This is a genomic window from Pseudomonas sp. G.S.17 (assembly GCF_038096165.1).
In the GTDB taxonomy this organism is placed as follows: domain Bacteria; phylum Pseudomonadota; class Gammaproteobacteria; order Pseudomonadales; family Pseudomonadaceae; genus Aquipseudomonas.
The window spans coordinates 6,159,989-6,215,273 of sequence record NZ_CP151076.1 but is presented as its reverse complement, the minus strand read 5'-3'; the positions used below and the strand labels follow the sequence as shown (position 1 = coordinate 6,215,273).

Below are 55,285 nucleotides of genomic sequence, written 5' to 3'. Positions count from 1 at the left end.
TTCGAAACGAAACAAAGCCGTGTCCATATCGAAACGCAATACTCCCCAGCGTCGCCACAACATCATCGCCTTGCTCAATGAGCAGGGCGAAGTCAGCGTGGATGAACTGGCGAAACGCTTCGAAACTTCCGAGGTTACGATTCGCAAGGATCTGACCGCTCTCGAAAGCAACGGCTTGCTGCTGCGGCGTTATGGCGGCGCGGTCACGTTGCCTCAGGAGCTGATCACCGAAGGCGGTCAACCGGTCTCGAAATACAAGCAGGCCATCGCTCGTGCTGCCGTTGCCAGGATTCGCGAACACGCGCGAATCATCATCGACAGTGGCAGCACCACCGCCGCGATGATTCCGGAGCTGGGCCAGCAGCCAGGATTAGTGGTGATGACCAACTCGCTGCATGTCGCCAGCGCCCTGTCCGAGCTGGAACACGAGCCGGTGTTGTTGATGACTGGCGGAACCTGGGACCCGCATTCCGAGTCCTTTCAGGGCCAGGTCGCCGAGCAAGTGCTGCGTTCCTACGATTTCGATCAGTTATTCATCGGTGCTGATGGCATCGATCTGAATCGTGGCACCACCACCTTCAACGAATTGCTGGGCTTGAGCCGAGTGATGGCTGAAGTGGCCCGAGAAGTGGTGGTGATGGTCGAAGCCGACAAAGTCGGACGCAAGATACCCAATCTGGAACTGCCCTGGAGCAGTGTCCACACCCTGATTACCGATGATCGCCTGCCCGTTGAAGCACGCGAACAGATTGAAGCCCGCGGCATAACGTTGATTTGCGCCGCCGTCAGCTAGGAGAAAACTTATGTGTGGAATCGTTGGTGCCGTCGCGGAACGTAATATCACCGCCATCTTGCTCGAAGGCCTCAAGCGCCTGGAATACCGCGGCTATGACAGCGCCGGTGTAGCCGTTTTCAGCAACGCTGGTGTACTTGAGCGCCGTCGTCGCTCGGGCAAGGTCAGCGAGCTGGAACAGGCCTTGGCCGGTGAGCCGCTGATAGGCCGTCTCGGCATTGCGCACACCCGTTGGGCGACTCACGGCGCGCCTTGCGAACGCAACGCCCACCCGCATTTTTCCGGCGAAGAGCTGGCGGTTGTTCACAACGGCATCATCGAAAACCACGAAGCCCTGCGCGAGCGCCTCAAGGGTCTCGGCTATGTGTTCGTTTCCGATACCGATACCGAAGTCATCGTTCACTTGCTGGCCCACAAACTCAAGGACACGCCGGACCTGACCGTCGCCTTGAAGGCCGCAGTCAAGGAATTGCATGGCGCTTATGGTCTGGCCGTGGTCAGCGCGAAACAACCGGATCGTCTGGTCGCCGCCCGCAGTGGCAGCCCGCTGGTGGTCGGCCTGGGTCTTGGAGAAAACTTCCTCGCCTCCGACCAAATGGCCCTGCGCCAGGTCACTGACCGTTTCATGTACCTGGAAGAGGGCGACATCGCCGAGATTCGCCGCGACAGCGTGCAGATCTGGGCGGTTGACGGCCTGCCGGTAGAGCGTGAAATCGTACAGTATCGCGAAGGCGCGGAAGCCGCCGACAAGGGCGCGTTCCGTCACTTCATGCTCAAGGAAATCCACGAGCAGCCAAAAGTCGTGCAGCGCACCCTTGAAGGCCGCCTCGGTCAGCAGCAAGTGTTGGTTCAGGCGTTTGGCCCGCAGGCCGCCGAGTTATTCGCCAAAGTTCGTAATGTGCAGATCGTCGCCTGTGGCACCAGTTACCACGCCGGTATGGTGGCGCGTTACTGGCTGGAAGGGCTGGCCGGCATTCCGTGTCAGGTCGAAGTCGCCAGCGAGTTCCGCTACCGCAAGGTCGTGGTCCAGCCGGACACGCTGTTCGTCTCCATCTCCCAATCCGGCGAAACCGCCGACACCCTGGCTGCGCTGCGCAATGCCAAGGAGCTGGGTTTCCTCGCCAGCCTGGCGATCTGCAACGTCAGCATCAGCTCGCTGGTGCGTGAGTCGGATCTGACCCTGCTGACCCAGGCCGGACCGGAAATCGGCGTCGCTTCCACCAAAGCCTTCACCACGCAATTGGTCGGCCTGCTGCTGCTGACCCTGTCGCTGGGTCAGGTTCAGGGCACGTTAGGCGAAGGCGTCGAAGCCGAGCTGGTCGAAGAGCTGCGCCGTCTGCCGACCCGTCTGGGTGAAGCGCTGGCCATGGATCACACCATCGAGAAAGTCGCCGAGCTGTTTGCCGAGAAGAATCACACGCTGTTCCTCGGCCGTGGCGCGCAATTCCCGGTAGCGATGGAAGGTGCGCTCAAGCTCAAGGAGATTTCCTACATCCACGCCGAAGCCTACCCGGCTGGCGAGCTCAAGCATGGTCCGTTGGCGCTGGTGGACAGCGATATGCCAGTGGTCACCGTTGCGCCGAACAACGAGCTGCTGGAAAAACTCAAATCCAACCTGCAGGAAGTCCGCGCCCGTGGCGGTGAATTGATCGTCTTTGCTGACGAACAAGCCGGCATGACCAATGGCGAAGGCACTCACGTGATCGCCATGCCGCACATCATCGATGCACTGTCACCGATCCTCTACACCATCCCGCTGCAACTGCTCTCGTACTACGTGGCAGTGCTCAAAGGGACGGACGTCGATCAGCCGCGCAACCTGGCCAAGTCGGTGACTGTGGAATAAGTTATCCACAGGCATCCTGATTTTGTGAAATATAAACCGTCCATGGAAATATAAACTGTCCACGAGGGGCCGCACGGCCCCGATCCCTTAGCTTTTGCATCCTTCCGTTTTCGAACATTTACCTCGACTCCCAATTATGCTGCTGCGAATTCAACCTGAAGAATCCTTACGATCCTACGTAGAGAGAAATCTGTACTTGGGAGGGAATCAACATCAATTAGCCGTTCTCAATAAGATGAGTAAATGTTATCTCGGCGTATCGGAAGCCAAAGCAATAGCAACTCTTATGAATTGGCACGGATGCTCTGGATTCAATCGACTAATCCACAACCACACTGACCATTTCATAACAACCATTTTTAAAGATATCCAAGACGTATCGTATTCTCATAGAGATTACATTGCAGGGAATTATTTGTTCGGCTCCCACAACAATCCCGACAAATTCTGCCCCGTGTGTGTTAAATCTGATGTGGAAAGCTATGGTTTTTCATATTGGCGTAGAGGTCACTCTGATGATTTAACGGTCTGTGCCGAACACAATGTCTGCCTTCTAGATCACTGTCCATTTTGCGGGCTGCCGTTTTCCCGGGACGGCCATGGGTTAGATGTGATGTGGAAAACATGCCATGGACGGCATTTGGCAGAAACGGTTCCATCTCTTAATACTAACGGAGAAGAGTTGCGCAGGTCCCGCTTTTTTTTGGAGACCTCGAAGTTTCGATACCATATCGGCATGGACGCCGCTCTCTCCGCACTTCGGGGTAAAATCGGGGATAAGCTGCAGAGGAAAGACGGTTTTAATAAACTCAACCTTGATCTCTACCGTGAGCTTACGAGAAAGTTTAATATTACGGTTAACCATCGCACGACTAACAATGGACATTTCTTAATGTATAGTTCAGAGGTTTATGATGTAGCTCAGTTAGCCTACGAAACGTTTAGTGGTTTCCTCAAGGACCTCCCCTTGGACGAAAGCACCCTGCGGCCTATAGATTCCTTGTGGGATACCTATCGTTCGGGCGGGTACGAATCTGCCAATTATATTCAAGAAAAATATGAGTATGGGGCGGGGATCTGGATGGTGCCATTCCCGCACGAAACGAATTTCTCAGAAGATTACGAGCAGACCATCCCCAAAATCTTCCCATGCTGTAATTTAGGCTCTGTTAAAAAAAGCAGACTTAGTCCTAGAAAGGCCGGCCGCTCGCCTCCTAGAATTCCTTTGTTACGCTAGCTACTTTGTATTTACCTAAATTTGCTTTGTTGGAAGCTTATCTATTTACGCTTTGAATTTACAGGGAGTCGAGGTCGATTAGGCAGCTTTCGTCCAGCGCCGGACTGTCGAAAGGGTGAATGAATAAGACCATAAAACATCACCTCACTAGCCTGTCTCGTTAGGGGTACGCCGCTTTAATCCCCGCCTTATGGTCGTCGCTCATACCGCGTTCGAGTTCGTCAAGCCACTCGAAGAACTGCGGTAGATTGTTCAAACTGAAAACACGCACTCCATATCGTCCTTGGAGGTCCACGCTGGGCAGTCTAACAAGCTCTGCCATTGGTTGGTCCATAAAAAAGGCGTCGCAATAGGGTGCGTACAACGAGATGTGGCAGACGTCTTCAAAAAAGCCATGTAGCCGCTTACGAGCCAATGGTCGATTAGCGTAGGCGCCTCGCTTCACCATTCCTTTAAGCGTTGCGTAAATTCGGGCAGAAATATAAACATTGGGGACCTGTTGAAAATGCTCGGATCTAAAAAACTCATCACACCGCTTGAGCTGCTGATGCAGAGGCTGATCTCTCGGTAACCGTTGCAGCATCTGCTCGACGACCTGGCTCACAATCGGGGAGTCCAGCTTCGCACTGTAATCACCTTGCGCAAGCCGAGTGATCATGGTGATAAATGAGTTCAGGTAATTCTGAGCAAATGCATGTACTTCGAGAGCGATGTCTTGCTCGAATGACTGTGTGGAAATTTGCCATTGATCAAATACCTTAATCAGCCCGTCAACGGCTTGCCCCTTCAATGACCGCTTCAATTCGACGTCTTTGTAGTACCCATCTATGTCTACGCGATAGTAGTTATCCCACTCATCCAGCGCGCCTTCTACAGCGTCGTCAACCTCCAGCACGTACTCCGGCGGAGCGTCTTTGAGGAATGCGTCCCAAGCCTTTGTAATCTGAATCGTTTCGACATCATAGTCCGCATGGAATTCTGACCCCCGTGAAGCGTCCTTGATGAACGCCAATAGAGCGACGTTGCTCAAGCCATCGTAGCCTCGCCATTGCAGAGTTTCGTCTTCGTGAATTGAGGAGAATGGGGCGACCAATAGTTGTAGGTGCGCGGCTCTCTTCACTCGCTCAGCCGCCTCTACAAACCTAGCGTCATTGCCACGGAACGCCCCGGAGAAGAAAAATTGGTCTAGATACAAGACCTTCTTATGAATCGGCGGCAGCCAAATCCTATTCTCATGTTTACAGCGCTGACATCCTCGAAGGACATAGTCGCTGTAAACAGACACGTTTCCAAAGCAGCCTTTGTCTTTGCAGCCAGGGCAGTCTCCGATTATGTGATTAACCAGCATGGGTATTCCATCACAGGGGATTTCCAAAATACTGACACTAATGCTGATTGAATGTAACCGTCCGGCGAAGTCACCTACCCGATCCCTGTAATAAGGGCGATGTTCTCCACTTAAAAATACGTGGACACCATCGCCCTTATCATCAGGATTGCCATGCGCCAGAGAACTTCTTACCCCAAGCCCTTTAAAGCTCAGATCGTCCAGGAATGCCTGCAACCTGGCATGTCGATGGCCAGCGTAGCGCTGCGCCACGGCATCAACGCCAATCTGGTTCGCAAATGGATACCTCTTTATCGTGATTGTGAGGCGGCAACGTTGCCCGCTTTTGTTCCGATAAAACTACCATCCCCACCACAGGCCGATCTGCAAATGTCCGTCAGTATCGACGTTCCGTTCGGCCATCAAAACCTCATCGTGAAGTGGCCACTGGCCGATCCCGACGGGTGCGCCCGTTTTATCCGTGGTCTCACTCAATGATCCGCATCGACGCCATCTGGCTCGCCACCGAGCCCATGGATATGCGCGCCGGCACCGAGACCGCCTTGGCCAGAGTTATCACGGTGTTCGGTGCGGCGAAGCCGCACTGCGCTTATATCTTTGCCAATCGACGGGCCAACCGAATGAAAGTACTGGTGCACGACGGGATTGGTGTCTGGCTGGCGGCACGCCGGTTGAACCAAGGTAAATTCCACTGGCCAGGCATTCGACAAGGTAGCGAGCTGGAACTGGATGCCGAGCAACTTCAGGCCCTAGTACTTGGTCTGCCTTGGCAGCGCGTTGGCGCTGGCGCTGCAATAACGATCCTTTAAAAAGGCTGTATTAACGTCTGAGCCTGCTGCCGCAGGCGGTCTGCTTTAGTAAAATCCACGGCATGACTTCCTTGCCCAACCTCGACCAAATGACCCCCGACCAGCTGCGCGCTCTCGCTGCGCAGTTGCTGTCGAAGGTCGACACCATGGGCAGAAAGAGCCACCGCGATGACACCATCATCGAGCAGTTGACCCACGAGATCGCACTCCTCAAGCGGCACCGGTTTGCCAAGCGCAGCGAGCAGATCAGTCCTGAGCAAGGCAGCTTGCTCGACGATCTGCTTAACATCGATCTTGAGGCTATCGACGCCGAGCTGACGGCACTGCTTCCGGCTCCAGTTCCAGCAGAGGCGCGCCAAAAGCCGAAGCGCGCGCCGTTGCCGCCACAGTTTCCACGCACCGTCATTCATCATGAGCCAGAAAACACTCAGTGCTCCTGCGGTTGCCAGCTCCAGCGCATCGGCGAGGACGTCAGCGAGAAGCTCGATTACACGCCAGGCGTGTTCACCGTCGAACAACACGTGCGTGGAAAGTGGGCCTGCCGTCAGTGCGAAACACTGATCCAGGCGCCGGTACCGGCCCAGGTGATCGACAAGGGCATCCCAACCGCAGGCCTGCTGGCTCACGTGATGGTGGCAAAGTTTGCTGACCACTTGCCGCTGTATCGGCAGGAGAAAATTTTCGGGCGCGCCGGTCTAGCGATCCCGCGCTCGACACTGGCGCAATGGGTTGGGCAGACCGGTGTGCAGCTTCAACCGTTGGTTGATGCCTTGCGAGAAGCTGTCTTGGCACAGCGAGTCGTGCATGCCGACGAGACGCCGGTGCAAATGCTTGCGCCCGGACAGAAGAAAACTCACCGTGCTTATGTCTGGGCTTACTGCACCACACCGTTCTCGGCAATTAAAGCTGTGGTTTATGACTTCAGCCCGAGCCGGGCCGGTGAGCATGCGCGTAACTTCCTCGGCACGTGGAACGGCAAGCTGGTGTGCGATGACTTTGCTGGCTACAAAGCAGGCTTCGAGAAGGGCATGACCGAAATCGGCTGCATGGCCCACGCCCGCCGTAAGTTTTTCGATCTGCACGTGGCCAATAAAAGCCAGTTGGCAGAGCAGGCGCTGCACTCGATTGGCGGCTTGTACGAGGTAGAACGCCAAGCGCGAGACATGAGTGACGAGGATCGTTGGCGAATCCGGCAAGAAAAAGCAGCACCATTGGCGAAAGCACTGCACGACTGGATGTTGACCCAGCGCGATCTTGTGCCTAACGGCTCAGCAACAGCCAAAGCCCTGGATTACAGCCTTAAACGCTGGGTAGCGCTGACGCGCTACCTGGAAGATGGGTCTGTACCCATAGACAACAACGCAGTCGAAAACCAGATTCGGCCGTGGGCACTTGGGCGTTCCAACTGGTTGTTTGCCGGGTCGCTTCGCAGCGGCAAGCGGGCGGCGGCGATCATGAGCTTGATCCAATCGGCGCGCATGAATGGGCACGATCCATATGCCTATCTTAAAGATGTGCTGGCGCGGTTGCCGACGCAGCGAGCGAGTGAGATTGAGCAACTGCTGCCGCATCGGTGGGTATCTGCCTAAGTCGTGCAAGGTGACTTCGGCGGACGCTTACGATTGAATTCCACTAACCCGCCCATTCTCCTAGGAGCACATGTATTTACTGCCAAAAGCCTCCAAGATGCGCCGTGGCCAAGACGGCTTCGCCTAATCGGCCGAGGTACATGGTATCCGGGTCTACATTTGAATGGCCGGCCTATGCTTGAGAAGCGTACATCAGTGGCACTCTGAGGCCGTATACGTCCATCATCGCGGCGTCAAGGTGGCCGCTGGCTTCCTGTTTGTCGGCCCCGTTGCCGGCAGTGTCAGTGATGCCGCGACGCTTGAGGGCGTGCAGCCCAAACCGTTGTTCTGCAGTGATGGTGCCGTCCCATCCCTATAGCCATGCTCACCAGCTCACAGATGGATTCTGATCTGGCTCGGTCGTATGAGCTCGACGTGAATGCGTTCGTGATCAAGCCAATTGTATTGAAGGAATTCATGCAGGCGGTGGCAGACCTAGGCATGTTCTGGGGTGTCCTTAACGAGCCGCCGCCGGGCTCTCTTCGTGCAGCGATCCACAAGGTCTAGGGATTGATCTGCAGCATTCGGCGGTTCCCAACACCGTTGATGTTCAGTTGCCTAAGACAGAGAAGCCCATCACCGGTGGTCGAAAATTCTAAGGTTTCATCGGCTGTTGCGAGACAGACGACGCGCTTGAGATGGCCGAGCAGACTGAAGTGTGAGCGGGCACTGGCGACGGGGAATCACCTAGTCGCCTTCTGCCAGGAGTGGATAATCCTAAATTTCGAATCACCATCTACGGCTGGCTGAAATGGTCAGCACCCCAGGCCTACCCATCGTTTCCTGAATCACCAAAAAAGTCATCTCTGACGACTAAGCCAAAATCATTATTGGAAGCCGCTTGGTCGGTTTCATCGAATAGATCCTGTATTCGCCTTTCTTGCCTGAAGTAAGCAATCGTGGCGAAAAAGCATCCTTCGCATAAGTGATATTCGTAGCGCTCGCCGTCATGCTTGGTGCCAAAACCCCATTTTGCTTTTAGAGTGGCGAACTGAAGCCCGCCGGCGTTTACACGGGTCGAGTGTCTGCAAATGTCACACTTTACGTCGGTCACTACCTCTGTCTCGACTCGCCCAGTGATTTTCATCGGTTTGCCCCACTCTTAACATTACTCGATGGGCCAGCATACCCGCGCCAGGCACATCTGCGTCGTGCGGCGTCATCTTCGCGTTGCTCGTGTCTCACATTGGTCCACAACGGCCGTTCATAAGGCAGCTTGGGCAATTGCTCTGCTAAACGACAGCCCTTCAGAAAAGTCTCGCTTCGGGCTCCAACACACGATCTATGCACGTAGCTAACTGATACACCGCGCCGGCGGCATAGGGTTTAGGTTTACTTGGGGCTTGCTCATCCAGCAACTCTTCGGCGGCCAAATGCCCCAGAAGTTCGAGGTCAATACCCATGGATGCCGCTGTGCTCAGCACTGCAAGTAGCGCTTCCCTCATCTCGTCTATCCGGATGTCACTCATGACGCGCTTCCTCCTTTTTTATAAACCATAGCGGTGTCTTGTCGAGGCCGAATGACCGATTTGAAATTGTGTGAGCGGAGGTAATTTCGAAATGGAATTTGACTGACCGCAGCCCTTCAAATGGCTGCATTCGGCCAAAAACGGACGGTCGCTACCTGCAAAAATCTCGAGTCATTTATAATTATCTTTACGTGTCAGCGTGCAGCACTTCCCGCGATCAAATGCGAAAGCTACTCACCAGGTGCTTGAGCCGGCCAACCTGCTGTTTCAAGTCGGTGCACGCTTGAAGGGTGGTCTGCAGGTTTCCTACCCCTCTTTGATTTAGCATATTGAGCTCGGTAATGTCCTGATTGATCGACTCGACGACGGCTGTTTGTTCCTCCGTTGCCGTAGCCACCGACTGGTTCATTCCGTCGATTTCCCCGATGCTCTGGGTCACGCTGCAAAGACGGTCCCCAGCCTGATTAGCGATCCCCGCGCTGGTCTCGCTCTGGCACTGGCTCTCGTTCATTGTTGACACCGCCTGCCGCGCGCCCTGTTGTAATTCTTCGATAAGTCTCTGCACCTGCTGCGCCGAATTCTGGGTGCGATGGGCTAAATTGCGTACCTCGTCGGCGACAACCGCAAATCCCCGGCCTGCTTCGCCAGCACGCGCGGCCTCGATGGCGGCGTTTAGCGCCAGAAGATTAGTCTGCTGGGAAATAGCCGTGATCACTTCTAAGATCTGCCCGATGTTCACTGTGTTCACGTTTAGCACTTCGATATTGGTGCACGAGTCGCCGATCTTCGCCGATAGGCGCTTTAAGCTGCCAATGGTATCTTCGACCACCTGCTGGCCGTCGACAGCAAGACCGCGCGCGGCACTCGAGTGCTGGGAGGCTAGCGCTGCGTTCTGAGCGATCTCTTGGGTTGCCGCACCTAGCTCGTTGATAGCGGCGGCCACACTGCTGGTACGACTCGCCTGCTGATCTGAGTTGCGCATGGAAGCATTTGAGGCATCTACGACACTCAGCGTCACTTCGCTCACCTGGGCAGTCGCCGACGACACTTCGCGAATCGAATCGTGGATGCGTTCGACGAACTTGTTAAACGAGGCCGCCAGCGTACCGAATTCGTCAACGCCATGTACGCTAAGGCGGCGCGTGAGATCACTTTCACCGGCGGCGATGTCATGCATGGCGCGGCCCATAACGTGCAGAGGGATCATCAGGACACGGATCAATAGACCCAGCAGGGCAATGATCACCACCACCGCGATGATCATGGCAACCAGGGCCGAGGCGCGGACTTCCTTTAGCATGGCAAATGCGGCGTCCTGATCCAGCACTACGGCTACGTACCAGTTGGCCGAAGGCACGCCATTAAGATGGGTGAGCATGAGGAACTGCGGTTTACCATCGCCGCGAACTTCCTGAAGGCCTTCACGAAGCGCCGGCGCACCTTCGGGATAGGCGTCGCTGAGCGTCTTGAGTACCAACTGTGGATCGGGGTGGATTAGTACCTTGCCCTCGCCATTCATCAGGAATGCCCGGCCATGGCCATTGAAGTCCAGTGAGTTAATGATGTCGCTGACCTGGGTTAAATCGAAGTCTGCTCCTATCACACCAATCATTGGACCGGCGCGGTGCACCGGCGAAGCGATAGTCATTACCAGCTTGCCAGACGAGACAGCTACATAGGGCTCGGTTACGACCGTGCGATTCGCGCTAGCGCTGGCCTTGTACCAGTCGCGGGTCCGTGGATCATAGTCTTTTGGTCGGTTGCGGGCTGGAACGGAGTACATCTGTCCGTCCTGACTGCCGAAGTAACTAGATTGAAAGTTGGCAGAATACACCGGCAGACCAACAATACCTGGCAGCACGTCTGCGCCTGGGCCGGAGCGAGCGACTTGCTGGGCCATCGATTCAAGTAACTGGATGCGGCTTATGAGCCAGGTTTGCATATTGCTGGCGACGAGCGCGCCCACGTTTTTCAGAGTCGCGGCAGTTTGGGTGCGAATCCCTTCGCGCTGCTGATAGTCGTTGAAGACCGTAAAGCCAGAAAAGGTAAGGGCCACAACCAGGCCAGCAGCCAGGAGGATCTTGTGGCTGAACTTCATAGAGATTGTCATAGCGTTGGCTCGTCTTAGTAGGTCGATACGTTCGGCATATTGGAGACAGGGAACGTGTTTGAAATAGGTAGCGGTTGGGCCGCTTTCGGCCGGTTTCCGCCGGTCGATGCAGCTATGGGTCAAGGCTGCGTTAAAACGATTGCGGCTAGTTGCAGAATTCGAAATGCGGAGCAAAATCTCGGTACGTAAACTCCCAGTCTGTTGACTAACCGAGCGTTGGCAGGCTTTCCGTAGAAGCACACACTTCAAATGGTGCATGCGTTCTGACACAGCCTGGGTCGAAACAGGCCAGCCCTAAAGGGTTGTTCTCGACCAGTCCCAACTGCCCGAAAATAACGCTTGGTCCACGTTACTTAACGTTGGAGTATCGATCATGTCGGAACAAGAAAGCCTCGCCAGCAGGCGAGGCTCCCTCTGACGGCTTATTACAAGAAGCTGTAGGTGTAGTTGAAGATCAGACGGGTCTGGTCAACATCGGGGTTGTTGCTGACTTCACTGCCACGGTAGACGCCATTACGCAACGTCACGCCGAAGCCTTTGAGGGCGCCCTGGTGGATGGTGTAGTCGATCCGCATGTCGCGCTCCCACTCGGACGAATCAGGACCACTGCCGTTTGTTGCTTTGATGTTATCGCCGTGCAGGTAGGCAATCGAGGTTTTCAGGCCCGGCACCCCCAGCGCAGCGAAGTCATAGGAGTACTGGCCGAAGGTGGTGTTTTCACCGGCACGGACAAAACCCTTAATCATGGCGTCGGTGAAAAGGTAGAAGCTCGCGCCTCCGTTCGCTTCCGGGCGACCATTGCCATCAACAACGTTGCCCTGGTTCAGGTAGACGAAGCCGCCATCATCGCTGACGCGCTGGTGACCAAGCAGGAAGGCATTGCCACCCAGGGTGTAGGTGAACATGACGCTCCAGGTTTTGTTATCGACCTCGCCCGGGGTCTTGGCAAAACCGTTGTTGTTGTTGTTGAAGCGGTAGCCGGCGTCGCCGTTCTTGCCATCGGAGCCGCTGTAAAAATAGCGCAGGTCTGTCTTGAAGGACTGGTTGGCGTCGATCGGGAAAACGTGAATCAGGCCAAGGAAGTCCTGCGTGTAGTAATCCTTCAGATTCGAGTGGTAGTACTGCAGGGTGAGGTCCTTGGTGACCTTCCAGTCAGCACCGGCGTAACGGAACTGATTGCTGTCCTGAGTACCGCCAGCCACGGCCAGGCCGGTGGAGTTTGAAGAGGCGCGGCCCGCCGAGTGTTCCAACTGACCCGCGTTGAGGGTCACGTTGTCGATTTCCTTCGAGGTGATGGTGCCACCGTCAAAGGTCTGAGGCAGGAGGCGGCTGTCGTTCGCTACCAGAATCGGCATGTTCGGTTGCAGGGCACCGCCCAGGTGGGCCTCGGTCTTCGAGAAGCGGGCTTTGACGTTGGCTGCCGCACGGCTCCACTCGTCCACTGCCGAACCATCGGTGTCGCTTGGGAAGAAGGTGTTGTTGTTGGCTGGGTGGTGACCCTTGCCGCCGTCCAGATGGATACCCACGAGGGCCTGGGCGTCGATACCGAAGCCGACAGTACCTTGGGTGAAACCGGACAGATAATCGAACTTGAGGCTTTCAGCGGTCTCTCTCTGATCCGTGCCGCCGCGCTCGCGGTTATCGTTGTTGTAGTACATGGTGCGAGAACTGACGCTGGCCTTGCTACCCTCGATGAAGCCTTGAGGTGCTGCATCGGCAGCATGGACACCAAATGCGGAGATACTGGCAAGCGCAACGGCCGCCGTCAGGGTGTGCTTGTACATTCTGAGCTCCAGTTTTTTTATTGTAAAAACGTCGGTTCTCGAGCAACAGCGACACCTTGGCGGTTGTGTCGTTAATTACCATTAAGTGATGAGTCCGGACTTCTGACGCTGCCTTCAACCGATCAATGCAATATCTGGCTGAGGAACAGACGGGTGCGACTGCATTGCGGGTTGTCAAAGAAGTCTTTCGGGTTGGCTTCTTCGACAATCTCACCTTTGTCCATGAAGATCACACGGTTGGCCACGGTCCGGGCGAAGCCCATTTCGTGGGTCACGCAGAGCATGGTCATGCCGTCTTCCGCCAAGCTGATCATGGTGTCCAGCACCTCTTTCACCATCTCGGGGTCGAGTGCCGAAGTCGGCTCGTCGAACAGCATGATTTTCGGTTTCATGCACAGGGCGCGGGCGATGGCCACGCGCTGTTGCTGACCGCCGGACAGTTGCCCCGGGAATTTGTGTGCCTGCTCCGGAATGCGCACGCGTTCCAGGTAGTGCATGGCGATTTCCTCGGCCTTGCGCTTGGGTATCTTGCGCACCCACATCGGCGCCAGGGTGCAGTTCTGCAGGATGGTCAGGTGTGGGAACAGATTGAAGTGCTGGAACACCATGCCAACATCACGGCGAATAATTTCAATCTGCTTAAGGTCCGTCGTCAGCTTGGTACCGTCGACAAGGATACGACCCTGCTGATGCGCTTCCAGGCGGTTAAGACAGCGAATGGTGGTCGACTTGCCTGAGCCCGACGGGCCGCACAGGACGATACGCTCGCCCTGACGCACGTTCAGATTGATATCTTTAAGCACGTGGAATTGGCCGTACCATTTATGGACACCTTCCATCCGGATCATGCCTTCAGCACCCAGTGGCTCACTCATAACTGCACTCATAGCAAAACTCCTAACGCTTGTTGCCTGTGTCCGACTTACACTTAAATACGTGGAGTATCGGAGCACGTTGAAATTGAAGATCCAGATCGCGCGGTCATACCTTCGGCGGCCACAACAACTTGTCGAAGTTCATTCCTTCAGACAGAATCAGTGGCAGTACACGAACTGGTACAAGCTTTTTTGAATCGCACGCAGCAGTCGAGGTTCACCCGAACCCACGTGGAACAGGGATAAGGTTTCTCATCGTTCTAGTGAAGAACTGACTGCAAAAATTGCCGCGTCCGGGCTTCTTTCGGTGCGGAAAAGATTTGCGACGGAGGCCCCCCCTCGACAATCCGGCCGTCATCGAAAAACACCACCCGATCCGCCACTTCCCGAGCAAATCCCATTTCATGGGTCACGACGATCATGGTCATGCCTTCACCGGCGAGCCCCTTCATCACGTTCAGCACGTCGCCGACGGTTTCCGGGTCAAGCGCTGAAGTGGGCTCATCGAATAGCAGCAGCTTGGGCTTCATAGCCAGCGCACGGACGATCGCCACACGTTGCTGCTGACCACCCGAGAGTTCAGACGGATAGCTATCGGCCTTGTCCCGGAGTCCAACGCGATCCAACAGCGCCAGCGCATTGCTTTGCGCTTCAGCTTTTGATGCGCGCTTGAGCTTGACGGGTGCCAAAGTCATGTTCGCCATCACCGACATGTGCGGGAACAAGGTGTAATCCTGAAACACCATGCCTACCTCCTCTCGTAGCTTGGATAGCGCCCTGCGATCCCCAGCCTTAATCGACTCAACGTCGCCGACCACCACGCTGCCCGCTGAAGGCGCTTCGAGGCTGTTCAGGCAACGAATGAATGTGGACTTCCCAGAGCCACTGGGGCCGATGATCACGACCACCTCGCCTTCAATGACGTCCAGATCCACGCCCTTGACCACTTCATGATCACCGAAACGTTTGTGCAGCCCGCGTACTGTCAGCATCGTGTTCATAGACCCGCCTGCGCTCGAGTCGCGGCTTGCAAGCGATCATGGGCCGCCGTCAAACGATCACGGCGGGTCTGATTGGCCTGGCGCTCCGTGGCGATGCGGGTGTTGGCCCGCAGCAGGCTTGGTTTGAGCGAAGATAGCGACGGACCACCCGCCGAGGTCCGCGCCTGCACGTTCGTAGTCGGATCGAGGCAGTCACGAACTTGTTGCGCTTCAAGATCGAGCGCGTAGCCCAACTGCTCAATGGCGCAGACGTCGACCATGGCGGTATCAATCTGGTGCGCTGGCAAGCCCGCGTCCATCGCCATGCGTACCACCCCGCCGACCACATGATGGGCCTCGCGGAACGACAGATCCGCCTCGCGTACAATCAAGTCCGCCAGACCGGTCGCGGTGGAAAAGTCCTCTCCTGCGCGTTTGACTGCCAACTGTACATTCGGAGTAGCGGTGCGCAGCACCAGATCCAGCAGTTTCAGGCAGCGTAAGCTTTCTTCAGCTGCCTCCCAGAACCCTCGGGTACCCTCGCGATTGGCATCGCCAGTGTGGGAAAAGTTGCTACCTTTGATGGTGATACTTGCCCCCATCAGCAAACCTACAATATGTCCGCTGCGCCCTTTCAGATATTCCAATACTGTTGGGTTTTTCTTTTGCGGCATAATGCTCGACGTAGCGGCAACGCTATCCGGAAAGTTAATCAGGTTGAATTCGTGAGTGCTCCAAACGAAATAATCCTGTGCCACACGACTCCAAAACACAGACAGAAGGCTTAGGTGCGATAGACTTTCGAGAATGAAATCCCGCGAGCCTACTGCGTCCAGTGCGTTGTCCAGATATCCGTCGAATCCCAGTAGTTCCGCAGTACGCGCACGGTCAATATTGAACGGCGTACCAGCAAAGGCAGCAGCACCCAGTGGGCTTTGATTCATCGACTCCAGGGTGTGCGTCAGACGTTTGCAATCACGCTCCAGCGCCTGTTCAACCGCTGACAGGTAGTATCCGTAAGTGATCGGCTGCGCCGGTTGCAGATGGGTGTAACCCGGCATCACCACTTCAGCGAACACCTCAGCATTGTTGATGGCGGTCTGTCGCACTTGTATCAGCGCGTCGATCAGATCCATCAGCACTTCCCTACAACGTAGGCGGTCGAGGGTCGCAAGGATGTCGTTGCGGCTGCGTCCGGTGTGCAGACGGCCGCCGATGTCGGTACCGATTTGTTCGATCAAATGCGCTTCATAGTTGAAGTAAGCATCCTCACGAGATGGGTCAAGTGTCACCGCTTCCGGCCCGGCAGCTTCCATATCTAGCACACCTTTGGCCAGCGCCGCTGCGTGTTCGCCACGAATCAAACCCTGTTCGGCGAGCATGACAATATGCGCCTTGTTGACGTTACCCAGATTGTCGAAGCCATCGGCAAACCCTTCCAGACGCGGGCGGTAGATGTACTCGTTGACTTCCGGCGCGGTGGTTTCCTTCAGGCGCCGACTGACTTTGGATTCTTGCATCATGAAACTCCTCAATGACTGTCACGCGTCACCGGGCGACCCAGGCGACGTTCTAGATAACGGCTGAGCCAACTCAGCAATGAACACATGACGAAGTAAACGAGCAGCACAGCGCCGTAGACGGTGAACGCGGGGCTAACGCCAGTCATAACTGTGGCGCGCTCGATGATAATCTGGCCTACCTTGAGAAACTCCCCAACACCCACCAGTGCCCCGAGAGAAGTCGCCTGGACCAGCATGGTCAACAGCCCAGTGTAAGCAGGAAGAATTGCCTTCATCGATTGCGGCACGATCACGTACAAGTAGATCTGCCAAGGTCGAAGTCCCAGCGCCCAAGCGCTTTTCCATTGATGGCGCGCTACCGACTCGAGACCACCACGTACGATCTCGATGCCATTGGCGCTGCCCCACAAGGTCAGGCCGGTGGTCACAGCTGCGAATGGACTCAGGTCCAGGCCGAGCATCGGCACACCGAAGTAAATGAAGTACACGTTGACGATCAGAGGGATCGAGCGAAACAGCTCCACGTAGCCATGAATGGTCCAAAACAGCAGCCGATTCTTCAGCGTCGCCAGCACGCCGAACACAATCGAGATCAACGTAGTGAAAAGCAGAACCACCAGCGCCAGGCGCAGGGTCATCCACAAACCTTTGGAGATGAAACCCCAGTTTTCAAATAAGAAATTCATTGAGGCCTCACTGCCGGAAGGGTCGTTGCAGGTGCGCCGACAAGCGCCCTGTCAACAACGCCAGAATCGCAACCAACACCAGGTAAATCACGCAGATCGCACTGAACATCTCGATGGCGCGAAAGTCCGTGGCAATCCGATCCACCGCAACAAACGTTAGCTCGGCAAGGCCGATGGCCTGTAGGTAGGAAGAGTTTTTGAGCAGGGAAATCGCCGTATTCAGCACTGCTGGCAAGCTGGTCCTAAAGGCAATCGGCAACGCGACCAGACAGAAGTAGTGCGAAGGCTTGAGGCTCAGGGCCATGCTCGCCTCCCGCATCCCGTGCTCGACAGTCGCCAGACCGCCGCGAACGTTTTCCACCTGATATGCTCCCGCCCACAAAGACAAACACAGCACACCGGACCAGAACAGCGACAGCTCCATACCTATTGCAGGCAAGCCATAGAAGATGAAAAATAACTGAACCAGAATCGGCGTGTTCCGGACCAACTCGACATACAGCACGACAAGCTGCGCCAGCACAGGCACCTTCATCACCCGCGCCGCACCGCCCAGTACTCCAATCAGCAACGAGAATGTGATCGCCAGCAGCGACACCCGTAGCGTCATCAACACGCCGCCCAGCAGAGCCGGCCATTGCGCCAATAAATAGCTGAAATCGAAATCCATGACCGGAGACCAGTCAGAGGGCTTCGGCAGGTTTGGCCTGCTCGAAGACACTAAGGTAGTAGCTCTGGATATTCTGCGGTACGTACTGTTGTACCCAGCCGCGAAACAGTTTTTCCTCATGCATCCGCACTACGGCGGCGCTCAGATAATCGCGCCACTGTTCATCGTTCTTGCGTACGCCGATGGCGGCGTCGGAAATCAGGAATGGCTCATTCAGCAGGCGAGCGTCCTTGTCGTTGTCGGCCACCACGACCAATGTTGCTGCGTCATGGGTGTAAGCATCGGCACGACCCTGGCGGAAAGTTTGCAAGGCATCGGCAGCGCTGTTCAGGCGTAGCGTCTTGACTTCCGGCATGTGATCTTCGAACCACTTGGCCTGCACTGAACCCTTGAGGGTGGCCAAAGTCTTGCCGTTAAGGTCGGCAATTTTCTTGATCGGACTATCCTTCTTCACCACCACGTCGCTGGCGCCCCAGCGATACGGCTTCGTGAAGTCGATGACGCGCTGGCGTTCCGGGGTAACTCCTAGAGTGGCGATCAGGAAGTCCACCTTGCGTCCCAGTAGTTGCGGTACGCGGTTTTCAGCGGTAACGCAGGTGAAGGACACCTTGTCTTTCGAGCCCAGTGCCCAGAGCGCGATCTGCTTGGACATCTCCACTTCAACTCCGGCGAACTCACCGCTTCCATCCTGAAAACCATATGGTGGCTGGTCGCAACGCACACCTGCACGCAACTGGCCAGCTTGTTTGATTTCATCGGGTACGGCGGGAAGTTCGGCGGCGTGTACTTGCATCACGCCTGCCAATGACAAACACGAGAATGCCACTGCACGGCTAAGAATTTTCAAGGAAAACGACATAATGCCTCCTGTTACTGCGCCGACCGCCCTAAGGCAGAGCGACGTAATAAGTTTTTGTTATTGGGTGTCGTGTACTCGCTTCGCATCGCCGTCCGATAGCACGGTTACGCCGATGTCGTGAACAGTTATAAGGTGCCTAGCTCATAACAACAAATGACAATACACTAGGCATCCATACTGAATTGATATGGCTACCATGAATTTTAAACAAGTCGAAGCTTTCCGCGCCGTGATCTTGAGCGGCTCGATGACTGCCGCCGCCGAATCCCTGCATACCTCTCAGCCCAACATCAGTCGTTTAATCGCACAGCTGGAGCGAAATAGTGGCTTCAAGCTGTTCGAGCGGGTCGGAGGACGCTTACTACCTACTGATGAAGGAGCAGCGCTATTTGCCGACGTCGAACGAGCGTTTATCGGCCTGCATAGTCTGGAGAAGTCGGCAGAGAACATCCGTCGAGGAGGCACGGGGCGATTGCGAATCGCAGCGGTTCCTTCATTGTCATTGACAGTATTGCCTCGGGTAATCCAGCGCTTTCGCCAAGAGAACCCGGACGTGGCGATCTCGCTTCATACCAGCGACTCACCAATGGTCGCCCATTGGGCAGCCTCACAGTTTTGCGATCTGGGGTTGGCGTCGTATGTCGGTGAAGAAATGCCGGGGGTTAAAACCCAGGCGATTTGCGACGTGCCGGGGGTCTGCGTATTTCCCAAGGGCCATCGACTGAGCGCATTGGCTTCTGTCGGACCAGAAGATCTGAAGGGCGAGGAGTTCATTTCACTGTCGCAAAATGACGGCTCGCGTGCTCGAGTCGATCGGGCATTCCCCGAAGACAGAGGTCATCGAAAACTGAATCTGGAAACGCCTCATGCGGCCACAGTTTGCTCACTAGTGGCACTGGGTCTTGGGGTGAGCATCGTCAGCCCGATTGTGGCGTTGGAATACCTGCACACCGGTATAGAAACCCGGCCATTCCGCCCACAAATACGCTTCTCGACCTATCTGCTGCTACCGGCGGACCGACCGCAAAGCCTACTTACTCAAAGATTCGGGCAACTAATCCATGAAATGCTGAGTAACGTCGCGAAAGATTGGCAGTGAGCAAGGAGTTGGCCGCTTTGGGTCCAGGCTGTGTGAAAACTCCCGCAATTGTCTAATCTTCTGATCGTTGAGATCGTAGCGGGGGCGATCATGAAGCGATTTATTGAAGGTGAGGCTCGGACGCAAGTCACCTTGCTGCCGGAGTGTCTGGACGATTACGTAGCCGAAGAAAATCCAGTGCGCGTGGTCGATGTTTTCGTCGATGAACTCGACCTGGGCGCACTTGGTTTTGAGGGAGTCGACCCTGCCGTTACGGGTCGTCCGGCCTATCACCCAGCGGTGTTGCTGAAGATCTATATCTACGGCTATCTCAATCGGATTCAGTCCAGCCGCCGGCTTGAGCGAGAGGCCGAGCGCAACGTCGAGTTGATGTGGCTAACGGGGCGTTTGGCTCCGGACTTCAAAACCATTGCCGACTTTCGCAAAGACAACGGCAAAGCCATTCGCAGCGTATGCCGCCAGTTCATAGTGCTTTGTCGCAACCTCAATCTCTTCTCGCAGTCGATCATCGCCATCGACGGCAGCAAATTCAAAGCCGTCAATAATCGCGACCGCAACTTCACTCAGGGCAAAGTGAAGGCTCGCATGCAGCAGATCGAGCAGAGCATTGATCGATATCTGGCGGCGATGGATTCGGCGGATCGGGCAACGCCCGAAGTGGCCGAGGCCAAAGCCGAGCGGCTTAAAGAAAAGATAAAAACACTGAAAAAGCAGATGCAGAAACTCAAGGAAATCGAGGCGCAGCTCCACGAAAGTCCAGACCAGCAGATTTCCCTCACCGATCCAGATGCACGCTCAATGGCCACGAGCGGCCGAGGCACCGGGACGGTTGGCTACAACGTACAAACCGCTGTCGACGACAAACACCATTTGATCATTGCCCATGAGGTGACCAACGTTGGCAATGACCGCGGGCAGCTGAGCAATATGGCGAACCAGGCGCGTGAAGAAATCGGAGCTGAATCGCTAACGGTGGTGGCCGACCGAGGCTATTACAAAGGTCTGGAAATCTTTACTTGCGAGCAAGCTGGCATCACTACCTTCGTACCGAAACCCCTTACATCTGGCAGCAAAGCGGAAGGCAGATTTGGCAAGCAGGACTTCATCTATCTTGCGGCTTCGGACGAGTATCGATGCCCTGCGGGGCAGCTACTAACCAGGCGACATTCGTCGACGGAAGACGGCATGTTATTGCATTGTTATTACTTCTCAGGCTGCCAGTCCTGCTCAATGCAAAAGCAATGTACGACGGGTAAGGAGCGCCGTGTGAAGCGTTGGGAACATGAGTCGGTAGTCGACGCGATGCAGGCTCGGCTAGAACATGATCCCGCGATGATGAGGGTTCGTCGACAGACCGTTGAGCATCCTTTTGGAACGCTCAAGTACTGGATGGGAAGTACCCACTTCCTGACCAAAACCCTGCCGAGGGTGAGTACTGAGATGAGCCTTCATGTTCTCGCCTACAACCTCAAACGAATGATGAGCATCTTCGGCATCGCAGGGCTGCTTGAGGCGATCAGGGCGTGAGCCCAGCTGCTTGGCCCACCCGTTAGAAACCGTTTGGGCCGCTGCCCCGGCCCAAACGGTATTACGAACGTCTATGTCACTGACTAAGCTAATTCGCGCTTCCGCCCGCTGATTCCATAGGAAACCTTCGCGACTCTCAGTTTTCGAGGTGTTTAGCGCGTTTTCACACACCCTGGGTCGATAGCTGCCGGTCGATATTTGGCAAAAAGCCGTGATCCACAAATGACTGTTGACCAGACAATGATTAACTCGCTTCGACTTCAATGGAAGGACGCGATAAGTCTGTAGCACGCAGATGTCGATCGGTGAAGGCTCCAGCTACATTGACAACCTACGCAAAACTCAATTTCGCGACTGTTTGACCCGCACCCGCCGAAGCAATCAGCAAGGTCCAGCCAAACCGTTCACAGATCCGGCGAGTGATAAACAAACCCAGACCTTGCCCACCGCCTTGTTTAGTCGAATCGCCCAGGGCTCGGGTGTAACGTCGAGCGGCCTCGGCGGCATCGAAGTTGCCGGTGCTGTTGACGATGCTGAGCCGGTTAGCGTCAAGGCTTATCCGGATGGGCCCTTCGTGGCTGTGTTCAGCCGCATTGCGCAACAGGTTGCTGACGACAATGCGCACCATGGCTTCGGGGCACTCAAGCACCACAGGATTGAACTCATCGATCACGAACGCCGCGCCGGAGCCCTGTAGCAAATACCCATGATCCTCAATTAGCGCGGCAGTGAGGGTATCCAGCCGAGTGCTCTGCACGGGGCTGGTCAGGTCTGGCTCTCTGGACAGAAAGAGCAGCGCCGACATGATTTCCGTCAGGTTGCCGACCGTGGACTCAATGCGCGTCAGTGGCCGTTCTGCCTCGGCCGGCAGGTCATACAACTTGATCACGTCAACCGCGCCGGCAATTACTGCGATGGGCGTACGAAACTCATGGCTGGCCTGGTCCAGAAGGCTGCGCTCACGTTCGATAAAGCGCTCTACCCGCTCCAGATGGCGGTTCACGATAAGCGCTATGTCGTGCAGTTCCTTCAAAGTAAAGTCGGTGCAAAGGCGTTGGGCCGGTTGTTCCGGGTCCAGCTGCTCCATTCGTTGCGCCAGTGCCTGCATCGGCCGTTTCATGCTGCGGTAAATCCAAAGAATCGCCCCCAGAATCATCACGCCACTTAGCACCGCGATGAGCACGCTCACCCGCGCGGTCATGTTCTGATAATTTTCAAGGTCCGTGATGTCGACGGACATGACGATGCGTCCGTCTGCCACCGGCGTCACCAGCACGGCATAACTGCGCTCGCTGTCGTAGGCGTCCAGTTGATGCTCATCGTGGAATCCCGCATTGAGGCGCAGGAAATATTCAGGCATGTCCGCTGGCACCTCGTTGCCGGTGAGGTGCCAGCCCCGGATCACACCAGTGGCGGGAAGCTGTTTGGCGGGGATTAGCCGTCCTCCAGACACATAGGGGTCGGTGCTCGATTGCAGAATCTCGTGCCAGACAGGATGCACGATCATTTGTTGGCTCAGGTTGCCCTGAATTGTCAGCCCCGCCGCCAGGATCAGGCCGAAGACGAAAAAGATCGCACTGATGCTGCGGCTCAGACTGCTGGCTGCCATGGATTGACCTCGTTGGGTTGACTCATTCATCGCCTGCATGAAGACGATACCCACTGCCCGCCACGGTTTTTATCAGCTTGAGTGATGCCTCGCCGTCAACGGCTTTGCGCAGCATGTACATGTGCGAGCGCAAGGCAACATGGTCCGGAACGCGGTCATCCCAGATCAGCGTTTCGAGTTCATCCCGACGCACCAGGCCGGGTGACCGGCGCATCAGCACCGCAAGCAGTGTTCGTCGCACGGGGGTCATGGGGATAGTCTTGCCGGCTCGGGTCACCCGCAACGTGCCCAGGTCGAAGCGCAAGTCAGCCACTTCCAGCACCTGGGATTCCATTTGCGCGCCGTTCACCCGCTGGGTGACCACCCGCAGCCTGATCTCGAGCTCGGCGAGAGCCACCGGTTTGACGATGTAATCGTCTGCCCCGGTCAGGAACCCTTGAATCTTGTTCTCAACCTGATCCTTGGCCGTGATGACGATCACCGGGATGCGGGATTTTAATGTCGTGCGCAGCTTGGCCAGCATCGTCATCCCGTCCATCCGCGGCATCATCCAGTCTAGGACAATGACGTCATACCGCTCGCTCGCCAACAGGCTAAGCCCCGTCTCGCCATCGGGGGCTGCGTCGGGATGATGACCACAGGCCCGCAGGTAATCGTAGATATTGGCCGCCAGAGCAGCGTTGTCTTCGATGATCAGAACGCTCAGGGCCTGCTTGACCGAGTTATCCATGTTTGACGCTCACTGAATGAAGCAGAAAGAGCAGCGCCTGTCTCCCATCGGCCAGCCACTGCGCCTGATCGGCCGGCCGGGGCGCGGTGCGGATCAGAAGCCTCGCGAAATCCCGAAGAACGCAGACATCGAACCATCGGTGTCTTTGTCCACCAGCGGGCTGTCGGTGATTTTGCCGGGCAGATGCTCGTACGACACGTTGGCGATGAACGCCCAGCGTTCCGCGAATGGCCGGACGTAATCCAGCCCCACGCGCTGAACGGTCGCACTGCCGGGTCGGTAGTCGACGACACCGCGTGCGGTTTCGCCAGGCAGCATACCGTAATAATAGTTCGCCAGCTTTTTCGACAGATGGGCGACGCCAATGTGGGGCGTGAGGCTGTTCTGGCCCCACTGGATCGGGTAGCCGTAGGTCAGCCCTGCTTCGTAGCCGTCGCTCGCGCTGCTGATGTCCCCTTTGACGTCAAGCTCGAGCTCACCGAACGCGCCGCTCCAGCGGCCGGCCAGGCCCAGGTCAACGCCGTCGTCGCGGTCTTCGAGCAAGGACCGATCGATGCCACGTTCGGCCAGTTCGCGCCTGCCGAAGTCCGATCGATCAATACCGTCCATGCGTGCAGATAACGTCGCATCGAGGGCGAACCCGTCTCGCTTGAACAGATGAACGCCCCCGGCGATGCCGCGCCAGAAGAAGCGCTCTCCTTCGTAGCTGATCAGCGGAAACGGCGTCAGTTGTGCGTCCTGACCGGCATACACGCCGCTGGACAAGGCGGCGCCAAGCCCAAGTCCCCAACGCGCCCGAGGTGCTTGTTCAGAGAAAACCGGGGTGGCTTCTGTGATGGAGGTTTGCGCGCTGACGGCGCTGGAAGCGACACAGAGGGTCAAGGATAAGATCAGCGAATGTTTCATTGCAGTTCCTGACAGGGAGTCGATTGAGGAAAGGCCAAGGGCCGCATGCAGGAAGAACTCTGAGCCACGGATGTCGTTGGAATGTCGCCGGGACGTGCCGGATGGGTTGCCGCAGAAGGTGTGGCCGAGATCACGTTGGTGTGGATCCAGCCCAGGTAGTTGCTGGAATACCGCACGGCGTTTCCAGGGCGCAGGTAAACGCCCTTGCTTACCTCGCTCGCCAGGTATTTTTCGATCACGTCTCGTTGTTGATCCCGATCGGCGGCGCTCATCAGCGCGTTGATGACCTCGGGCCCCGGTTCCTTGAACACCACGCCCTCGCCCGTGCCGGTAAGCACAGCGCTGCCGGTCGCGATGGCCGGCCGATCGACCATGGGGATCCGCCCGCCCTGGTACGACCAGGTGCGCGTCTTCGCCTGAGCGAGCGTTTCCTGAACGATCGTGCGCAGGTCCTTGATCATGTCACCCGCGTTCGCGTGCTGACGCCGCTCGCCGTCGACATGGGTTTCTATGACCACCCCGGCCAGAAAGGCTTTCCAGTCTTTGGGAACCACCAGGAAAGGACCGACAGGAAAGCGGTCGCTGCCGCTTTTAGCGTCAGGGAAGCCGTCGCCGGAGGTGACGTCTTTCAAGTTGATGTTCCTGACCAGCGTTGCCCGGTCGCTGAAGTCCCCGCAAAGAAAGAATCCCTTGCGGGCTTCATCGAAATCGGCGACCGACCTCAGCTCGCGGTCGAACCGTGCACACACTTCAACCTCGTAATCCATCAAAGCGCCCGGTGCCGCGATCAGTGTCGAGCGAGGGCCGCGGGCCGACGAAATCTTGGGGAACAGGAACGCTTCGTCGACGCCCACTTCCTTGCCGTGTTCTGGGTAATTGGTGCCCGCTGCAATATGCGCCACGCCCCTTGGCCCGACGCCGAGCAGTCGTGCCAGCGGGTGCGTCTGCGTGCGGGACTTCTCCCCTGCCAGCGCATCGAGTTGCGCAGCACTGAAACGGTCGATGACGTCGAAGACATCGGCGCTGTGCAACCCGGCGAGTTCGCTCAAATCAATGGCCGTTACGCTGGCATCAGAGCGCTCGGTAACCAACAGCGTGCTGATTACGTTGCCTTTTCGCACCTGAGCGAAGGTGTGGGCAGTTGCCACTGGCGCGAGCCCGGATGTGGTTGTGGGGGAAACAATCGAAGGCGCCGCGCTGCAGGCGGGAATGGACAACGCCAGCGCAAATGCCACGACCAATGCTAGTGGGAATACCAGCGTCGAGGCGGGTACGGCTGTTCGGTTTGAGGACATGGGAGGTCTCGGAATGGGCTGATCGGGAGCGCCCATTCTGTTGACCTGCTGTCGTTGGTTTGTCGTCCGGGATCTAACCGTCACCCTTTCACGGGCAACGCAGGGCTAAAAGTTTCTTGCTACTGCGTCGACCATTCGTAGGGGTTAAATCAGCTCAGCAGAGTGTTGGAGGCTGCTATCGGCCAGAAGCGGCCGCCCATTGTCATCGGGAGTACTGGCCAGTTTCCGTCTAGCAAGCCTCCAGCAGGAGACTAGCTAGGCGCTCACCCGATTAATTACACTTACCGGAAGATCTTATCCATCTTGCGAAGCACTGCGTTTTCAAGCCTCGGTAAAACCTCAACCGCTCCCAGATTTTCCTGCAACTGCGCCTTGCTAGAGGCGCCAATCAAAACCGACGTTACAGCTTCATTTTTGAGCACCCAGGCCAACGCTAACTGAGCGCGTGTTGCTCCCAGTTCATCGGCTATCGTCTTAAGCTGTTTAGCGGCCTCGATTCGCTCGTCGCGCTTGTTCTCGAAAACAAAATCCTCAAGCCAGGAAAACCCCTCGGTCGCCAGCCGGCTGTCCACCCCATTTCCCTCGTCGTAACGCCCCGCCAAAACGCCGGATGCTAGCGGAGACCAGGTAGTCAAACCGAGCCCATGCTCATGAATGAGTGGCTGGTATTCGCGCTCGACACGCTCTCGATGGAACAGGTTGTATTGCGGCTGCTCCAGTTGTGGGGGAATGAGGCGGTTTTGCTGACAAAACTCTATAAGCCTCAAAATGTCCTCCGCGGGCCACTCCGATGTGCCCCAGTACAACACCTTGCCTTGCTGGGTTAGTGTGTTCATGGTCCAGGCAATTTCCGCGATGGACATACCTGGCTCTGGCCGGTGGCACAGGTAGAAATCGAGATAGTCGACGCCAAAGCGTTGCAGTGCTTGGTGACAAGCTTCGGTAATGTGCTTGCGGCTCAAGCCCTGCTGCGTTAGCCGAGAGGGATTCGTGGCAGAGTGATTGTCACCGGTACCGAACAGTACCTTGCTGGAAACGCAGTAACTGTCTCGCGACCAGCCAAGCTCCTTGATCCCGCGTCCGAGCATGCGCTCTGCTTCACCGCCAAGGTAAACCTCGGCGCTATCGAAGAAGTTGATGCCATGATCGAAGGCGCAAGCGAGGCATTCATTGGCGCCACGTTGGTCGAGGCGTGTACCGAAGGTAATCCAGCTGCCAAATGACAGAACCGAAAGCTGCAGGGATGAACTGCCTAATGAGCGATATTGCATGACCGATCTCCGGTTGGAAAAGACAGGTGCATGCTCTGGTTTACAAGGCGCGCCGTGAAATATTGTTTATGTTGGCGTGTGAGACGATTGGAGTATCAGACGTGGCGCCTTAGCGTCTCGATAAACACGTCTCGCAGCGGCGAGACGACCGAATTGTTGCTGGCAACATTCAGCGCGACCGAGGTCAGCTCTTCTAAGGCACTGTGCTGCAATGGCCGGAATACGACGTCCTGTAACCCTAAGCGCTCGAATGAGGCCGGTACCAGCGCCACCCCATAGCCAGCCGCTACCAGCCCCAACACCGTCTGGATTTGCCTGGCCTGCTGGACGATCCTTGGCGAAAAACCTGCACCTTTGCATAGAGCGAGTAACTGGTCATGAAAGCCCTGCCCCAGGGCACGAGCCGACATGACGAACGATTCGTTAGACATGTCCTCAAGCCTTACAGCAGTGTTCGCCGCCAGAGGGTGAGCTGCAGGCAAGACAACCTGAATAGGGTCCAGCAGCAGCCGTTCGATGGTCAGCGAGGGGGTTGTCGTTCCGGGGCAACGCATCATGCCAACATCGGCCTCGCCGCTCTCGAGAAGCTCGACCTGCTCTTTGGTAGTGGCCTCGATGAAACTCAGCTCGACAGCAGGTATCTGCGTTCTGAATGCGCTCAGGGCGCGCCAAAAGCCTGGATAGTGGCTGAGGCTGATCATGGCAACCACCAAATGCCCTTCTATGCCTTGGGCGACTCGCCGCGTGTACGCGACGCTTTCGTCTAGCGCGCCGAGCAGTTCATGAGCTTTTCCCAGAAGGGCCAACCCTGCGCTGGTGAGCTCCACGGTTCGCTTGTCGCGAACGAACAAGGGATAGCCGATTTGCTCCTCCAACCGTCTGATCGCCTGGCTGAGCGGTGGCTGCGCCATATGCAGCCGTTCTGCGGCACGGCTGAAATGCAGCTCTTCAGCAACGACAACGAACTGACGTAACAGTCGAGTTTCGATCATTTCTCTACCCTAGATTGCAGATAGCTTTAGCGCGGTCGGGTGATGAAGAAAACATGCACCACCATTTTTAAGAAGCGAACATGAATCGAGCGGCCGTTATTGGCCCAGAGTGTGTAAAAACACTTTCCGTATGTTGGATGCCTAAGCCCAGCGCTCCTGGGCGAGGCGATTTCCCGAACATTTGCCAAGATCAGCGCCGATAGCGCGTCAGAGCGTTTATGAAGCGCTTTGGCACCTCTTGGACAGTAAAAGCTGCGGCTTTTACGCCGCCATCGCCTTCAGCAGGCCTTCTGTACCGATGATTTTTATAACCCGCTTCAAGTTATAGGCGAGCACATTCAAACTCATCTCCGCACTCACCCCGTTCAGTTTTCGAGTCAGGAAGTGCGTTGCCCCCATCCATTGCTTGAGCGTCCCGAAGGGATGCTCAACAGTCCGTTTTCGAACCTTCATCATCTCTGGTGCTTGGTTCAACCGACGCTGCATTTCCTCCAGCACAGCTTCATGTTCCCAACGCCTTACTCGACGATTTGTGCTTGGCGTGCACTGGGTTTTCAGCGTGCAACTCTGGCACTTTGAACTCCAGTAGCAGTGCATATACATGCCTTTCTCAACGCTGGAGAATCGCCAGATCAATGCCTCTCCCGCCGGGCAGGTGTATTCGTTTTTCGTCGCGTCATACACGAAGGCATCTTTGTTGAATCGGCCATCAGCTTTGGCGCTTGAAGTCATCGGCTTCGGCACGTAGGTGGTGATGTTTGCGTCGTGACAGGCCAAGATTTCTTCGCCTTTGAAGTAGCCTCGGTCAGCCACTACCGAAAGCGTTTCTGACGCCATTGCCTCGCGGGCCTGCTTGGCCATCGAGCTGAGTTGAGCGCGGTCTGAACCGACGTTGGTAACCTCATGAGCCACGATCAAGTGGTGCTGGGTATCGACCGCTGTCTGCACGTTATAGCCAACGATTCCCGTGCCACGCGTCTTCATAGAGCGGGCGTCTGGATCGGTCAGTGAAACCTGTTTATCCGGCGATTCGTTGAGCTGGATTTCAATCGCCCGAAGCTCCTTCATTTGTGTCTTCAGCTTGGCGATTTTCTCTTCCAGCCGCACGGCTTTGGGCTCAGAGCATGTGGGCTCTTGCCGATCGGCGGCATCGAGTGCCACCAGGTAACGGTTGATGCTCGATTCAATTTCCTCCATCCGCCGCTTCAGTTTGGCACTGGTGAAATTGCGGTCGCGGTTGTTGACGGCCTTGAACTTGCTGCCGTCGATAGCGACCAGATTGTCTCCGAACAGTCCCAACTGCTGACACAGCACAACGAACTGGCGGCAGACGCCTCGGATGGCCTTGCTGTTGTCTTTTCGGAAGTTGGCGATGGTCTTGAAATCAGGCATCAAACGCCCGGTCAGCCACATCAGCTCAACGTTGCGCTGCGCCTCTCGTTCAAGACGCCGGCTCGATTGAATGCGATTGAGATAGCCGTAGATATAGATCTTCAGCAGGATCGCGGGATGGTAAGCAGGCCGGCCTGTGTCAGCTGGAATAGCGCCATCAAAACCCAAGGAGACCAGGTCGAGTTCGTCGACGAAGACGTCGACTACGCGTACCGGATTGGTATCGCTGACGTAATCGTCGAGGCTTTCGGGCAGTAAGGTGCTTTGGCCCCGATGTTCACCTTGGATGAAGCGCTTCATGGGCGATCCCTGCGATAAATTCCTCAGAAATCATAGCAAGGGTTTGCAAAGGCGTTTTTACACACTCTCGGCCGTTACCGGCCCTTGGTCCGCGCTCACTCAGTGCTCGTCAATCAACCGCTGCAATGCCTCGTCGCGGACCGCGCAGACATCAAACAAACCAAGAGAGCGCAGCGCAGGCAAGGAATCAACGATATCGTTCTCGACGTCCACCCGCGCGACCGTCGCAGTACCTGCATCACTCCAAATGCGGGCATTCGCTAGAAAGGCGCCTATCGTTCCTTTGCGGACCACTTGGCCATCCGAGGTCTGCATCCGATTTTCGTGATCGGGTAAAAAATCTTCTGCCCGCATGACAGCTCCTGTTGTTGGTTGATGAGGAGTTCATGTTATTGCAGCGGACGAACCGCAGGTACGTTATAAACGCCATTGCTTAACCCGTTCAGGCCACAATATGCTTATACCGATTCCCTACAAATACATCGACGACGAGCAGGGCCCTGTGTTGCTGGCAACTGCACGGCGAGACGGCGAGATCCGCTTGACCGTTCCGCATCGCCACCGGCGCGGCCAACTATTCGGCGCGATGCGCGGGCTATTGGCGGTTGACGCCGGCCGCGGCCGCTGGGTCGTGCCAGCCACTCATGCAGTGTGGGTACCACCTGACATTGTGCATGGCATGCGTTCGTACGGCACGTATGCGGGCTGGAGCGTGCATGTCGCAACCAGTGCGTGCGCTGCATTACCGTCGGCGCCGGCGATCTTGTCCGTTTCCGGGCTGCTACGCGAGTCGGTAGCGCGTGCTGCTACTTGGGGTGACGCAGAACTCGACACCGCTCAATCGCAGCTTGTTAGTGTAATCCTGAACGAGATCGCTACGCTGCCGCAGACGGACTTGGGGTTGCCAATGCCGCGTGACCGCCGCCTGCTACAGATCGCGCATGCATTGTCAGACCGACCCGACGACGATAGGAAGCTGGAAGAATGGGCGCAGTGGGCAGGCATCGCGCCGCGCACGCTCACGCGCCGCTTCGTTGCCGAGACAGGTTTCAGCCTAACAGAATGGCGCCAGCGCGTCCGGCTGTTGCGGGCAATCGAGTTACTGGCGGCCGGCAGGGCCGTTTCCGCAGTCGCACTCGACTTGGGTTATCAAAACGTTAGCGCGTTCATTTCCCTGTTTAAGAGGACGTTCGCCATGACCCCGGGTCAGTACATGGACCTGATGGCCGAAGGATCGCTACGAGCTGAGTAGCACCGAATTTGGCCATGGCAGGCGCGTGTAGCTCCACTGGTACAGCACCTCCCAAAATATTGGAATAGCTGGAGCTGCGCATAACCGATGTTGGAAGTGTTCGAATTAGAGACGCATCAGATCGGCCTCTGGCGTATGACGAACGTCCGCAATGGGTCGATTCTGTTGAAAAAGTAGCTCTCCTGCTTGGCCTGAGGCAAAATTTGCATATCGGCCAGCGGGAGAGTACGCAGCATGATGGGACAGTTATCGAGTGGGCAGGATCGGCTGTTTTACTCGTTCAACCTTGTAGACCACATCCCAACAAATCACCTGCTGCGCAGCATTGATCACTTTTCTGTCGATCTGTAACAGGACATCGACGGGGTTGGGAGTTTGTACTGATGCACCTATACAGCGGCTTCGTCCCGCGAATAGCGTCCAGGCGTAAGTCCCGTGTAGCGTGTAAACGCGACACTGAATGCACTGACGGAGCTATAACCAATCTGCTGCGCAATCTCGGCAATACTGCCGTCTCGACCATGCAGCAGATTTTTCGCCAGCGCCATTCGCCACGTAAGCAGATACGCCATCGGTGCCATACCTAATGCTTGCTTGAAACGTTCGAAGAAGGTGGAGCGTGAAAGAGCAGCTTCCCTGGCCAGCTGCGCCACCGTCCATGGCTGGTTCGGATGTTCGTGCATCTGGCGTATCGCTACAGCCAGACGTTCATCGCCAAGTCCGCGCAGAAGCCCGGCCGGTGCATTTTCGGTTGCCGTGGAGCGCAGGGCTTCGATGAATAGCACTTCCAGCAGGTGTGCAAGGATGACATCACGCGCTGGGCGCTGTCCGCGCGCCTCCTCGGTGACGAGTTCTACGAGCGTTGCCAACCGGCGCTCACCGCGAACATGTATCACCTTGGGTAACAGTGATACTAGCAGCGCAGCATCCGGAGAGCCGAACGTGCAGTGGCCTACCAACAATTGAACATCGGCCGGGATGTCTTGCGTGCCAACACGAAAGTCACGTGGCCGTACCTCGACGGGAGGGGTGTCTGCGTCCCCGTCTGCCATCGGCTGAAGGCTCATCATTGTGAAGTCGTAGGCGGCGGGAATAAGCAGGAAATCACCAGCGTGCAAGGTTATCGCAGGCTGCCCTGCTACTGAAAGTCGGCAACCTCCGTCGAGAATTGCGCAGTAAAACGGCTGACCGGTCACCGAACGGCGCACACGCCATGCCCCTACGCCACTGACAATTTTGGAAAACGAGGCGCCTGGTTGCAGAAGGGTGACAACCTCCGCGAGCGGATCAAACATATCGGACTCCTGCGAAAGATCTTCGGACTTTTGGTGATATTAAGTCCGGATAAGACAGCCTATCGTTGCACTCCTGTCAACCGCGCAATGGAACTACCCATGAAAACTGTACTAATTACGGGATGCTCGTCCGGCTTTGGTCTGGCCACCGCTCAGTATTTTCTTGAACGAAACTGGAAGGTCATCGCGACGATGCGCACGCCAGACGAAGCGCTTTTTGCTGCATCTGAGCATCTGCGTGTGCTTGCGCTGGACGTCACCAACCCAAGCAGTATCCAGCAGGTCATAGAGGCCGCAGGACCAGTCGATGTGCTGGTCAACAACGCGGGAATCGGTCTGCTTGGCGCCCTGGAAGGTATCTCGATGCAGGCGATCCGTGGCATTTTTGAAACCAATACCTTTGGCACAATGGCGATGATTCAGGCGGTATTGCCTCAGTTTCGCCAGCGTAAAGCGGGGGTTGTCATCAACGTCACGTCGAGCGTGACGATAAAATCACTGCCGCTTCTCAGCGTCTACACCGCAAGTAAGGCTGCGGTGAATGCGTTCACTGAGTCCCTTTCGATTGAGCTTGCACCCTTTAATGTTCAGATGAATCTGGTACTACCGGGGCGTGCTCCTGGGACAGATTTTGGGAAAAATGCACAACCCCGAATGCAAGGCAGCATTCCAGAGGCTTACGCTGATCTGGCACAAAAGGTATTTGCTGAGTTTGGGCAATCTTCCGTAGTCACTGAAGCCCAGGACGTCGCGCAAGCGGTATGGCATGCAGCGAACGACCCAGCTTCGCCGATGCGCATGGTCGCCGGCGCTGACGCCGTTGCTCTGGAAAGGGAACAGAGCACACCTGCTTAATTGCGATTGATAAAGCGTGTCATATTAGCGGGTCGGTAGAGCACTTACCCAGCGCTGCACGGCTTTGCATTGGGCCCGCTTGCGCTTTTAATGACCGACTGCTGCTAGCCGCGCAGCGTCAGTGGTGGTGGTGGTGGTGGTGGTGGTGGTGGTGGTGGTGGTGGTGGCGAACAGGTTGTAACCGCGAATAATCGGCTGCTTGCATTTTGTCGATGGTAGAGATAACGGTGTAGATTTTTGAGCAAGCGCACCGTTCGCGCCGCCCCGGTGGACGTGACTTTGAAGATCACCCCGGCTTGACGTTGCCGAACTTGCGGCAGCACGGCCCGCATCAAGGCGATGGTGCCCAGAGTGTTGGTCTCGCGCTCCGCGCATCGGGCTGTCGTCAACGGCTCCCAGCAGGCCGACCCCCGCATTATCGACCAGCACATTAATCGGTTCTGCAGCTACCATCGCCTCTTGTATGCCGCTGGGGTCGGTCACGTCCAGGGCCATCACCCGCAAGTGCTTGGGCACAGTAAAGTCGCGGTCATCGAGCTTGCGCATTTTGTAATCACTTACCAGCCTCGTCCGAGGATGTAGCTAGCAGGGGCTATTCCAAAGCATGACGGGCAATCGGTGATCAGTATAGTTTTCATAGTGCGGTTTCCATGAGTAAGCCTTTGGTGCAGGGGAGTGAAAGGCTCTGTGACAGCACTCGCCCTGCTATTTCCAGTCAGATCGAACCTGCTAGACGGGCCGCAAACTCTCGATAGCTGTGCAGTTCACGGCCAAGGATCGTGGTCAGCCGCTGTACATCGCCAGCCTCGGGAATCATCCCGTCACTGACATAACGCTCGGCCATAAGGCGCATTTCATAGGCCATCCACTTAGGCATGAAATTGGCCACGGTCTGTTCAAAGCCGCTCGGATCGTCACCCCCGTAAATGACCGGGCGTGCCAGTACATCGGTCCATATCGCGGCAATGTCCGAACCGGTCAGCGTATCGGGTCCTACCAGATTGATGGTTTCAACCGGCAGCATGCCCGGTGCCTGGTCGCGGCGCATCAGCTCGATGGCAGCCACTTCTGCGATGTCACGGGCATCGACCATGGCAATGCCCTTGCTACCGATTGGCATCGGGTAGACACCGTGTTTAAACATGGCGTCCTTGACCATTACTTCGTTGTCGATGAAGTAGGCCGGGCGCAGGATCAGTGGCACTGAAGCCCATCTGTTCAATCATCCGCTCGGCACCTGATTTAACCGCGAAGTGCGGCACGTTCACGAACCGGTCGGCATGAAGGACCGAGAGATAAACGACCCTTTCCACACCCGTGTCTCGAGCGATGTTCAACGTCAGTAGAGCTTGGGTGAACTCATCCGCAGCCACCGCATTGAGCAGAAAGAAACTGGAGACACCGGTGAACGCACGGCGTAGCGAGTCAATATCCAGCATCTCACCTTGCACTACATCAACCTGCGCCGGAAAGTCAGCTTTGGAGGGATCGCGGACGAGAACGCGCACGTCTGCGTGACGTTTGAGAAGTTGTTCAACAACTTGGCGGCCGACTCTGCCAGTTGCGCCAGTAACGAGGATGGTCATGGTTATTCTCCGTAGGGATTTGAACGACAACGCCAATATCTCTGTTTACAGAGTGCTACGATAGCCCTCAAATTTGCACGGAGTGTTCCGTTTGTGGAACAGTTATTGACTGGCCTTGATCATGCTGCGCAATCCTTTATCCGACTCGAAAGTTTGTGCATGCCCGCCGCCTCCGCTACCTATAGGTAAATTCATGGATCTACTCGCGCTCGCCGATTTCAATCTTGTAGCGCGTCATGGAGGGATCGGCCGCGCGGCCCGTGCCAGCGGGCGACCGAAGGCGACGTTGTCGCGTCGCGTAGCAGATTTGGAGCGCCGCCTCGGGCTGCGTCTGTTCGAGCGCGGGGCCCACACACTCAAGCTCACCGAGGAAGGGCGAGCGTTATTCGAAAGAACCGCTGCGTTGCTAAATGAACTGGACGAGAGCGTTGCCGCCATCGCTTCAGGCGGGAAGCGGCCACGGGGCACACTGCGCATCAGTGCGCCTCTCTTTTTCGCCCAGGCGGCGATGGGAAAGCTCGCCGCAGGCTTTGCAATGAGATATCCCGACGTCCGGCTGGAGGTCACCACGGAGGACCGCATCGTCGACATGATCGAGGAAGGTTATGACTTAATCATTCGGGTTAATCCGGCGCCCGATGAGAACCTTATTGGCCGTGTCTTCCTGCGTGACCGACTGGTAGTTGTAGCCAATCCTGCCTTAGTACGTCCTGAGGGTGATGTGGCTGTACCGTCAGTGGTTCGAGGGGCTGGCGACCAGGGTCATGTGTGGCCTATCACTACGCCCGGCGGCAGGTCCCAGATAAATGTCGCAGCCGTCCTGAGTCTATCTTCGATGTTCATGGTGCGTGATGCAGTCCGAGCAGGCGTCGGGGTCGCACGCCTTCCCATTTCGCTGGTAGCCCATGATCTGCTCAATGGACAGATGGTGCACTGGGGGGATGTAGATGGCCCGGAAGTCGCGCTTTGGACGCTCTATCCATCACGGCGGTTATTGAGCGCCCGCGTGTCGGTATTTCTCGAGTATTTAAAAGAAGCTTTTCCCACGGGCAGACCAGAGGAACTGACAAGCTTTATTACGAGCTGACACATGGAGCTGCAGCCTACCTCAGCGAAGCTCGATCAGCATATCCAGAAAAGCGCGCACAGCAGGATTTGTGCGACGACTCTCCGGCCAGATAGCCGTGATGTTCTCCCTCTGCACTGCGAACTCAGCCAGAATCGGGACTAACTCTTGCCGCTTCACCCTCGGAGCGGCCATGAAACTAGCGGCTATGCCTATGCCCGCGCCCGCTATCATTGCCGCCAGAATAGCTTCGCTTGCGTCAACAACGACAGGCGATGACGGCAGGATTTCGACCTCCTTGTCGCCAATGCGAAATGGCCAGCGTAAGGTTTGACCGGTGTTTTGATAGCGTAGGTTCACTGTTTCGTGCTCGGCCAGTTCATCAGGATGCCGAGGTGTGCCGCACCTCGCCAGATAGTCTGGAGAGGCATAACAACCGAGAGTGTACGGCAAGAGCCTTCGGGACAAGAGCGATGAGTCTGGAAGCTCACCGATCCTGACGGCCAGATCAATGCCTTCCTCGGCAAGGTCCACGATCTGGTCGCTCAGCCGCAGGTCGATCGATACCTTGGGGTGGCGTTTACGAAACTCGGTGATGGCGGGCGCGATGATATGCAACCCGATGGGAAGTGATGCCGCAATCCGCAACGTGCCAGCAGGCTCGGAGCGTGCCGATTTTGCCACTTGCTCGATCTCTTCTACCTGGCGCAACAGCTGCAACACACGCTCATGAAGATCGCGTCCTTCAACGGTAAGGGTCAGCGAACGCGTGGTGCGTGTGAACAGCGACACGCCAAGATGACGTTCCAGCCGCTGAATGCTTTTACTGATCGCCGAGGGTGAAATGGACAGCGAGCGGGCCGCCGCCCTGTAGCTGCCCAGAGAGCCAGCGCGGGCGAACGCAATCATGCCGCTCAGTCGTTCAAATCCGATAGGTTCCTTCATGGAACCATTGAAACGAATTCCAACCTTATTATCAACCTAGTTGCTACCGGTTACCTTAGGTCATCTCCCCATCGATACTAAAGAGGTTGTGATGAGCGACATGATGAAAGCGGTGCAATTGCACGAATTTGGCGGCCCCAACGTGTTGCGTTATGAGGATGCACCCCGACCCATCGCCCAACCCGGCGAAGTGCTGGTACGTGTACACGCAGCCAGTCTCAACCCGCCTGACTTCTATCTGCGAGACGGGTATCGGGCCCTGCCTCCCGAGTGGTGGCCTAACCCAACGTTCCCGCTGGTGTTGGGTACGGATGTGTCCGGGGAAGTGGTAGCAGTTGGCGACGGAGCCGGCCGCTTCAGCGTGGGTGACAACGTCTACGCTATGGTACGTTTCCCGAAAGATCTAATGACGGGTAGCGGCGGCTACGCCCAATACGTCTGCGTCCATGAGGCCGAGCTGGCGTTAAAACCCATCGGCATAGACCACGTCCAGGCGGCCGGTGCGCCCATGTCACTGCTCACTGCCTGGCAGTTTTTGATTGACCCAGGCCATGACGAGCCGAATCCGTTTCAGTCGTTTCCACACGCCCCGGTCCCGCTGCGCGGCAAGACCGTGTTGGTCAACGGTGCCGGAGGGGGCGTGGGCCATCTGGCGGTGCAGGTTGCCAAATGGCAAGGGGCGCGCGTGATCGCGGTCGCTTCCGGCAAGCATGAGGGTCTGCTCCGCGACCTGGGCGCTGACGAATTTATCGATTACACAAACACCGTCGTTGAAGACGTCGCAAAGCATGTGGATCTCGTGATCGATGCCGTCGGTGGCGCGAATATTAAACGCTTTCTGAGCGTCATCCGGCCAGGCGGCGCGCTGTTCCTGGTCAACCCCATGGGTTTCTCCGGACATAAAGAAGCAGCGGATCTGGGCATCACGGTGTCTTCGACGCAGGTGCGCTCCAACGGTAGCCAACTGGCAGAAGCCGGCCGCTTGCTGGATGACGGCACGGTCCGCATGGTGATCGACAGTACGTTTGCGCTCGCCCAGGCATCGGATGCACACCACCGCGCTTCACAAGGCAGCATTCAAGGGAAAATCGTGCTTATCGTCTGAGTGATCAATGCCTCCGATGTCCGAGCCGATCGGTAGTCGGGGGCCTACACCGAAAGGATGGCAAAAATGCTTATAGTGACTGGCTACCTCTACGTCTCGCCTGCTCATGTCGAGCGGTTTCGAACCGAGTTTCAAACCCTTGCTGTCGACACACGACAACGAGAAGGGAACATTTCCTACGATGCCGCCATAGAAGACACACAATCCGGAAAACTCATTCTCTCGGAGCGCTGGGCTGATCAAGCCGCGCTCACCGCTCATCTCAATGCCGTAGACACCGTACAGTTCGTAAACCGTTGGGGAGGATTGATGCTAGGCGATATTCGAAAGTATGACGCTTTGAACGAACGAGAACTAATGACGCTGTAGCAACGAAGCTAACCTTGAACGGACTTCGCCTCCTGGTTGGACTGAAGCACCGCTTTTGGCCGAAAGCTTTCTATTAAAGCCCATCCGCAACCGATTCAATCATCCCTCTGAACCACTCCTGAGCGGGATTCCCATTGCCACGACGATGCCAGATGAGATGAAAAGTGATCTCCGGCAGCGCGACCGGCGGCGGAAACAGGACCAGTTTCCCTCCCGTCGGCGAGCTGAGGGCGATGCGTTTCAGGACCGTGGCGGTCATGCGGGAAGAGGCGATGATCGCCGGCACCGCGAACATCTGCGGCAGCGTCAGTGCCAGGGTGCGTTGCTTGCCCAACTGAGCCAATGCCTGATCCACTAACCCGTGTCGTTCGCCTTCGGGCGAGGCCAGTACATGGGGCAGCGAGAGGTAAGTGTCCATGTCCATCCCGCGTCGGGCTGCCGGATGGCCATGGGCGATGAGCGTGACGAAAACGTCACGCAGTATCGGTCGCGTGAAAATGCGACCGTCTTGATGGCTCGGCAACACGCCAATTGCCGCATCAATCACTCCCGCATCCAGCATGTCCACGGCATGGTCGCGGTCATTGAATGCGTGAACGTTGATCGACAGGTTTGGCGCGTGTTCGCTCAACGTCTGCAGCAGCGTGGGGAGCACTACGAAGGCGGGATAGTCCGACAAGCCAAGGTTCATCGAGAACACCGCGTCCGCCGGGGCAAAACCAGGCGTTGTGACCAACGCGGCTTTGATCTGGCTTAGCGCTTGAGCAATGGGTTGGGCCAACTCACGCGCACGCGGCGTCGGCAGGATGCCGTTAGGGCTGCGCAAAAACAGCGGATCGCCCAGCAGCTTACGCAAGCGCGAAAGGGCTGCACTCATGGCCGGTTGGCTTACGCCGACCTGGGTTGCGGCGCGCGTGACGTTGCGCTCGTCCATCAGGGCGTTGAATGCGGCCAGCAGGTTCAAATCGATACCGTGGAAATCCATAAATCAAATAAACCTATATACGAGTCATTTGTTATACAGATGTTAGCCCTGCGCTCACAATCTCGCCATACCCCACGACGAGAGCAATACCATGACGACCAAAGAACTTGCAGACCGCCTTAAAACCGAACGTCTAGCCGTTGAAACGCTTTACCGCGCGTTCAGTGAGAACAATCCAGACCTCGTCGACAGCGTGCTGGCTGCCGACTGGGACGACATCCCCCTCGCACCCGGGCAAGGCCCGGGCCCCGAGGGGATCAAACCGATCATCCGCAGCCTTGCACAAGCGTTTCCGGATGTGCGCATCGTCATCCACAACATGGTTCAGGCCCCTGGTCAGGTCGCCGTACGGGCTGAAATAACCGGCACCCACCTCGGCGAATTATTTGGCATCGCCGCCACCGGCAAACAGGTGAGCTTCCGTTTGCATGAGTTCCATGCACTGGAGAATGGACGGGTGGTGACCACGTGGCACATGGAGGACTGGTTTGGTCTATTCCTGCAGCTCGGTCAATTCCCTCAATCCTGAACAATGAAGAGAAAGCCATCATGAAAATAGCATCCGTTTCTGTATTCGGCGGCCCTGAGGTCGTCACGCTGCACAACTCCGGTCTGAGCCAGCCAGGCGCTGATGAAGTCCTAGTGCGCGTCGAGGCCGCCAGCGTCAACCCGCTGGATCTGAAGATCATCGCCGGGTACATGCAGCCGGTGTTTCCGGTCGATCTGCCTTACATCCCGGGCACCGACTTCAGCGGTATCGTCAGCAGCGTCGGCGAGCAAGTGAGGCACCTGAAACCCGGTGACCGCGTGTTCGGCCGCAGTACTCCCACTGCGGGTGGCGCCTTTGCCCAGCGGCTGATAATTGCCGCCACCGAGCTTTGTCTGATTCCGGCTTCCATGAGTTTCGAGCAGGCGGCGGCCTTGCCGACGTCGTTCGGCACTGCGCGGCAGGCGTTGTTTGAGGTGGGGCAATTGAAACCCGGCCAACGCGTCTTGATACATGCGGCAGCGGGCGGTGTGGGCAGCATGGCGGTGCAGTTGGCGCATCTGGCGGGCGCGTATGTGATTGCCACGGCTTCCGCGCGCAACATCGAGCTGGTGAAAAGCCTGGGTGCGGACGAGGTGATCGATTACCGCACTCAGGATTTCACCACGCTGCGTGACATCGACCTGGTGCTCGACACAGTCGGCGGCCCGACACTGGAAAGCTCCTGGTCGGTACTCGGGAAGGGCGGACGAATTGCGACCCTCGTGGAGTTCGACATCGAATCACGCGAAGACCATGCCGGAGCGGTCGTGTTCTTCACCAGCGCCACTCCACATCTCCAGGAAGCCGTCCGGCAGTTCAGTGCAGGGCAGTTGCAGATCGTGACGGACTCGATCTTCGCCCTGGACGAGACCCGCGCCGCGCTGGAGAAAGTCGCCACCGGGCATGTCTGCGGGAAGGTCATTATCCGTACCGCCCATTGATTCTGGAGCCGCATCATGACTGACCATGAACAACAGATCGTTCTGATAACGGGTGCAGGTTCGGGTATCGGCAAGGCAATCGCCTTGGCGCTGGCCCGCGCAGGGCACCATGTCTATGCCAGTTTGCGTGATGTCCGGAAGACCAACCGCGACCGCAGTGAAGCGTTGGAGCACATGGCCCGACAGGAAAGCATCACTTTGGAGGTGCTGGAACTCGATGTACTGAGCGAGACCGCTTGTCGTGCAGCCGTCGATCTGATCTTGGCACGACATGGCCGCCTGGACGTGGTGATCAACAACGCTGGCATGTTGATGACGGGAATGACCGAAGCTTTCTCGGTCGAGCAGGTCGCAAGCATCATCGATACCAATGCGCTTTCGTGGTTACGTGTCAATCGCGCCGTCTTGCCGACGATGCGTCGGCAAGGTCACGGACTGTTGATGTATGTGGGCAGCACTACGGCGCGTTTGCACGAGCCATTCTTAGGGCCATACGTTGCCAGTAAAGTTGCTGGCGATGCACTGGCTGAAATTATGGGCATGGAAGTGCGACCATTCGGTATCGAAAGTGTGACACTGGTTCCCGGCGCCTTTACAACCGGGACCGAACACTTTGCACACGCGCAGGAGCCTGCCTATGCCGCTATTGTTGAGCAGTATGGCGATCTTTCTTCACGCATGGCCACGGTGGCGGAAAGACTCAAAGCCATCGACAAGGCTCATGGTGGCTCTTTGACTGTTGAAGACGTTGGCCGTGCTGCGTGCCAAGTATTGTCATTGCCTCGTGGTGCGCGTCCATCGAGGGTCATCATCGATGGTCAGCAAAAAGGCACAGAGGCAATCGACGCCATTTACCATGAGAAGCAGACCGCATTTCTGATTCATCTGGGGTTGGCTGATCTTGCGCCGGCTGCGCCATCGGCGCCGCAAGCTAGTCCTTCGGCTACGCCACGTTCAGCAGGAAAAAATTCATGACTACCCAAGCAGACAAAGTCTGCCATTGTAACGGGCGGATCGCGTGGTATCGGCAAGGCTATCGCATTACGACTGGCAAGAGACGGTTTTGCCGTCGCCATTGGCTATGCGGGAAGCCAGGATCGAGCAGACAACACGGTTGACGAAATCAAGGCGACAGGCGGACGGGCCATTGCGGTCAAGGGAAATGTGGCAGAGCCTGGCGATGTTACTGCACTGTTCTCCGCTGCGCAGGAAACGTTTGGCCGTATTGATGCCGTGGTGAGCAATGCTGGGGAAATGGAGCTAGCCCCAATCAGGGAGGACAGCTTGGCGGTATTTGACCGCATGATGGACACCAACGTTCGCGGCACGTTCCTGGTTTTGGCAAAGGCCGCCGAAATGTTGCCACATGGCGGCCGAATTGTTGCCCTGTCGAGTAGCGTCATTGCCAAAGCCACTCCCGGTTACGGTCCTTATATCGCCTCGAAAAGTGCCGTGGAGGGCTTAGTGCATGTTCTTGCCAACGAACTGCGCGGTCGTAAAGTAACCGTCAACGCCGTGGCACCTGGGCCGGTAGGCACGGAGCTGTTCCTGAAAGGAAAGACTGAGGAGCAGATTTCGATGTTGGCAAACATGGCGCCGCTGCAGCGCTTAGGTGAACCTAATGACATTGCCAATGCGGTCGCCTTCCTGCTAGGCACGGACGGGGGCTGGGTTAACAGCCAGGTTGTTCGCGTCAATGGCGGATTTGCATAGCCTGACGAAGCGAATGCTGAACTTCAAAGCGTCATCTGCTTCAAGGCCTGACGAATGTCGTCGCGCTGATCAAGACGCCGGCACTGGGCGATCACCAGGCCAAAGCGCTGCTCTACGCGCCGGATGAAACAACACTCAATGGGATGCGCGACCGGGCGCTATTGGCTGTTCTTCTCTATCACGGGCTGCGCCGCGAAGAAGCGGCGCTGCTGCAGGTGAGCGACATCCACGACCGGCGTGGGATTCAGCATTTGAAGGTGCATGGCAAGGGCGGCAAGGTGCGCTACCTGCCGATCCACCCGGTGGCAGCTGGGCGCATTCACCAGTACCTAGAAAGCTCAGGGCATCATTTGGCGGACAGAAAGGTACCGCTGTTCATACCGCTCCGCGGCAAGCTAAGCGGTGCCGGCATCACGGCCAATGGCATCTATACGGTGGTGGCGGCCTACGCGCAAAAGGCCGGGATTCAGGTCGACAGCCTAGTAGGGGTTCATGGACTACCAGCGACGGCGGCCACCAATGCCCTGGAGCACGAGGCGGAAATTGCCAAGGTCCAGGCCTGGTTGGGCCATGCCAATATCAGCACAACCAAGATCTATGACCGGCGGGAAAACAGGCCAGAGGATTCACCTACTTACTAGGTGAAGTATTAATAGAAGAGATTAAGACCTAGGCGAGCGCTGGAGCTTCGCGCACCGTCCTTTCAGCGCCTGGCTTTCCATGTTGCTGATACACCCTGCCCGCCTGGAATCGATTAGCCATCGGCCGTCCCAGTGTTCAGTCCCTGGATCAGTATCCAACGTCACCTCCCTCCAGCGTTTGTGCTGCAGAGCTGACGACACCAAGGGGCAGAGCCGCAACGATATATTTGAAATCATTCCCCCGTCTGAAGACATTTCAAGTTTATCGATCCTGGCGAAGTCGCCTGCAGGTGGCGCTCTTGACCGTCAGCTTTCGGCCGAGAGTGTGTAAAAACGCCTTTGCAAACCCTTGCTATGATTTCTGAGGAATTTATCGCAGGGATCGCCCATGAAGCGCTTCATCCAAGGTGAACATCGGGGCCAAAGCACCTTACTGCCCGAAAGCCTCGACGATTACGTCAGCGATACCAATCCGGTACGCGTAGTCGACGTCTTCGTCGACGAACTCGACCTGGTCTCCTTGGGTTTTGATGGCGCTATTCCAGCTGACACAGGCCGGCCTGCTTACCATCCCGCGATCCTGCTGAAGATCTATATCTACGGCTATCTCAATCGCATTCAATCGAGCCGGCGTCTTGAACGAGAGGCGCAGCGCAACGTTGAGCTGATGTGGCTGACCGGGCGTTTGATGCCTGATTTCAAGACCATCGCCAACTTCCGAAAAGACAACAGCAAGGCCATCCGAGGCGTCTGCCGCCAGTTCGTTGTGCTGTGTCAGCAGTTGGGACTGTTCGGAGACAATCTGGTCGCTATCGACGGCAGCAAGTTCAAGGCCGTCAACAACCGCGACCGCAATTTCACCAGTGCCAAACTGAAGCGGCGGATGGAGGAAATTGAATCGAGCATCAACCGTTACCTGGTGGCACTCGATGCCGCCGATCGGCAAGAGCCCACATGCTCTGAGCCCAAAGCCGTGCGGCTGGAAGAGAAAATCGCCAAGCTGAAGACACAAATGAAGGAGCTTCGGGCGATTGAAATCCAGCTCAACGAATCGCCGGATAAACAGGTTTCACTGACCGATCCAGACGCCCGCTCTATGAAGACGCGTGGCACGGGAATCGTTGGCTATAACGTGCAGACAGCGGTCGATACCCAGCACCACTTGATCGTGGCTCATGAGGTTACCAACGTCGGTTCAGACCGCGCTCAACTCAGCTCGATGGCCAAGCAGGCCCGCGAGGCAATGGCGTCAGAAACGCTTTCGGTAGTGGCTGACCGAGGCTACTTCAAAGGCGAAGAAATCTTGGCCTGTCACGACGCAAACATCACCACCTACGTGCCGAAGCCGATGACTTCAAGCGCCAAAGCTGATGGCCGATTCAACAAAGATGCCTTCGTGTATGACGCGACGAAAAACGAATACACCTGCCCGGCGGGAGAGGCATTGATCTGGCGATTCTCCAGCGTTGAGAAAGGCATGTATATGCACTGCTACTGGAGTTCAAAGTGCCAGAGTTGCACGCTGAAAACCCAGTGCACGCCAAGCACAAATCGTCGAGTAAGGCGTTGGGAACATGAAGCTGTGCTGGAGGAAATGCAGCGTCGGTTGAACCAAGCACCAGAGATGATGAAGGTTCGAAAACGGACTGTTGAGCATCCCTTCGGGACGCTCAAGCAATGGATGGGGGCAACGCACTTCCTGACTCGAAAACTGAACGGGGTGAGTGCGGAGATGAGTTTGAATGTGCTCGCCTATAACTTGAAGCGGGTTATAAAAATCATCGGTACAGAAGGCCTGCTGAAGGCGATGGCGGCGTAAAAGCCGCAGCTTTTACTGTCCAAGAGGTGCCAAAGCGCTTCATAAACGCTCTGACGCGCTATCGGCGCTGATCTTGGCAAATGTTCGGGAAATCGCCTCGCCCAGGAGCGCTGGGCTTAGGCATCCAACATACGGAAAGTGTTTTTACACACTCTGGGCCAAATAGCAGACAGATCGTTCTACAATCTTGGTGCTTTGTATCAGCCAGCAGAGCACTAGCGCAGAGAGGAAAAATACTGAGTAGGCGGTTTACCCAGGGCTTTTTTGAACATCGTGATGAATGCATTAACAGAGTCATATCCCAGGATGCCCGCCACACGTTGCACGGATACCCCCTCCGCCAAATGACTCAGTGCGATCATCAAATGCAATTGTTGACGCCAGCGTCCGAAGCTCAGCCCGGTCGTGCTTTCTACAAGCCTGGCCAGCGTTCGTTCACTGGTTGCAAGCCGAATGGCCCACTCGCGCAACGTGGTTCGGTCGCCTGGATCTGAGAAGAGCGTATCCGCGATTTTTTTTATCTTGGGGTGGTCTGATGTCGGCAAGTGCAGCTCTTTCAGCGGTGCATCGGAGAGCTGCTCAAGCAGTACTGAAACTAGCCGGCCTGTCTTGCCCTTGGACAGATAAGAAGGTTCCTGTTCAGCGAGATGCAGGATCAATTCCCGCACAAGGGGCGTGATGGCAACCGTACAGCATTCATCAGGCATGGTTGCTGCGTTGGGCTCCACGAACAGAAAGCAGGTCCGGGCGTTTTCCGTTACTCGGCAACTGTGCGGCGTGCCGCCCGGGATCCATACGGCGTGCTGGGGAGGGACAAGCCAGAGTGCATTTTGCACCTCACAGCTCACGGCGCCATGCAAAGACAGGATCAGCTGACCTTTGCGATGATCATGCGGGCGGGCGCCCGAATCATTGAGGTCCGGCGCAACCTTGAGGGCAATCGCTGCTTGGGCGAAAAGGTCTGAATCGAAATCTTCCGGCGAAGAAACGACATTTTTTGAGCTTGGCATAATTTAGGTATCAGATGTCTTGATATCTATATTAGACAGTTCTTAAGTTCTCTACAGTTGTCTTCTTTTAAGAGGACAGATAAAGAATATGTCAGATACAAAAAACAAGTGGCATGCCATCGCGTTAGTCGCAGGCATTCTGCTTATCGCTGTGAACCTGCGCGTTTCCTTTACCAGTATCGCGCCCGTTTTGCCGCTGATCCAGAATAATTTTGGCTTGAGCGCCTCAGCTCTAGGCCTGCTTACTTCACTGCCATTACTTGCCTTTGCAGCCTTCTCCCCGATTAGCGCATCGGTCGCCCGCAGGTTCGGCATCGAGCGCACGCTTTTCGGTGCACTGTTGGTCATTTCAGCGGGCATCCTGCTCCGCTCCGCAGGCAGTGCGTGGGCGTTGTACGCAGGTACGATATTGATAGGCACTGGGATCGCCCTGGGCAACGTGCTACTGCCCGGCCTGATCAAACGGGAATTTTCGGAAAAAATGGCGTCCATGACCGGCGCTTATTCCATCACGATGGGCGCAGCGGGCGCTGTCGGTTCAGCCGTAATAATTCCGCTGACCCAATCATGGGGATGGCCGATTGCCCTAAGTTTGTTAGTTGCAGCCCCGTTGTTGGCGCTGGTGGTGTGGTTGCCGCAGTTGAAAAAACACGGACACGTAAATCTGTCCGGTCCGAAACAAGCGACAACCGTGGCCGTCTGGCGTTCGCCGCTGGCATGGCAGGTCACACTGTTCATGGGGCTGAACGCGATGCCTTTTTATGTCGCAGTCGGCTGGCTGCCGACCATTCTGATGGACCATGGCATATCCCCGGAGCAAGCAGGCACGGTCCACGGCACGCTTCAACTGACCACCGCCATTCCCGGCTTAATTCTGGCGGCCACGCTTCGCCGTCTCAAAGACCAGAAACTGGCAGCCGCTACCGTCAGCCTGTTAACCGCCTCATCCCTGATCGGGCTCATTTACGCGCCAGACTACGCCATGTTGTGGGCCGCGTTCCTGGGCTTCGGTTCTGGTGCCAGCATGATGCTCGGCCTGACCTTCATCGGCTTGCGCACAAAAAATGCCAGTGACACGGCGGCACTTTCAGGAATGGCGCAGTGCGTCGGCTACCTGATGGCAGCCGCAGGCCCCTTGCTGCTGGGCCAACTGCACGACTGGACCGGTGGCTGGACAGCACCGCTGCTAATCACAGCCGCAATCTCCGTAGCCGGCGCATTCACCGGCATGCTGGCCGGGCGCAATGTTCAACTCGAACCTGCTGAACCATCGTCGCGAACAAGCCCGGTAATCCAGTCAGCGAATGCGCTCACAGCTGGCGATAGAAAGCGCTGATGCGGGTATAGCAGGTGCACAGGAACCGATGCGGGCTGCCAGTCAGCAAGCACTTCGACCAGTCGCCCTTCTCGCAGATGCTCGCTGACCACGTTTTCAGCGAGCTGCACCAGCCCGAAGCCTTCCAGGCACATTTTGATGTAAAGCCCGGTCTCGTTGACTGCCGCAGTGCCGTTCACAGGGACTGAGATTTTTTCGGTGCCACGGGCGAAGCGCATTTCGCCTGCTTGCCTTGCGCGGCCCGAGAAGTAATGGATGGCACTGTGGTGAGACAAATCTTGCGGAGTTTGCGGAGTACCGTGCTCTTCGAGATAGGCGACAGACGCACAGGTCACCCAGCGAAACCGGCCGAGGGGGCGCGCAACGAGCGTTGAGTCATTGAGTTCGCCTGTACGAATAACGCAATCGACACCCTCTTGAACCAGATCAACCTGCCGATCGTTGACGCCTATCATCAGGTAGATATCGGGGTAGCGCCTGTAAAAGTCTCGCAGGTTTGGCATGACGATGAAGTGTGCAATGCCACCCGGCATATCGACACGCAAACGTCCCTGTGGCCGTTTTACGGAATCCGTCAGGCTGGTCTCTGTATGTTCGATCAGCTCCAATATTTCCCTGCATTGCGCCAGATATTGAGCGCCCTCAGGCGTCAGGCTGACCCGCCGCGTTGTTCTGTTCAGCAGGCGCACCTGCAAGTACTTCTCAAGATTTTTAACGCTGCTGGTAACTGTAGAGGCCGGCAGAGAGAGCGTCTGCGCCGCCTGGATAAAGCTTCCTGCTTCAGCCACACGTACGAAAACCTGCATCGCTTGAATACGGTCCATGACTGTTAGCAGCCTCAAAACAGTGATCGGGAAAGGCCTTATTATTCGTAGAAATTGAATAATGAAAACAGTTTTACCATCTTTTTCCCGCAGTATCGCCTTGCGTACATTTCTTCAAACGAAATTTGAAGAGGTGTACCGAAATGGCTGAATACAAACGCAGCATCGTGCAGGCCCCGGCCGCTCCGGCCGCCCGCACACTTATCCGCGGCGCCACTGTGCTGAGCATGGACGGCGATATCGGCAATCTGGAGCGCGGCGATATTCTTATAGAAGGAAGCACCATCACGGCCATAGGTGAAAACCTCGAGGCCGGCGACGCTATGGTTATTGAGGCATCCGGCATGATTGCCATGCCGGGCATGGTCGATACGCACCGTCACTCCTGGGAAGGGCAACTGCGTCGAATCAATCCGAATGCCGAAACCCTGGAAGACTACTGCAACGCCACGCACTTCTCGTTCGCCAAATACTATCAGCCCGGCTGACATGTATATCGGCAATCTGCTGACTGCATTGGGCTGCATCGATGCGGGCATCACGACCGTGGTCGATAACTCGCACAACAGCCGCACCGGCGCGCACTCCGACGCCGCTGTCGAGGCGCTGCTCGATGCAGGTATCCGGTCTGTACACGCCTCCGGTGCGCCAGTTTCTGGTGAATGGGACAAAGCCCACTGGCCGGGCAACCTGGAGCGCCTGCAGGAAAAATACGTCAAGAACGGCGACAACCCACTGCTCTCGCTGGCGGTGATGGCGCAGCTGGAACCTGAGCTGTGGGCTGAAGCCCGGCGTCTGGGCCTGCCGATCATCACCGAATTCTTTGGCGGAGACATGGCAGCTGAGTTGGAAGGGTTGCATCGCGAGGGGCTGCTGCGCTCCGACAACATCTTCAACCACTGCACCGCGCTGCCGGACGCCGGCTGGAAAATCCTTCGCGAGGCTGGCGTGCGGGTCAACGTATGCCCGCGTTCAGATGCCCACTACGGCATTGAAGATGGAATGTTCGCCATGCAGTCGGCTCAGCGTCACGGCATCAGCCCGGGGTTAAGTGTCGATAACGAAACCTCCTACAGTGGTGACATGTTCATGGAGATGCGGGTGGCGTTCTACCTGCAGCGCGTCATGGGCATGCACCAGCAGCGCTGCTGCGGCGCAGAACATCATCCGGTGACCCTGCCCGCTCATGGCCTGCTCAAAGCCGCCACTCTCGACGGCGCCACCTGTGCCGGATTGCAGGACAAAGTCGGCAGCCTGGCCCCCGGCAAACAGGCCGACCTGATCCTTATCAACGCGCAGGACATCAACCTTTACCCGTCAGGCAACGCCTTCGGCACCGTGGTGCACGCGGCCGAACGCAGCAATGTCGATACCGTCATTATTGGCGGGCGCGTCGTCAAGCAGGGCGGCAAGGTGCTGGGCGTGGACAGCGAAAGGCTGCGTGCGGCGATCGACGAATCCCGTGAGCATCTGTTTGCTGCTGCAGGCTATCAGCCGGATATGTTAGCCGAGAAATTCCTGCCGCTTGAGTCAGCCAAGTAAGGAGGCGTGAGATGAACGCAGCCTACTACCTGCTGGCCGTCTGCGCAGGGCTTGGCATCACCCTGCAGACCACGCTGAATGGCCAGCTCGCTAAAGGCGTGGGTGGAGATTCGGTCGCGGCGGCGTTGTTCTCATTTACTGCCGGTGCGGTATGCCTGGGCGTCTTTTCATTTATGCGCGGCGGGATAGTGGCCTCACTGGAGGCTATACCTGCCCAGCCCTGGTGGAGCCTACTGGGCGGTCTGCTGGGTGCCGGTGCCTTGCTTAGTTATGTGGTGCTTGCGCCAAAAGTCGGCCTGTCAGCCCTGCTGGGCCTCGCTATCGCAGGTCAGATTATCTCTTCACTGGTTATCGATCATTTCGGATTGATGGGGGCATCGGAAAGGCCGGTGTCTCTCGTCAAGTTGGCCGGGTCGATGGTGATGCTCGCAGGCCTGGCCATCGCCCTGTTCGGTGACAGGTGGTCAGCGCTTTTCTCCAACTGACTGCCTTGTTTGCGCCATCCTGTTTCGTAGGACACAACCATGTTTAAAACCCTAACCGGCACCACCAGTCTTCTTGGCGAGTGCCCTGTCTGGTGTGAAAGAACCGAACGCCTATTCTGGACCGACATCCCCGGCTGCGAGTTGCGTGCTCTGGACCCCGAAAACGGCGAAGTGCAGCGTTGCTCCCTGCCAGAACCGCTAGGGTCATTTGCCCTCACGGCAGACGAAGACATATTGCTGATGGGACTGGCATCCTGCCTGGGCTACTACAACCTGAGCACCGGTCGTTTCAGCAAAATCACAGCCACCCCAGGCGTGGCAGGAACCCGGATCAATGATGGCCGCTGCGACCGTATGGGAAACTTCGTATTCAGCACTATGGACACCGGCGAGCCGGTGCAAACCATAGGCAGATTTCACCGGCTCAATGCCGCGACGCTCGAGACAGAAACGCTGGACATTCCCGAAGTGGCGATCCCGAACAGCATCTGTTTTAGCCCGGACGGTTCCACCATGTATTACGCGGACTCCCTGCAAGGATGCATTTTCTGCTGCGATTACCCGTCGCTAGAAAACCAGCGTGTATTCACTACAGTCAACTGTCAGGGTGCTCCAGACGGTTCTTGTATTGATGCGCAGGGCTTTCTCTGGAATGCGGAATGGGGCGGTAGCAGAGTCGTGCGTTACGCGACTGACGGCAAAGTTGACAGCGTGATCGACTCCCCGTGTATTCAGACCACTTGCCCGGTGTTAGCGGGACCTGGTTATGAAACGCTTTACTGCACCAGCACACGGATAGGGCTGGATAAGCCGGCAGATTTCGATGGCACGCTGATAAAAGCCGAAGCCGTTGTAGCTGCCGGATTCCCTGAAGAGCGATTTACAGGACGACTGCACTGAATAGTGGGTGCTAGCCTGTAGCTCCGTTCTGAATGCCAACTTGGTAGACGCGTATGAATGACCGCTTCTGGTCGATTCTGTTGAAAAAGTCGGAGATGGTTTTCTCGGCAGAAAAGTGAGCGCATGAGATTGAAGTTTTGAATTGCCGCATAGGCATTCGGACACAGATTTCACGTAGCAACGCGCAAAATACGCTCCTTCACCGATCAGGTTCCTGGCAATTCGAGAAAACCGACTTTTTCAACAGAATCGGCCGTTTTCAGTCGGTCGCGGCAGGCTAAAAACGGCCATAAGCAGTCATTGAACATTAGGGGGTGTATCGCGTCGAAGCGAAACACGCACGTGGATTTGCAAATTATCGAGGCCATAAATGAACGTTGAACGAAGACTGTTCAGCGCGAAGCCGTATTCATTTCGCGCATGACGGAGGCGATGATCTCAAAGGAACTCAGTCGCTGTTGGTGATGGTAGATATCGGAAACGATCATCAGTTCGTCGGCCCCCGTCTCCCGCTGCAACGCCTCTATCCCGGCTCGTACATCGTCAGCATTGCCGATAATCGATTTCGCCAGTACCTCGTTTACCTTGCCTCGCTCCTGTGGTGACCAGTAGCTGTCGATATCTTCGATTGGGGGTTTGCTAAGCCCGTAGTCGCCGCGAAAGACGTCCGCAAACGACATTTGCTGGCTCGTTGCGAGTCTGTGCGCCTCTTGCGCCGTTTCGGCGGCAATAATGTTTACGCCGATCATCACGTGTGGCCTGGCCAGTTGTGCCGAAGGTTTGAAACCGGTGCGATAGAGCTTTAGCGCCAGGACCAGCATTTCTGGAGAGAAATGCGAAGCGAAAGCGAACGGCAGACCCAGCTCGGCGGCGAGTCGGGCACCATAGCTACTTGATCCCAGTACCCACAACGGTACGTTGGTTCCCGCCGCTGGCACTGCTTGTATCTCACGATTCGCGGCGTCATCACTGAAGTAGGACTGTATTTCGAGGATATCCTGCGGGAACGAACTCACACCCGAAATCGGTCGACGTAACGCGCGGACGGTCTGCTGATCTGTGCCGGGAGCGCGGCCGAGTCCGAGATCAATGCGGCCGGGATGCAGTTGAGCAAGTGTCCCGAACTGCTCTGCGATGATTAACGGGGCATGGTTGGGCAGCATGATCCCGCCCGCGCCGACGCGGATGCGATGGGTCCCGGCAGCGATATGATTGACTACAAGCGAGGTCGCGGCGCTCGCGATCCCGACCGTATTGTGATGCTCGGCGACCCAAAAGCGCTTATAGCCCCACGCCTCAGCGTGTATGGCCAAGTCGCGGGCATTATCAATAGCTCCACGCGCATCGGTTTCTAGCGTTACTCTGACGAGATCAAGGATGGAATAGGCAATCACGATGTAGGGGCTCCGGTGTGCACAGTTACAGGTAGTGGGGCTGCCAGACGTTTATCAGGGACAAGGTAGGTGGGCACCCTGAGTGCTATCGATACGGCCCACCGAGCCAGGCTTATTAAACGCCGGAGAGAACGGCCGGATCTCCTGTCCGCCAGACGTTGTCGACCGTGACGCGCTGAATCAGCCACATCCCGCCCTGCCTGACCAATTCGACGTCATAACGGTTTTTCATGAGGTAGTGGCGCGAGTGATCGTTTTGCAGCACGTGTTGTGCTTCGACGAGTGCTTCCAGATGCGCCTTGTCACCGTCAAGGCTGACCCGAGGGTTGCTGACGGAATGCGTCGTGTCGATCTGGCCGAGTGAACCCGAAAGAGCCGAGACGATAGTGTCTCGACCTTCCAGCACTGGGTATTCAAAACCCGCTTTGGCTGCGGCAGGCCCGAAGTCGGAAACGGCATTCTCTGCAAACGCCGACGCAAGCAGTTCGTTGTCGCGCAGATCAATACCAGCGGCAAATCGGTACAGGGTTTCAACGACTGCGAACTTGTCTGCAATTTCTTGGGAATAGGTGGACGACATGGTTAACGCCTGATGTGAAGTGAGTCGTCATGGTATATTTTGTATACCAGATATCAATTACGCACTTTGAAGTCATCAGGTATATCGGAGGAAACCGCATGCAGGAAACAGGTGATCGGACCTTGGCTCAAATCGGCTCAGACACAGGCAACACAGTCGATTGTTCTAGCCGTTACTTGCTGGATCAGATCGCGGACAAGTGGTCAGTGCTGATCCTCGCTGCGTTGTGCCAGAAGCCGCTGCGGTTCAATGAACTCAAGCGCTGTCTGGAAGGCATCACCCAAAAAGCCTTGACTCAGGCACTGCGTCGGCTTGAGCGCAACGGCATCCTGTCCCGTCGGGTGATCCCATCCTCACAGATAGCGGTGGAGTACAGCATCACGCCGTTGGGCCGCACGCTGGAGGATCCGTTCCGGGCCTTGTACCTCTGGACGATCAATCATCTGCCGGCAGTCATGCAGGCCCAGTCGGACTTTGATGAACGTGAAGTTGAAGCGCTGTAGCGCTCTAGACGTCGGTGATGGTCGTCCCTGCAATGGTCTCGGCAAACCCGACCCCGAACACCCGTGCCGGCGTTTCAAAGCCAGGCCTGCGATCCCCGCCGAGCACTCGCCGCGCCGCCTCCACCGCCGTCAATGGGGTGTAGCTATAGCCGTTGACAGTCTCGATCATTGAGCGTGCAACTTTACCGTCCGCCCCTGTCACCTCAGCCACAGCGCGGGCGCGATGAGCCTCACGCTGCTCAGCGCTTGGGCCGTCGGGAAGTAGCGAGAGATCGCCTTCGGGAAAGGCATCGCCGGTGATGTTCACGAACATGGCAATGTTCGGGATCCCGGTGGAGTGCCAACCCGTGACGAGGTCATCCCTTTGGGACGCTTAAACAATGGATGGGCGCAACGCATTTTTTGACGCGAAGGCTGGAAGGCGTCAGTGCAGAAATGAGCTTGAACGTACTCGCCTACAACATGAAGCGGGTTATGAAAATCCTCGGCACCACCAGCTTAATGGAGGCGTTGTCGGCCTGAAAGGGTTGGCTTCGTTGCCTACTTGGCTCGCCAGAAGCCTCTCTGAAGCCTCAACGACCCCTAGTGACGAGCCGTAAGCTTGCTGCGAGCAACTACGCGGCTAACAACCGTCGGCGCTGCGCGCCGACAGTACACCAGCGCGTTTTTACACACTCTGGGCCAGAAGCGGACAGAGTCCCAGCACGGGAGTACTCATTTGCTTGGCAATTCGCAGGAAGGAGACCCACCTAGAGCGCTGTTGTCAAGTCCGTTCAAGAGCAATTTGCTCGGTCAAAGACCCTCCAGGCTGCCTTCGCGAACAAGCAAGTGCGTCGCCTCTGCCCAGGCACTAATCGTCACCAACTCTTCAAGGGTAGGTGCGGTGTATCTGCTCGGTGCGTGCCTGAGGCTAGTGCTAAAGCCGGACGATTCGATCGTATCTTGAACGGCCGTCGTTCAACTAGGTGGATATGCGGCCGCTCGAGCAACGGCTCTAAAGCCAGCTTTTTTGAGCTGCCACCCTCAGACTTCAAGCGCCGCGTATGCCATTCATTAGAAATTTGACAAGTGAGGCCGAAAAACATGGTTGCAGGCCGATTAGAAAACTTGGGACCAGGCAGCGGTCCGGAGAAGGTTGGGCTTGATCCCTCCGGTCTAATAGATGGAAGTCCTGCCGGCATTTTGTTGGGGGGCTGCGCCTCCTTTGCAGATCGTGTTGCGATCTACGAACTGATCGAGCGCGGAATTTCGGCAGCAGACGTACGTGAATACGCGTCGGCCGTAGCTCTTCTCCGCGATGACCGGATTCTTTCGCAGATAACCGGGCTTTCATTCCGCTCCCTACGTCGTCTAAGTAGCGAAGGCCAGAATTTGAACCGCGACCAAACTGCACGGGTCCTCCGTTTTGCTCAAACTCTAGATAAAGCTACACGTGTTTTTGCTGGCCCCAAGGATGCTGAGGATTGGATGTCGACACCAGCAGTCGGTCTCAACTGGGCTACTCCCCTGCGCATGCTCATTAATCCAGTGGGTTTTGAGCTGGTCGATGATTTTTTAACGCGCATGGAATGGGGGGTGTATCACTGAGAACTCTCCACTCTGCTCATGTGCTGACAATTATCGCCATGCGCCACAGGCGGCTATTGGTACATCTGAGTCAGTAGTGCTTACGCGGTCGTTCGCACGAGACCGGCGCGGAAGACCATTAGATGTGAAGCAGTGGCAATGCGTAACGGTGGAGTGATAGCGCTTTAGAACGCGAAGCCTTCCGCTATACGTACAAGCATTTGTTCGACATGGCGCGCCCCTGGCGTTGTGAACAGCAAGTCAACCGGCCGTTTGCCTGACAAACATTCCCTGGGCTTACTCAGC

At 56.6% G+C, this 55,285-nt stretch carries 54 protein-coding genes and 6 pseudogenes (1 of these 60 only partly in view); 29 read left to right on the top strand and 31 right to left on the bottom strand.

What is annotated here, in order from left to right; all coding sequences use genetic code 11:
* Window positions 1-25 precede the first annotated feature (25 nt).
* The 3 genes from AABC73_RS29000 to AABC73_RS28990 all read left to right on the top strand — a co-directional run bounded on the left by AABC73_RS29000 (window position 26) and on the right by AABC73_RS28990 (window position 3,876).
* Entirely contained in the window at window positions 26-793 is a 768-nt protein-coding gene (locus tag AABC73_RS29000; protein ID WP_331150629.1) for a DeoR family transcriptional regulator, read from the top strand.
* Between the two features lie 10 nt (window positions 794-803).
* A complete protein-coding gene (gene glmS / locus AABC73_RS28995; protein WP_341521924.1) occupies window positions 804-2,639 on the top strand; it encodes a glutamine--fructose-6-phosphate transaminase (isomerizing) in 1,836 nt (611 codons plus the stop codon).
* A gap of 136 nt (window positions 2,640-2,775) precedes the next feature.
* Window positions 2,776-3,876, top strand: coding sequence for a hypothetical protein (locus AABC73_RS28990; protein ID WP_341521923.1), 1,101 nt, complete (start codon window positions 2,776-2,778; stop codon window positions 3,874-3,876).
* Window positions 3,877-4,036: 160 nt separating this feature from the next.
* Here AABC73_RS28990 and AABC73_RS28985 read toward each other — a convergent pair whose 3' ends face one another.
* Window positions 4,037-5,224 (bottom strand): hypothetical protein, encoded by a 1,188-nt coding sequence (locus AABC73_RS28985; protein ID WP_341521922.1) that lies wholly within the window; start codon window positions 5,222-5,224, stop codon window positions 4,037-4,039.
* A gap of 120 nt (window positions 5,225-5,344) precedes the next feature.
* On the opposite strand from AABC73_RS28985, the gene AABC73_RS28980 reads away from it, so the two are divergent.
* From AABC73_RS28980 to AABC73_RS28970, 3 genes are all read left to right on the top strand, one after another.
* Window positions 5,345-5,701 (top strand): transposase, encoded by a 357-nt coding sequence (locus tag AABC73_RS28980; RefSeq protein WP_341521921.1) that lies wholly within the window; start codon window positions 5,345-5,347, stop codon window positions 5,699-5,701.
* The gene (gene tnpB, locus AABC73_RS28975) at window positions 5,698-6,033 is read left to right on the top strand and encodes an IS66 family insertion sequence element accessory protein TnpB (RefSeq protein ID WP_341521920.1); all 336 of its coding nucleotides are present in this window, start codon (window positions 5,698-5,700) and stop codon (window positions 6,031-6,033) included. The genes AABC73_RS28980 and tnpB overlap by 4 nt, the downstream gene beginning before the upstream one ends.
* Window positions 6,034-6,095: 62 nt before the next feature.
* Entirely contained in the window at window positions 6,096-7,622 is a 1,527-nt protein-coding gene (locus tag AABC73_RS28970) for an IS66 family transposase (protein WP_341521919.1), read from the top strand.
* Window positions 7,623-7,794: 172 nt separating this feature from the next.
* On the opposite strand, the pseudogene AABC73_RS28965 reads toward AABC73_RS28970, so the two are convergent.
* Window positions 7,795-7,968: pseudogene (locus tag AABC73_RS28965) on the bottom strand (integrase); the annotation flags it as partial.
* Here AABC73_RS28965 and AABC73_RS28960 point away from each other — a divergent pair.
* Window positions 7,965-8,168, top strand: a pseudogene (locus tag AABC73_RS28960) (response regulator); the annotation flags it as partial. The pseudogenes AABC73_RS28965 and AABC73_RS28960 sit on opposite strands and share 4 nt — an antisense overlap.
* Window positions 8,169-8,908: 740 nt before the next feature.
* Here the strand turns inward: AABC73_RS28960 and AABC73_RS28955 are convergent.
* The 9 genes from AABC73_RS28955 to AABC73_RS28915 all read right to left on the bottom strand — a co-directional run bounded on the left by AABC73_RS28955 (window position 8,909) and on the right by AABC73_RS28915 (window position 18,617).
* A complete protein-coding gene (locus tag AABC73_RS28955) occupies window positions 8,909-9,130 on the bottom strand; it encodes a hypothetical protein (RefSeq protein ID WP_341521918.1) in 222 nt (73 codons plus the stop codon).
* Window positions 9,131-9,347: 217 nt separating this feature from the next.
* The gene (locus AABC73_RS28950) at window positions 9,348-11,240 is read right to left on the bottom strand and encodes a methyl-accepting chemotaxis protein (protein ID WP_341521917.1); all 1,893 of its coding nucleotides are present in this window, start codon (window positions 11,238-11,240) and stop codon (window positions 9,348-9,350) included.
* 425 nt (window positions 11,241-11,665) lie between these two features.
* Window positions 11,666-13,024 carry an OprD family porin gene (locus AABC73_RS28945; RefSeq protein WP_341521916.1) on the bottom strand — a complete coding sequence of 453 codons (1,359 nt, stop codon included), beginning with the start codon at window positions 13,022-13,024 and terminating at the stop codon, window positions 11,666-11,668.
* Between the two features lie 122 nt (window positions 13,025-13,146).
* Window positions 13,147-13,911 carry an amino acid ABC transporter ATP-binding protein gene (locus tag AABC73_RS28940; protein WP_341521915.1) on the bottom strand — a complete coding sequence of 255 codons (765 nt, stop codon included), beginning with the start codon at window positions 13,909-13,911 and terminating at the stop codon, window positions 13,147-13,149.
* 248 nt (window positions 13,912-14,159) lie between these two features.
* Window positions 14,160-14,900 carry an amino acid ABC transporter ATP-binding protein gene (locus AABC73_RS28935; RefSeq protein ID WP_341521914.1) on the bottom strand — a complete coding sequence of 247 codons (741 nt, stop codon included), beginning with the start codon at window positions 14,898-14,900 and terminating at the stop codon, window positions 14,160-14,162.
* Window positions 14,897-16,399 carry an argininosuccinate lyase gene (gene argH / locus AABC73_RS28930; RefSeq protein ID WP_341521913.1) on the bottom strand — a complete coding sequence of 501 codons (1,503 nt, stop codon included), beginning with the start codon at window positions 16,397-16,399 and terminating at the stop codon, window positions 14,897-14,899. Before argH ends, AABC73_RS28935 begins: the two co-directional genes overlap by 4 nt.
* Window positions 16,400-16,410: 11 nt before the next feature.
* Window positions 16,411-17,088 carry an amino acid ABC transporter permease gene (locus AABC73_RS28925; RefSeq protein ID WP_341521912.1) on the bottom strand — a complete coding sequence of 226 codons (678 nt, stop codon included), beginning with the start codon at window positions 17,086-17,088 and terminating at the stop codon, window positions 16,411-16,413.
* Window positions 17,089-17,095: 7 nt separating this feature from the next.
* Window positions 17,096-17,758 carry an amino acid ABC transporter permease gene (locus tag AABC73_RS28920; protein ID WP_341521911.1) on the bottom strand — a complete coding sequence of 221 codons (663 nt, stop codon included), beginning with the start codon at window positions 17,756-17,758 and terminating at the stop codon, window positions 17,096-17,098.
* A gap of 13 nt (window positions 17,759-17,771) precedes the next feature.
* Window positions 17,772-18,617 carry a transporter substrate-binding domain-containing protein gene (locus AABC73_RS28915; RefSeq protein ID WP_341521910.1) on the bottom strand — a complete coding sequence of 282 codons (846 nt, stop codon included), beginning with the start codon at window positions 18,615-18,617 and terminating at the stop codon, window positions 17,772-17,774.
* Window positions 18,618-18,813: 196 nt separating this feature from the next.
* Here AABC73_RS28915 and AABC73_RS28910 point away from each other — a divergent pair, with 196 nt between their 5' ends.
* Window positions 18,814-19,716: a LysR substrate-binding domain-containing protein gene (locus tag AABC73_RS28910; protein ID WP_341521909.1), complete on the top strand. Its 903-nt coding sequence runs from the start codon at window positions 18,814-18,816 to the stop codon at window positions 19,714-19,716.
* A gap of 90 nt (window positions 19,717-19,806) precedes the next feature.
* Window positions 19,807-21,243: an IS1182 family transposase gene (locus tag AABC73_RS28905; RefSeq protein ID WP_341521908.1), complete on the top strand. Its 1,437-nt coding sequence runs from the start codon at window positions 19,807-19,809 to the stop codon at window positions 21,241-21,243.
* 331 nt (window positions 21,244-21,574) lie between these two features.
* On the opposite strand, the gene AABC73_RS28900 is transcribed toward AABC73_RS28905, so the two are convergent.
* The 8 genes from AABC73_RS28900 to AABC73_RS28865 all read right to left on the bottom strand — a co-directional run bounded on the left by AABC73_RS28900 (window position 21,575) and on the right by AABC73_RS28865 (window position 30,092).
* Entirely contained in the window at window positions 21,575-22,852 is a 1,278-nt protein-coding gene (locus AABC73_RS28900; protein WP_341521907.1) for a HAMP domain-containing sensor histidine kinase, read from the bottom strand.
* Between the two features lie 22 nt (window positions 22,853-22,874).
* A complete protein-coding gene (locus tag AABC73_RS28895) occupies window positions 22,875-23,582 on the bottom strand; it encodes a response regulator transcription factor (RefSeq protein ID WP_341521906.1) in 708 nt (235 codons plus the stop codon).
* A gap of 93 nt (window positions 23,583-23,675) precedes the next feature.
* A complete protein-coding gene (locus tag AABC73_RS28890; protein ID WP_341521905.1) occupies window positions 23,676-24,488 on the bottom strand; it encodes a MipA/OmpV family protein in 813 nt (270 codons plus the stop codon).
* Window positions 24,485-25,723: a fumarylacetoacetate hydrolase family protein gene (locus AABC73_RS28885; protein WP_341521904.1), complete on the bottom strand. Its 1,239-nt coding sequence runs from the start codon at window positions 25,721-25,723 to the stop codon at window positions 24,485-24,487. The genes AABC73_RS28890 and AABC73_RS28885 overlap by 4 nt, the downstream gene beginning before the upstream one ends.
* 341 nt (window positions 25,724-26,064) lie before the next feature.
* Window positions 26,065-27,054: an aldo/keto reductase gene (locus AABC73_RS28880; RefSeq protein ID WP_341521903.1), complete on the bottom strand. Its 990-nt coding sequence runs from the start codon at window positions 27,052-27,054 to the stop codon at window positions 26,065-26,067.
* 95 nt (window positions 27,055-27,149) lie between these two features.
* Window positions 27,150-28,046: a LysR substrate-binding domain-containing protein gene (locus AABC73_RS28875; RefSeq protein ID WP_341521902.1), complete on the bottom strand. Its 897-nt coding sequence runs from the start codon at window positions 28,044-28,046 to the stop codon at window positions 27,150-27,152.
* A 261-nt stretch (window positions 28,047-28,307) separates the two neighbouring features.
* Window positions 28,308-29,738, bottom strand: coding sequence for an IS1182 family transposase (locus tag AABC73_RS28870; protein ID WP_282483471.1), 1,431 nt, complete (start codon window positions 29,736-29,738; stop codon window positions 28,308-28,310).
* Window positions 29,739-29,837: 99 nt separating this feature from the next.
* Entirely contained in the window at window positions 29,838-30,092 is a 255-nt protein-coding gene (locus tag AABC73_RS28865; protein ID WP_341521901.1) for a hypothetical protein, read from the bottom strand.
* A gap of 100 nt (window positions 30,093-30,192) precedes the next feature.
* Between AABC73_RS28865 and AABC73_RS28860 the strand changes: the two genes are divergently transcribed.
* Both AABC73_RS28860 and AABC73_RS28855 read left to right on the top strand, forming a co-directional pair.
* Window positions 30,193-30,990: a helix-turn-helix transcriptional regulator gene (locus AABC73_RS28860; RefSeq protein WP_341521900.1), complete on the top strand. Its 798-nt coding sequence runs from the start codon at window positions 30,193-30,195 to the stop codon at window positions 30,988-30,990.
* Window positions 30,991-31,224: 234 nt separating this feature from the next.
* A pseudogene (locus tag AABC73_RS28855) lies at window positions 31,225-31,320 on the top strand (hypothetical protein); the annotation flags it as partial.
* Between the two features lie 59 nt (window positions 31,321-31,379).
* On the opposite strand, the gene AABC73_RS28850 reads toward AABC73_RS28855, so the two are convergent.
* On the bottom strand, window positions 31,380-32,285 hold the full coding sequence (locus AABC73_RS28850; protein WP_341521899.1) for an AraC family transcriptional regulator: 906 nt from the start codon (window positions 32,283-32,285) through the stop codon (window positions 31,380-31,382).
* 99 nt (window positions 32,286-32,384) lie between these two features.
* Here AABC73_RS28850 and AABC73_RS28845 point away from each other — a divergent pair, with 99 nt between their 5' ends.
* Window positions 32,385-33,140, top strand: a complete 756-nt coding sequence (locus tag AABC73_RS28845; protein WP_341521898.1) for an SDR family oxidoreductase — start codon at window positions 32,385-32,387, stop codon at window positions 33,138-33,140.
* An 87-nt stretch (window positions 33,141-33,227) separates the two neighbouring features.
* Here AABC73_RS28845 and AABC73_RS28840 read toward each other — a convergent pair whose 3' ends face one another.
* The 3 genes from AABC73_RS28840 to AABC73_RS28830 all read right to left on the bottom strand — a co-directional run bounded on the left by AABC73_RS28840 (window position 33,228) and on the right by AABC73_RS28830 (window position 34,726).
* Window positions 33,228-33,686: a hypothetical protein gene (locus tag AABC73_RS28840; protein WP_341521897.1), complete on the bottom strand. Its 459-nt coding sequence runs from the start codon at window positions 33,684-33,686 to the stop codon at window positions 33,228-33,230.
* A 169-nt stretch (window positions 33,687-33,855) separates the two neighbouring features.
* Window positions 33,856-34,344: a hypothetical protein gene (locus AABC73_RS28835; RefSeq protein ID WP_341521896.1), complete on the bottom strand. Its 489-nt coding sequence runs from the start codon at window positions 34,342-34,344 to the stop codon at window positions 33,856-33,858.
* Window positions 34,277-34,726, bottom strand: coding sequence for an NmrA family NAD(P)-binding protein (locus tag AABC73_RS28830; RefSeq protein ID WP_341521895.1), 450 nt, complete (start codon window positions 34,724-34,726; stop codon window positions 34,277-34,279). The genes AABC73_RS28835 and AABC73_RS28830 overlap by 68 nt, the downstream gene beginning before the upstream one ends.
* A gap of 193 nt (window positions 34,727-34,919) precedes the next feature.
* On the opposite strand from AABC73_RS28830, the gene AABC73_RS28825 reads away from it, so the two are divergent.
* On the top strand, window positions 34,920-35,813 hold the full coding sequence (locus AABC73_RS28825; RefSeq protein ID WP_341521894.1) for a LysR substrate-binding domain-containing protein: 894 nt from the start codon (window positions 34,920-34,922) through the stop codon (window positions 35,811-35,813).
* 21 nt (window positions 35,814-35,834) lie between these two features.
* Here the strand turns inward: AABC73_RS28825 and AABC73_RS28820 are convergent, their stop codons facing one another.
* Window positions 35,835-36,701: a LysR substrate-binding domain-containing protein gene (locus AABC73_RS28820; protein WP_341521893.1), complete on the bottom strand. Its 867-nt coding sequence runs from the start codon at window positions 36,699-36,701 to the stop codon at window positions 35,835-35,837.
* A 127-nt stretch (window positions 36,702-36,828) separates the two neighbouring features.
* Between AABC73_RS28820 and AABC73_RS28815 the strand changes: the two genes are divergently transcribed.
* Window positions 36,829-37,842, top strand: coding sequence for an NADP-dependent oxidoreductase (locus AABC73_RS28815; RefSeq protein WP_341521892.1), 1,014 nt, complete (start codon window positions 36,829-36,831; stop codon window positions 37,840-37,842).
* Between the two features lie 66 nt (window positions 37,843-37,908).
* The gene (locus tag AABC73_RS28810) at window positions 37,909-38,211 is read left to right on the top strand and encodes a putative quinol monooxygenase (RefSeq protein ID WP_341521891.1); all 303 of its coding nucleotides are present in this window, start codon (window positions 37,909-37,911) and stop codon (window positions 38,209-38,211) included.
* A gap of 73 nt (window positions 38,212-38,284) precedes the next feature.
* On the opposite strand, the gene AABC73_RS28805 is transcribed toward AABC73_RS28810, so the two are convergent.
* The gene (locus AABC73_RS28805; protein ID WP_341521890.1) at window positions 38,285-39,196 is read right to left on the bottom strand and encodes a LysR family transcriptional regulator; all 912 of its coding nucleotides are present in this window, start codon (window positions 39,194-39,196) and stop codon (window positions 38,285-38,287) included.
* A 91-nt stretch (window positions 39,197-39,287) separates the two neighbouring features.
* Here AABC73_RS28805 and AABC73_RS28800 point away from each other — a divergent pair, with 91 nt between their 5' ends.
* The 6 genes and pseudogenes from AABC73_RS28800 to AABC73_RS28775 all read left to right on the top strand — a co-directional run bounded on the left by AABC73_RS28800 (window position 39,288) and on the right by AABC73_RS28775 (window position 44,839).
* Window positions 39,288-39,725 carry an ester cyclase gene (locus AABC73_RS28800; RefSeq protein ID WP_341521889.1) on the top strand — a complete coding sequence of 146 codons (438 nt, stop codon included), beginning with the start codon at window positions 39,288-39,290 and terminating at the stop codon, window positions 39,723-39,725.
* 20 nt (window positions 39,726-39,745) lie between these two features.
* Complete coding sequence (locus tag AABC73_RS28795) at window positions 39,746-40,666, top strand: NADP-dependent oxidoreductase (protein WP_341521888.1); 921 nt, start codon at window positions 39,746-39,748, stop codon at window positions 40,664-40,666.
* 15 nt (window positions 40,667-40,681) lie between these two features.
* Window positions 40,682-41,641, top strand: coding sequence for an SDR family oxidoreductase (locus tag AABC73_RS28790; protein WP_341521887.1), 960 nt, complete (start codon window positions 40,682-40,684; stop codon window positions 41,639-41,641).
* 24 nt (window positions 41,642-41,665) lie between these two features.
* A complete protein-coding gene (locus tag AABC73_RS28785) occupies window positions 41,666-42,379 on the top strand; it encodes an SDR family oxidoreductase (protein ID WP_341524356.1) in 714 nt (237 codons plus the stop codon).
* Window positions 42,380-42,450: 71 nt separating this feature from the next.
* A pseudogene (locus tag AABC73_RS28780) lies at window positions 42,451-43,020 on the top strand (tyrosine-type recombinase/integrase); the annotation flags it as partial.
* Window positions 43,021-43,408: 388 nt separating this feature from the next.
* A complete protein-coding gene (locus tag AABC73_RS28775) occupies window positions 43,409-44,839 on the top strand; it encodes an IS1182 family transposase (RefSeq protein WP_282483471.1) in 1,431 nt (476 codons plus the stop codon).
* 215 nt (window positions 44,840-45,054) lie between these two features.
* On the opposite strand, the gene AABC73_RS28770 is transcribed toward AABC73_RS28775, so the two are convergent.
* A complete protein-coding gene (locus AABC73_RS28770; protein ID WP_341521886.1) occupies window positions 45,055-45,849 on the bottom strand; it encodes a helix-turn-helix transcriptional regulator in 795 nt (264 codons plus the stop codon).
* An 88-nt stretch (window positions 45,850-45,937) separates the two neighbouring features.
* Here AABC73_RS28770 and AABC73_RS28765 point away from each other — a divergent pair, with 88 nt between their 5' ends.
* Entirely contained in the window at window positions 45,938-47,185 is a 1,248-nt protein-coding gene (locus AABC73_RS28765) for an MFS transporter (RefSeq protein ID WP_341521885.1), read from the top strand.
* Here the strand turns inward: AABC73_RS28765 and AABC73_RS28760 are convergent.
* A complete protein-coding gene (locus AABC73_RS28760; protein ID WP_341521884.1) occupies window positions 47,098-48,009 on the bottom strand; it encodes a LysR family transcriptional regulator in 912 nt (303 codons plus the stop codon). The genes AABC73_RS28765 and AABC73_RS28760 overlap by 88 nt on opposite strands.
* 143 nt (window positions 48,010-48,152) lie before the next feature.
* Here AABC73_RS28760 and AABC73_RS28755 point away from each other — a divergent pair, with 143 nt between their 5' ends.
* The 4 genes from AABC73_RS28755 to AABC73_RS28740 are packed head-to-tail and all read left to right on the top strand — an operon-like array spanning window position 48,153 to window position 50,936.
* The gene (locus AABC73_RS28755; RefSeq protein ID WP_341521883.1) at window positions 48,153-48,497 is read left to right on the top strand and encodes a hypothetical protein; all 345 of its coding nucleotides are present in this window, start codon (window positions 48,153-48,155) and stop codon (window positions 48,495-48,497) included.
* A gap of 1 nt (window position 48,498) precedes the next feature.
* A complete protein-coding gene (locus tag AABC73_RS28750) occupies window positions 48,499-49,551 on the top strand; it encodes an amidohydrolase family protein (RefSeq protein ID WP_341521882.1) in 1,053 nt (350 codons plus the stop codon).
* An 11-nt stretch (window positions 49,552-49,562) separates the two neighbouring features.
* Window positions 49,563-50,036 (top strand): DMT family transporter, encoded by a 474-nt coding sequence (locus AABC73_RS28745; protein ID WP_341521881.1) that lies wholly within the window; start codon window positions 49,563-49,565, stop codon window positions 50,034-50,036.
* A 39-nt stretch (window positions 50,037-50,075) separates the two neighbouring features.
* Window positions 50,076-50,936, top strand: a complete 861-nt coding sequence (locus AABC73_RS28740; RefSeq protein ID WP_341521880.1) for an SMP-30/gluconolactonase/LRE family protein — start codon at window positions 50,076-50,078, stop codon at window positions 50,934-50,936.
* Window positions 50,937-51,328: 392 nt separating this feature from the next.
* Here AABC73_RS28740 and AABC73_RS28735 read toward each other — a convergent pair whose 3' ends face one another.
* Window positions 51,329-52,330: an LLM class flavin-dependent oxidoreductase gene (locus AABC73_RS28735; protein WP_341521879.1), complete on the bottom strand. Its 1,002-nt coding sequence runs from the start codon at window positions 52,328-52,330 to the stop codon at window positions 51,329-51,331.
* Window positions 52,331-52,445: 115 nt separating this feature from the next.
* Window positions 52,446-52,910 (bottom strand): nuclear transport factor 2 family protein, encoded by a 465-nt coding sequence (locus tag AABC73_RS28730; RefSeq protein WP_341521878.1) that lies wholly within the window; start codon window positions 52,908-52,910, stop codon window positions 52,446-52,448.
* A 98-nt stretch (window positions 52,911-53,008) separates the two neighbouring features.
* Here AABC73_RS28730 and AABC73_RS28725 point away from each other — a divergent pair, with 98 nt between their 5' ends.
* On the top strand, window positions 53,009-53,413 hold the full coding sequence (locus AABC73_RS28725; RefSeq protein ID WP_341521877.1) for a helix-turn-helix domain-containing protein: 405 nt from the start codon (window positions 53,009-53,011) through the stop codon (window positions 53,411-53,413).
* Between the two features lie 4 nt (window positions 53,414-53,417).
* Here the strand turns inward: AABC73_RS28725 and AABC73_RS28720 are convergent.
* Window positions 53,418-53,771 (bottom strand): annotated as a pseudogene (locus tag AABC73_RS28720) (hypothetical protein); the annotation flags it as partial.
* Between AABC73_RS28720 and AABC73_RS28715 the strand changes: the two are divergent.
* Window positions 53,771-53,935 (top strand): annotated as a pseudogene (locus tag AABC73_RS28715) (IS5/IS1182 family transposase); the annotation flags it as partial. The pseudogenes AABC73_RS28720 and AABC73_RS28715 overlap by 1 nt on opposite strands.
* A 561-nt stretch (window positions 53,936-54,496) precedes the next feature.
* Window positions 54,497-55,000, top strand: coding sequence for an antitoxin Xre/MbcA/ParS toxin-binding domain-containing protein (locus AABC73_RS28710; RefSeq protein ID WP_341521876.1), 504 nt, complete (start codon window positions 54,497-54,499; stop codon window positions 54,998-55,000).
* 164 nt (window positions 55,001-55,164) lie between these two features.
* On the opposite strand, the gene AABC73_RS28705 is transcribed toward AABC73_RS28710, so the two are convergent.
* Window positions 55,165-55,285, bottom strand: the end of a protein-coding gene (locus AABC73_RS28705) for an antitoxin Xre/MbcA/ParS toxin-binding domain-containing protein (RefSeq protein WP_341521875.1). It continues 329 nt past the right edge of the window; the window shows 121 of its 450 coding nt (coding positions 330-450); its start codon lies off the right edge, out of view; the stop codon is at window positions 55,165-55,167.

What these genes read in the sequence shown, in the direction of transcription:
- glmS (WP_341521924.1), top strand. Translation starts at nt 804, where the DNA reads ATGTGTGGAATCGTTGGTGCCGTCGCGGAACGTAATATCACCGCCATC.
- AABC73_RS28990 (WP_341521923.1), top strand. Translation starts at nt 2,776, where the DNA reads ATGCTGCTGCGAATTCAACCTGAAGAATCCTTACGATCCTACGTAGAG.
- AABC73_RS28985 (WP_341521922.1), bottom strand. Translation starts at nt 5,224, where the DNA reads ATGCTGGTTAATCACATAATCGGAGACTGCCCTGGCTGCAAAGACAAA.
- tnpB (WP_341521920.1), top strand. Translation starts at nt 5,698, where the DNA reads ATGATCCGCATCGACGCCATCTGGCTCGCCACCGAGCCCATGGATATG.
- AABC73_RS28970 (WP_341521919.1), top strand. Translation starts at nt 6,096, where the DNA reads ATGACTTCCTTGCCCAACCTCGACCAAATGACCCCCGACCAGCTGCGC.
- AABC73_RS28955 (WP_341521918.1), bottom strand. Translation starts at nt 9,130, where the DNA reads ATGAGTGACATCCGGATAGACGAGATGAGGGAAGCGCTACTTGCAGTG.
- AABC73_RS28950 (WP_341521917.1), bottom strand. Translation starts at nt 11,240, where the DNA reads ATGACAATCTCTATGAAGTTCAGCCACAAGATCCTCCTGGCTGCTGGC.
- AABC73_RS28945 (WP_341521916.1), bottom strand. Translation starts at nt 13,024, where the DNA reads ATGTACAAGCACACCCTGACGGCGGCCGTTGCGCTTGCCAGTATCTCC.
- AABC73_RS28940 (WP_341521915.1), bottom strand. Translation starts at nt 13,911, where the DNA reads ATGAGTGCAGTTATGAGTGAGCCACTGGGTGCTGAAGGCATGATCCGG.
- AABC73_RS28935 (WP_341521914.1), bottom strand. Translation starts at nt 14,900, where the DNA reads ATGAACACGATGCTGACAGTACGCGGGCTGCACAAACGTTTCGGTGAT.
- argH (WP_341521913.1), bottom strand. Translation starts at nt 16,399, where the DNA reads ATGCAAGAATCCAAAGTCAGTCGGCGCCTGAAGGAAACCACCGCGCCG.
- AABC73_RS28925 (WP_341521912.1), bottom strand. Translation starts at nt 17,088, where the DNA reads ATGAATTTCTTATTTGAAAACTGGGGTTTCATCTCCAAAGGTTTGTGG.
- AABC73_RS28920 (WP_341521911.1), bottom strand. Translation starts at nt 17,758, where the DNA reads ATGGATTTCGATTTCAGCTATTTATTGGCGCAATGGCCGGCTCTGCTG.
- AABC73_RS28915 (WP_341521910.1), bottom strand. Translation starts at nt 18,617, where the DNA reads ATGTCGTTTTCCTTGAAAATTCTTAGCCGTGCAGTGGCATTCTCGTGT.
- AABC73_RS28910 (WP_341521909.1), top strand. Translation starts at nt 18,814, where the DNA reads ATGAATTTTAAACAAGTCGAAGCTTTCCGCGCCGTGATCTTGAGCGGC.
- AABC73_RS28905 (WP_341521908.1), top strand. Translation starts at nt 19,807, where the DNA reads ATGAAGCGATTTATTGAAGGTGAGGCTCGGACGCAAGTCACCTTGCTG.
- AABC73_RS28900 (WP_341521907.1), bottom strand. Translation starts at nt 22,852, where the DNA reads ATGGCAGCCAGCAGTCTGAGCCGCAGCATCAGTGCGATCTTTTTCGTC.
- AABC73_RS28895 (WP_341521906.1), bottom strand. Translation starts at nt 23,582, where the DNA reads ATGGATAACTCGGTCAAGCAGGCCCTGAGCGTTCTGATCATCGAAGAC.
- AABC73_RS28890 (WP_341521905.1), bottom strand. Translation starts at nt 24,488, where the DNA reads ATGAAACATTCGCTGATCTTATCCTTGACCCTCTGTGTCGCTTCCAGC.
- AABC73_RS28880 (WP_341521903.1), bottom strand. Translation starts at nt 27,054, where the DNA reads ATGCAATATCGCTCATTAGGCAGTTCATCCCTGCAGCTTTCGGTTCTG.
- AABC73_RS28875 (WP_341521902.1), bottom strand. Translation starts at nt 28,046, where the DNA reads ATGATCGAAACTCGACTGTTACGTCAGTTCGTTGTCGTTGCTGAAGAG.
- AABC73_RS28870 (WP_282483471.1), bottom strand. Translation starts at nt 29,738, where the DNA reads ATGAAGCGCTTCATCCAAGGTGAACATCGGGGCCAAAGCACCTTACTG.
- AABC73_RS28865 (WP_341521901.1), bottom strand. Translation starts at nt 30,092, where the DNA reads ATGCGGGCAGAAGATTTTTTACCCGATCACGAAAATCGGATGCAGACC.
- AABC73_RS28860 (WP_341521900.1), top strand. Translation starts at nt 30,193, where the DNA reads ATGCTTATACCGATTCCCTACAAATACATCGACGACGAGCAGGGCCCT.
- AABC73_RS28850 (WP_341521899.1), bottom strand. Translation starts at nt 32,285, where the DNA reads ATGTTTGATCCGCTCGCGGAGGTTGTCACCCTTCTGCAACCAGGCGCC.
- AABC73_RS28845 (WP_341521898.1), top strand. Translation starts at nt 32,385, where the DNA reads ATGAAAACTGTACTAATTACGGGATGCTCGTCCGGCTTTGGTCTGGCC.
- AABC73_RS28840 (WP_341521897.1), bottom strand. Translation starts at nt 33,686, where the DNA reads ATGCGCAAGCTCGATGACCGCGACTTTACTGTGCCCAAGCACTTGCGG.
- AABC73_RS28830 (WP_341521895.1), bottom strand. Translation starts at nt 34,726, where the DNA reads ATGACCATCCTCGTTACTGGCGCAACTGGCAGAGTCGGCCGCCAAGTT.
- AABC73_RS28825 (WP_341521894.1), top strand. Translation starts at nt 34,920, where the DNA reads ATGGATCTACTCGCGCTCGCCGATTTCAATCTTGTAGCGCGTCATGGA.
- AABC73_RS28820 (WP_341521893.1), bottom strand. Translation starts at nt 36,701, where the DNA reads ATGATTGCGTTCGCCCGCGCTGGCTCTCTGGGCAGCTACAGGGCGGCG.
- AABC73_RS28815 (WP_341521892.1), top strand. Translation starts at nt 36,829, where the DNA reads ATGAGCGACATGATGAAAGCGGTGCAATTGCACGAATTTGGCGGCCCC.
- AABC73_RS28810 (WP_341521891.1), top strand. Translation starts at nt 37,909, where the DNA reads ATGCTTATAGTGACTGGCTACCTCTACGTCTCGCCTGCTCATGTCGAG.
- AABC73_RS28805 (WP_341521890.1), bottom strand. Translation starts at nt 39,196, where the DNA reads ATGGATTTCCACGGTATCGATTTGAACCTGCTGGCCGCATTCAACGCC.
- AABC73_RS28800 (WP_341521889.1), top strand. Translation starts at nt 39,288, where the DNA reads ATGACGACCAAAGAACTTGCAGACCGCCTTAAAACCGAACGTCTAGCC.
- AABC73_RS28795 (WP_341521888.1), top strand. Translation starts at nt 39,746, where the DNA reads ATGAAAATAGCATCCGTTTCTGTATTCGGCGGCCCTGAGGTCGTCACG.
- AABC73_RS28790 (WP_341521887.1), top strand. Translation starts at nt 40,682, where the DNA reads ATGACTGACCATGAACAACAGATCGTTCTGATAACGGGTGCAGGTTCG.
- AABC73_RS28775 (WP_282483471.1), top strand. Translation starts at nt 43,409, where the DNA reads ATGAAGCGCTTCATCCAAGGTGAACATCGGGGCCAAAGCACCTTACTG.
- AABC73_RS28770 (WP_341521886.1), bottom strand. Translation starts at nt 45,849, where the DNA reads ATGCCAAGCTCAAAAAATGTCGTTTCTTCGCCGGAAGATTTCGATTCA.
- AABC73_RS28765 (WP_341521885.1), top strand. Translation starts at nt 45,938, where the DNA reads ATGTCAGATACAAAAAACAAGTGGCATGCCATCGCGTTAGTCGCAGGC.
- AABC73_RS28760 (WP_341521884.1), bottom strand. Translation starts at nt 48,009, where the DNA reads ATGGACCGTATTCAAGCGATGCAGGTTTTCGTACGTGTGGCTGAAGCA.
- AABC73_RS28755 (WP_341521883.1), top strand. Translation starts at nt 48,153, where the DNA reads ATGGCTGAATACAAACGCAGCATCGTGCAGGCCCCGGCCGCTCCGGCC.
- AABC73_RS28750 (WP_341521882.1), top strand. Translation starts at nt 48,499, where the DNA reads ATGTATATCGGCAATCTGCTGACTGCATTGGGCTGCATCGATGCGGGC.
- AABC73_RS28745 (WP_341521881.1), top strand. Translation starts at nt 49,563, where the DNA reads ATGAACGCAGCCTACTACCTGCTGGCCGTCTGCGCAGGGCTTGGCATC.
- AABC73_RS28740 (WP_341521880.1), top strand. Translation starts at nt 50,076, where the DNA reads ATGTTTAAAACCCTAACCGGCACCACCAGTCTTCTTGGCGAGTGCCCT.
- AABC73_RS28730 (WP_341521878.1), bottom strand. Translation starts at nt 52,910, where the DNA reads ATGTCGTCCACCTATTCCCAAGAAATTGCAGACAAGTTCGCAGTCGTT.
- AABC73_RS28725 (WP_341521877.1), top strand. Translation starts at nt 53,009, where the DNA reads ATGCAGGAAACAGGTGATCGGACCTTGGCTCAAATCGGCTCAGACACA.
- AABC73_RS28710 (WP_341521876.1), top strand. Translation starts at nt 54,497, where the DNA reads ATGGTTGCAGGCCGATTAGAAAACTTGGGACCAGGCAGCGGTCCGGAG.